Annotated in this window: 55 protein-coding genes (2 of these 55 cut by a window edge); 37 read left to right on the forward strand and 18 right to left on the reverse strand. The window is 70.5% G+C overall.

What is annotated here, in order from left to right; all coding sequences use genetic code 11:
- Positions 1 to 1780 carry the 3' portion of an ATP-binding protein gene (locus F0U44_RS18985; RefSeq protein WP_149729942.1) on the forward strand. The gene continues 206 nt to the left of window position 1, outside the view, so only the last 1780 of its 1986 coding nucleotides appear in the window; its start codon lies beyond the left edge, outside the window; its stop codon occupies positions 1778 to 1780.
- A 53-nt stretch (positions 1781 to 1833) separates the two neighbouring features.
- Positions 1834 to 2262: a hypothetical protein gene (locus F0U44_RS18990; protein WP_149729943.1), complete on the forward strand. Its 429-nt coding sequence runs from the start codon at positions 1834 to 1836 to the stop codon at positions 2260 to 2262.
- Here the strand turns inward: F0U44_RS18990 and F0U44_RS18995 are convergent.
- Positions 2183 to 3100: a helix-turn-helix domain-containing protein gene (locus tag F0U44_RS18995; protein ID WP_149729944.1), complete on the reverse strand. Its 918-nt coding sequence runs from the start codon at positions 3098 to 3100 to the stop codon at positions 2183 to 2185. The genes F0U44_RS18990 and F0U44_RS18995 overlap by 80 nt on opposite strands.
- Before the next feature lie 152 nt (positions 3101 to 3252).
- Here F0U44_RS18995 and F0U44_RS19000 point away from each other — a divergent pair, with 152 nt between their 5' ends.
- From F0U44_RS19000 to F0U44_RS19050, 11 genes are all read left to right on the forward strand, one after another.
- Positions 3253 to 4716 carry an ABC transporter substrate-binding protein gene (locus tag F0U44_RS19000; protein ID WP_188113562.1) on the forward strand — a complete coding sequence of 488 codons (1464 nt, stop codon included), beginning with the start codon at positions 3253 to 3255 and terminating at the stop codon, positions 4714 to 4716.
- Between the two features lies 1 nt (position 4717).
- Positions 4718 to 6700: an ABC transporter permease gene (locus F0U44_RS19005; protein WP_149729946.1), complete on the forward strand. Its 1983-nt coding sequence runs from the start codon at positions 4718 to 4720 to the stop codon at positions 6698 to 6700.
- Positions 6697 to 7455 (forward strand): ABC transporter ATP-binding protein, encoded by a 759-nt coding sequence (locus tag F0U44_RS19010; RefSeq protein WP_149729947.1) that lies wholly within the window; start codon positions 6697 to 6699, stop codon positions 7453 to 7455. The genes F0U44_RS19005 and F0U44_RS19010 overlap by 4 nt, the downstream gene beginning before the upstream one ends.
- Positions 7452 to 8159, forward strand: a complete 708-nt coding sequence (locus tag F0U44_RS19015) for an ABC transporter ATP-binding protein (RefSeq protein ID WP_149729948.1) — start codon at positions 7452 to 7454, stop codon at positions 8157 to 8159. The genes F0U44_RS19010 and F0U44_RS19015 overlap by 4 nt, the downstream gene beginning before the upstream one ends.
- Positions 8156 to 9739, forward strand: a complete 1584-nt coding sequence (locus F0U44_RS19020) for a hypothetical protein (RefSeq protein ID WP_149729949.1) — start codon at positions 8156 to 8158, stop codon at positions 9737 to 9739. Before F0U44_RS19015 ends, F0U44_RS19020 begins: the two co-directional genes overlap by 4 nt.
- Before the next feature lie 25 nt (positions 9740 to 9764).
- Positions 9765 to 10274 carry a hypothetical protein gene (locus F0U44_RS19025; protein WP_149729950.1) on the forward strand — a complete coding sequence of 170 codons (510 nt, stop codon included), beginning with the start codon at positions 9765 to 9767 and terminating at the stop codon, positions 10272 to 10274.
- Positions 10275 to 10278: 4 nt separating this feature from the next.
- Complete coding sequence (locus F0U44_RS19030; RefSeq protein WP_149729951.1) at positions 10279 to 10929, forward strand: TetR/AcrR family transcriptional regulator; 651 nt, start codon at positions 10279 to 10281, stop codon at positions 10927 to 10929.
- Positions 10930 to 11000: 71 nt separating this feature from the next.
- A complete protein-coding gene (locus tag F0U44_RS19035; RefSeq protein WP_149729952.1) occupies positions 11001 to 12080 on the forward strand; it encodes a TIGR03857 family LLM class F420-dependent oxidoreductase in 1080 nt (359 codons plus the stop codon).
- A complete protein-coding gene (locus tag F0U44_RS19040) occupies positions 12077 to 13132 on the forward strand; it encodes a phosphotransferase family protein (protein WP_149729953.1) in 1056 nt (351 codons plus the stop codon). Before F0U44_RS19035 ends, F0U44_RS19040 begins: the two co-directional genes overlap by 4 nt.
- On the forward strand, positions 13129 to 14046 hold the full coding sequence (locus tag F0U44_RS19045) for a spirocyclase AveC family protein (RefSeq protein WP_188113563.1): 918 nt from the start codon (positions 13129 to 13131) through the stop codon (positions 14044 to 14046). Before F0U44_RS19040 ends, F0U44_RS19045 begins: the two co-directional genes overlap by 4 nt.
- A gap of 62 nt (positions 14047 to 14108) precedes the next feature.
- The gene (locus F0U44_RS19050; protein ID WP_223163756.1) at positions 14109 to 14558 is read left to right on the forward strand and encodes an MOSC domain-containing protein; all 450 of its coding nucleotides are present in this window, start codon (positions 14109 to 14111) and stop codon (positions 14556 to 14558) included.
- Here F0U44_RS19050 and F0U44_RS19055 read toward each other — a convergent pair.
- Positions 14536 to 15288 (reverse strand): dienelactone hydrolase family protein, encoded by a 753-nt coding sequence (locus tag F0U44_RS19055; protein ID WP_149729955.1) that lies wholly within the window; start codon positions 15286 to 15288, stop codon positions 14536 to 14538. The genes F0U44_RS19050 and F0U44_RS19055 overlap by 23 nt on opposite strands.
- 60 nt (positions 15289 to 15348) lie before the next feature.
- On the opposite strand from F0U44_RS19055, the gene F0U44_RS19060 reads away from it, so the two are divergent.
- A complete protein-coding gene (locus F0U44_RS19060; RefSeq protein WP_149729956.1) occupies positions 15349 to 16440 on the forward strand; it encodes a lipase family alpha/beta hydrolase in 1092 nt (363 codons plus the stop codon).
- A gap of 36 nt (positions 16441 to 16476) precedes the next feature.
- Here the strand turns inward: F0U44_RS19060 and F0U44_RS19065 are convergent, their stop codons facing one another.
- Entirely contained in the window at positions 16477 to 17784 is a 1308-nt protein-coding gene (locus F0U44_RS19065) for an ABC transporter substrate-binding protein (RefSeq protein WP_188113564.1), read from the reverse strand.
- Between the two features lie 94 nt (positions 17785 to 17878).
- Between F0U44_RS19065 and F0U44_RS19070 the strand changes: the two genes are divergently transcribed.
- On the forward strand, positions 17879 to 19000 hold the full coding sequence (locus F0U44_RS19070; RefSeq protein WP_149729958.1) for a diguanylate cyclase: 1122 nt from the start codon (positions 17879 to 17881) through the stop codon (positions 18998 to 19000).
- Positions 19001 to 19127: 127 nt separating this feature from the next.
- On the opposite strand, the gene F0U44_RS19075 is transcribed toward F0U44_RS19070, so the two are convergent.
- Positions 19128 to 20306: a PucR family transcriptional regulator gene (locus tag F0U44_RS19075; protein WP_188113565.1), complete on the reverse strand. Its 1179-nt coding sequence runs from the start codon at positions 20304 to 20306 to the stop codon at positions 19128 to 19130.
- Positions 20307 to 20553: 247 nt separating this feature from the next.
- On the opposite strand from F0U44_RS19075, the gene F0U44_RS19080 reads away from it, so the two are divergent.
- Both F0U44_RS19080 and F0U44_RS19085 read left to right on the forward strand, forming a co-directional pair.
- Positions 20554 to 21153 (forward strand): hypothetical protein, encoded by a 600-nt coding sequence (locus tag F0U44_RS19080; RefSeq protein ID WP_149729960.1) that lies wholly within the window; start codon positions 20554 to 20556, stop codon positions 21151 to 21153.
- A 58-nt stretch (positions 21154 to 21211) separates the two neighbouring features.
- Positions 21212 to 21589 (forward strand): DUF2834 domain-containing protein, encoded by a 378-nt coding sequence (locus F0U44_RS19085; protein WP_188113566.1) that lies wholly within the window; start codon positions 21212 to 21214, stop codon positions 21587 to 21589.
- On the opposite strand, the gene chsH3 is transcribed toward F0U44_RS19085, so the two are convergent.
- Both chsH3 and kstD read right to left on the reverse strand, forming a co-directional pair.
- Entirely contained in the window at positions 21554 to 22429 is an 876-nt protein-coding gene (gene chsH3 / locus F0U44_RS19090) for an enoyl-CoA hydratase ChsH3 (RefSeq protein ID WP_149729962.1), read from the reverse strand. The genes F0U44_RS19085 and chsH3 overlap by 36 nt on opposite strands.
- Positions 22429 to 24141, reverse strand: a complete 1713-nt coding sequence (gene kstD / locus F0U44_RS19095; protein WP_149729963.1) for a 3-oxosteroid 1-dehydrogenase — start codon at positions 24139 to 24141, stop codon at positions 22429 to 22431. Before kstD ends, chsH3 begins: the two co-directional genes overlap by 1 nt.
- A 35-nt stretch (positions 24142 to 24176) precedes the next feature.
- On the opposite strand from kstD, the gene F0U44_RS19100 reads away from it, so the two are divergent.
- Genes F0U44_RS19100 through F0U44_RS19130 form a run of 7 tightly spaced genes read left to right on the forward strand, consistent with a single transcriptional unit; the run spans position 24177 to position 30700 of the window.
- Positions 24177 to 24983, forward strand: coding sequence for a 2-keto-4-pentenoate hydratase (locus tag F0U44_RS19100; protein ID WP_246160660.1), 807 nt, complete (start codon positions 24177 to 24179; stop codon positions 24981 to 24983).
- A 2-nt stretch (positions 24984 to 24985) separates the two neighbouring features.
- A complete protein-coding gene (locus F0U44_RS19105; protein WP_149729965.1) occupies positions 24986 to 25891 on the forward strand; it encodes an acetaldehyde dehydrogenase (acetylating) in 906 nt (301 codons plus the stop codon).
- Between the two features lie 15 nt (positions 25892 to 25906).
- Positions 25907 to 27001, forward strand: coding sequence for a 4-hydroxy-2-oxovalerate aldolase (gene dmpG / locus F0U44_RS19110; RefSeq protein WP_149729966.1), 1095 nt, complete (start codon positions 25907 to 25909; stop codon positions 26999 to 27001).
- Between the two features lie 58 nt (positions 27002 to 27059).
- Positions 27060 to 28241, forward strand: coding sequence for a 3-hydroxy-9,10-secoandrosta-1,3,5(10)-triene-9,17-dione monooxygenase oxygenase subunit (gene hsaA, locus F0U44_RS19115; protein WP_149729967.1), 1182 nt, complete (start codon positions 27060 to 27062; stop codon positions 28239 to 28241).
- Positions 28241 to 29128, forward strand: coding sequence for a 4,5:9,10-diseco-3-hydroxy-5,9,17-trioxoandrosta-1(10),2-diene-4-oate hydrolase (gene hsaD / locus F0U44_RS19120; RefSeq protein WP_149729968.1), 888 nt, complete (start codon positions 28241 to 28243; stop codon positions 29126 to 29128). Before hsaA ends, hsaD begins: the two co-directional genes overlap by 1 nt.
- Positions 29125 to 30024 carry an iron-dependent extradiol dioxygenase HsaC gene (hsaC, locus tag F0U44_RS19125; protein WP_246160661.1) on the forward strand — a complete coding sequence of 300 codons (900 nt, stop codon included), beginning with the start codon at positions 29125 to 29127 and terminating at the stop codon, positions 30022 to 30024. Before hsaD ends, hsaC begins: the two co-directional genes overlap by 4 nt.
- Before the next feature lie 19 nt (positions 30025 to 30043).
- Positions 30044 to 30700 carry a flavin reductase family protein gene (locus F0U44_RS19130; RefSeq protein WP_246160662.1) on the forward strand — a complete coding sequence of 219 codons (657 nt, stop codon included), beginning with the start codon at positions 30044 to 30046 and terminating at the stop codon, positions 30698 to 30700.
- On the opposite strand, the gene F0U44_RS19135 is transcribed toward F0U44_RS19130, so the two are convergent.
- Complete coding sequence (locus F0U44_RS19135; protein WP_149729969.1) at positions 30682 to 33627, reverse strand: ATP-binding protein; 2946 nt, start codon at positions 33625 to 33627, stop codon at positions 30682 to 30684. The two genes, F0U44_RS19130 and F0U44_RS19135, sit on opposite strands and share 19 nt — an antisense overlap.
- A 144-nt stretch (positions 33628 to 33771) precedes the next feature.
- On the opposite strand from F0U44_RS19135, the gene F0U44_RS19140 reads away from it, so the two are divergent.
- The 5 genes from F0U44_RS19140 (at position 33772) to F0U44_RS19160 (ending at position 36900) form a co-directional block, all read left to right on the forward strand.
- On the forward strand, positions 33772 to 34197 hold the full coding sequence (locus F0U44_RS19140; RefSeq protein ID WP_149729970.1) for a nuclear transport factor 2 family protein: 426 nt from the start codon (positions 33772 to 33774) through the stop codon (positions 34195 to 34197).
- Positions 34194 to 35012, forward strand: a complete 819-nt coding sequence (locus tag F0U44_RS19145; RefSeq protein WP_149729971.1) for an alpha/beta fold hydrolase — start codon at positions 34194 to 34196, stop codon at positions 35010 to 35012. The genes F0U44_RS19140 and F0U44_RS19145 overlap by 4 nt, the downstream gene beginning before the upstream one ends.
- A gap of 55 nt (positions 35013 to 35067) precedes the next feature.
- Entirely contained in the window at positions 35068 to 35316 is a 249-nt protein-coding gene (locus F0U44_RS19150) for a hypothetical protein (RefSeq protein ID WP_149729972.1), read from the forward strand.
- A gap of 63 nt (positions 35317 to 35379) precedes the next feature.
- Positions 35380 to 36351, forward strand: coding sequence for a trypsin-like serine peptidase (locus F0U44_RS19155; protein WP_149729973.1), 972 nt, complete (start codon positions 35380 to 35382; stop codon positions 36349 to 36351).
- A 42-nt stretch (positions 36352 to 36393) separates the two neighbouring features.
- Positions 36394 to 36900 carry a TetR/AcrR family transcriptional regulator gene (locus F0U44_RS19160; protein ID WP_149729974.1) on the forward strand — a complete coding sequence of 169 codons (507 nt, stop codon included), beginning with the start codon at positions 36394 to 36396 and terminating at the stop codon, positions 36898 to 36900.
- Between the two features lie 2 nt (positions 36901 to 36902).
- On the opposite strand, the gene F0U44_RS19165 is transcribed toward F0U44_RS19160, so the two are convergent.
- On the reverse strand, positions 36903 to 38096 hold the full coding sequence (locus F0U44_RS19165; protein ID WP_149729975.1) for a serine/threonine-protein kinase: 1194 nt from the start codon (positions 38094 to 38096) through the stop codon (positions 36903 to 36905).
- A 46-nt stretch (positions 38097 to 38142) separates the two neighbouring features.
- Between F0U44_RS19165 and F0U44_RS19170 the strand changes: the two genes are divergently transcribed.
- The 5 genes from F0U44_RS19170 (at position 38143) to F0U44_RS19190 (ending at position 43510) form a co-directional block, all read left to right on the forward strand.
- A complete protein-coding gene (locus F0U44_RS19170) occupies positions 38143 to 38589 on the forward strand; it encodes an acyl-CoA thioesterase (RefSeq protein WP_223163757.1) in 447 nt (148 codons plus the stop codon).
- Positions 38590 to 38684: 95 nt separating this feature from the next.
- Positions 38685 to 39980 (forward strand): tryptophan 2,3-dioxygenase family protein, encoded by a 1296-nt coding sequence (locus F0U44_RS19175; protein ID WP_149729976.1) that lies wholly within the window; start codon positions 38685 to 38687, stop codon positions 39978 to 39980.
- A 46-nt stretch (positions 39981 to 40026) separates the two neighbouring features.
- On the forward strand, positions 40027 to 41403 hold the full coding sequence (locus tag F0U44_RS19180) for an NAD(P)-binding protein (protein WP_149729977.1): 1377 nt from the start codon (positions 40027 to 40029) through the stop codon (positions 41401 to 41403).
- On the forward strand, positions 41400 to 42599 hold the full coding sequence (locus F0U44_RS19185; protein WP_149729978.1) for a metal-dependent hydrolase family protein: 1200 nt from the start codon (positions 41400 to 41402) through the stop codon (positions 42597 to 42599). Before F0U44_RS19180 ends, F0U44_RS19185 begins: the two co-directional genes overlap by 4 nt.
- Complete coding sequence (locus tag F0U44_RS19190; protein WP_223163758.1) at positions 42596 to 43510, forward strand: DMT family transporter; 915 nt, start codon at positions 42596 to 42598, stop codon at positions 43508 to 43510. Before F0U44_RS19185 ends, F0U44_RS19190 begins: the two co-directional genes overlap by 4 nt.
- On the opposite strand, the gene F0U44_RS19195 is transcribed toward F0U44_RS19190, so the two are convergent.
- Entirely contained in the window at positions 43500 to 44486 is a 987-nt protein-coding gene (locus F0U44_RS19195) for an RNA polymerase subunit sigma-70 (RefSeq protein WP_149729979.1), read from the reverse strand. The genes F0U44_RS19190 and F0U44_RS19195 overlap by 11 nt on opposite strands.
- Positions 44487 to 44552: 66 nt before the next feature.
- Complete coding sequence (locus F0U44_RS19200) at positions 44553 to 44990, reverse strand: VOC family protein (protein WP_149729980.1); 438 nt, start codon at positions 44988 to 44990, stop codon at positions 44553 to 44555.
- Between the two features lie 63 nt (positions 44991 to 45053).
- On the opposite strand from F0U44_RS19200, the gene F0U44_RS19205 reads away from it, so the two are divergent.
- Entirely contained in the window at positions 45054 to 45449 is a 396-nt protein-coding gene (locus F0U44_RS19205; protein WP_149729981.1) for a DUF3054 domain-containing protein, read from the forward strand.
- A 22-nt stretch (positions 45450 to 45471) separates the two neighbouring features.
- A complete protein-coding gene (locus F0U44_RS19210) occupies positions 45472 to 45906 on the forward strand; it encodes an SRPBCC domain-containing protein (protein WP_149729982.1) in 435 nt (144 codons plus the stop codon).
- On the opposite strand, the gene F0U44_RS19215 is transcribed toward F0U44_RS19210, so the two are convergent.
- The 8 genes from F0U44_RS19215 to F0U44_RS19250 all read right to left on the reverse strand — a co-directional run bounded on the left by F0U44_RS19215 (position 45907) and on the right by F0U44_RS19250 (position 55166).
- Positions 45907 to 47505: a calcium-binding protein gene (locus F0U44_RS19215; protein ID WP_149729983.1), complete on the reverse strand. Its 1599-nt coding sequence runs from the start codon at positions 47503 to 47505 to the stop codon at positions 45907 to 45909.
- Positions 47506 to 47562: 57 nt separating this feature from the next.
- The gene (locus F0U44_RS19220) at positions 47563 to 48252 is read right to left on the reverse strand and encodes a hypothetical protein (protein WP_149729984.1); all 690 of its coding nucleotides are present in this window, start codon (positions 48250 to 48252) and stop codon (positions 47563 to 47565) included.
- Between the two features lie 51 nt (positions 48253 to 48303).
- The gene (locus tag F0U44_RS19225; protein ID WP_149729985.1) at positions 48304 to 50037 is read right to left on the reverse strand and encodes a DEAD/DEAH box helicase; all 1734 of its coding nucleotides are present in this window, start codon (positions 50035 to 50037) and stop codon (positions 48304 to 48306) included.
- 219 nt (positions 50038 to 50256) lie between these two features.
- Entirely contained in the window at positions 50257 to 50574 is a 318-nt protein-coding gene (locus F0U44_RS19230) for a hypothetical protein (RefSeq protein WP_149729986.1), read from the reverse strand.
- 69 nt (positions 50575 to 50643) lie between these two features.
- Positions 50644 to 51627, reverse strand: a complete 984-nt coding sequence (locus tag F0U44_RS19235) for an acyl-CoA dehydrogenase family protein (protein ID WP_149729987.1) — start codon at positions 51625 to 51627, stop codon at positions 50644 to 50646.
- A 1-nt stretch (position 51628) separates the two neighbouring features.
- Positions 51629 to 52519, reverse strand: a complete 891-nt coding sequence (locus F0U44_RS19240) for an acyl-CoA dehydrogenase family protein (RefSeq protein WP_149729988.1) — start codon at positions 52517 to 52519, stop codon at positions 51629 to 51631.
- A complete protein-coding gene (locus F0U44_RS19245; protein ID WP_149729989.1) occupies positions 52516 to 53664 on the reverse strand; it encodes an acyl-CoA dehydrogenase family protein in 1149 nt (382 codons plus the stop codon). The genes F0U44_RS19240 and F0U44_RS19245 overlap by 4 nt, the downstream gene beginning before the upstream one ends.
- Positions 53664 to 55166, reverse strand: a complete 1503-nt coding sequence (locus F0U44_RS19250) for a FadD3 family acyl-CoA ligase (protein WP_149729990.1) — start codon at positions 55164 to 55166, stop codon at positions 53664 to 53666. The genes F0U44_RS19245 and F0U44_RS19250 overlap by 1 nt, the downstream gene beginning before the upstream one ends.
- Before the next feature lie 40 nt (positions 55167 to 55206).
- Between F0U44_RS19250 and F0U44_RS19255 the strand changes: the two genes are divergently transcribed.
- Positions 55207 to 56087, forward strand: partial view of an acyl-CoA dehydrogenase family protein gene (locus F0U44_RS19255; protein ID WP_149729991.1) — the 5' portion only. Its footprint extends 334 nt past the window's final position; only the first 881 of its 1215 coding nucleotides appear in the window; the start codon lies at positions 55207 to 55209; the stop codon falls past the right edge of the window.

The raw sequence follows: 56087 nt of genomic DNA on the forward strand, positions 1-56087 counted from the left end.
GGGCGCGATCGACGCGCTGGTCGCGCTGCAGGACGAGCTGGCAGCAGTCTCCGATGCGGGTCACGCGGGACCACGGCTGACGGTCCGCGCCGGGGTGCACACGGGCGACGCCGTGCCCGTGGCCGACGACTACGTCGCCCTCGCGGTCAACGTGGCGGCGCGCGTGACCTCCACCGTGGGTGCCGGCCAGGTCGTCGTCTCGGCGGCCACGCAGGCCGAGCTGCCCGAGCCGGTCGGCGTGTGTGTCGGCGACTACGACCTGAAGGACGTCGCCGACCCGGTCGAGCTGTGGCGGGTGTGCGGCGACGAGACGCCGCTGCGGGGGTCGCCCTCGCGCCGCACCAATGTGCGGATCCCGGTGACCGGCTTCGTCGGGCGGACCAGGGAGCTGGCCGATCTGCGGCGGGAGGTCGAGGAGCACCCGCTGGTGACCGTCGTCGGGCCCGGAGGGCTGGGCAAGACCCGGATCGTCTCCGAGCTGCTCCTGGAGATCGCCACGGGGCTCAAGGGCGGCGCCTGGCTCGTCGAGCTGGCCTCGGTGAACTCCGGTGACCAGGTGCCGGCCGCGGTGGCCGCGGTGCTCGGGATCGGCTCCGGGGAGGTGGGTGCGCTCGCCAGTGAGCTGCGACGCCGGGACGACGTGCTGCTCGTGCTCGACAACTGCGAGCACGTGCTCGACGCCGTGGCCGACCTCGTCGCTGATCTCGAGCAGGCCTGCCCGTCGCTGCGCCTGCTGTGCACGAGCCGCGAGCCGCTCCAGGTCCCGGGGGAGCGGGTGTGGCGCCTGGGACCCTTCGTCGGCCACGCGGCGCGGATCGAGCTCTTCACGCAGCGCGCGTGGGCCAGCGGCGCGACCGTGAGTGACGACTCGGTCCCACTCGTCGACCGGTTGTGCGACGCCCTGGATGGACTCCCGCTGGCGATCGAGCTCGCTGCGACGCACGCGGGTTCGACCACGCTCGAGCAGCTGGTCCAGATCGCCGAGCACGGCACCGACGACCTGGCGCGCCGAGGCGGCCAGGCTCGGCAACGCAGCCTCGACGCGGTGCTCGCGTGGAGCCTGGACCGTCTCCCGGAGGAGCGTCGACGCGCGCTCCTGGTGCTGTCCGTCCTCCCCGGTCGGTTCGACCTCCCGATGGCCGCGGCGATCCTCGGTGCGGTGGAGGGTTGTGAGGCCGACGCGGTGCGCCACCTCGCCCGCGGCAGCCTGGTCGACCTCGACGGGGAGAGCTATCGGATCCTCGACACGATCCGGCATGCGGCGCAGCGTCGCCGGCTGGCCGACCCGGACCTGGCGCAGGCGGCGCGGCGGGGTCTTCGCGCCTGGGCCCTTGCGGTGGCGGAGCGCGACTACCGGGTCGCTCGCCGGTGGGACGACGTCCCCACCGGCGAGGTGCAGGCGCTCGAAGCAGCACTCGAGCAGGCCGTCGACGACGGTGTCCGCGACATCGGGAAGCTGTGGGAGCGCGTGCGCGCGATCGCCTACGAACGCGACCCTGGCGAGCGGATCGTCGAGCTCGCCGATCGCATCCTTGCCGGCCCGCTCCCTGCGAGCCGTGACGACGCACTCTGCACCGCCAGCGCCTTGTCCATCCGGCAGATCGTCGGACTGCCGAGACTCGATGCAGCGCGGATCGAGGCGATCTGCGAGGCGGCCGATCGGTTCGGGGTGTATTTCGCTGCAGCCAACCTCCCTACCACCTGGTGTGGCACTACTCCGAGTCAGGCGACACCGACTCGGCCGCGCGGCACCTTGAGGGCTACCTGCCCTACGCGCTGAGCCCCGCGGCCCACCCGATCGAGCGGCGCGCGATCAGCACGCTCCGCGGATGCGTGGCTAGTGCTGCAGGCGACTATCAGGCCGCCCTCGGGCACTACGAGCGCGAGCTGCTCGAGGCCAGGATCATGGACACGGAGGTGGACCTGGAGGTGTGCGAGGCCAACGTCGCCGAAGCGCTGATCGACGTCGGACGGCCCGAGGACGCCTTGCCCCACGCGGTCAACGCGGTCCGGATGGCGTCGGCGCCGGGGGCGCATCGGCGGGCGCTGCTGACCACGCTCGCCCGGGTGCAGACGATGCTCGGCGACCACGACGCGGCGCTCGCAACGGCCCTCGAGATCCAGGTCGAGCTCATTGCGTCGGGTCGCTCCCGCGAGCAGATCGACAGCGAGCTGGCCGAGGTCAACCGAGCAGTGAGGGTTCCGGCGTGGGGTGGTGGGACCGCGGACCTGCCGCGTCCGCCGTCACGGCGGATCGACTGACGGCTTCGGCGGCCCGGACGACCAGCGTCTTGGCGCGGTGCAGCTCACGCGCGCTGATCGCCTGGAGCGGGTGGACGACCAGCGCGACCGACATGCGCCCGTCCGCGGCGAGCACGGGAGCGGCGACCGACGTCACCGGTTGCGGGTCCGCGGACCTCTTGCGCTGGGGGATGCCGGCGCGGACCACCTCGTCGACGACGGCACGGACCATGCGGCGCAGGTCGGCCGACACAGTCCCGGACTCGGATGCCTCCAGCAGGGGAGTGACGTGCTCGACGATCGGACTCATCCGCTCCACGAGGACGCCTTCGTTGCGCGCCTGGTCGAGGAACGCGCCGTACGACGTCGCGGCCGGCCCGGTCACCAGGCCGCGCCGGAACCAGTCCGCCCGGTCCCCCGGGGATGCCCAGGCGGCGAACAGGCTGCCGAAGGGGGCGGCGTAGGTCACCCGGTGCTCGAGGGTGGGACCGGTCGGGTCGCCGGGGTCCACGCTCGAGACGAACATGGTGGTGCCGACGAGCTCCACGACCGATGCCGTGTAGCCCGTGGTGGCGGCCAGACCGCGCGCGGCCTCCAGGGCGCGCCCGCTCGCGCGCCGCTGTTCGTGGGCGGCGCGGGCGACGGGTCCGAGGCCCGGCCCGAGGCTCAGGGTCTTCGTGGTCACGTCGCGGACCAGCCAACCCCGTTCGCACAGCGTCTGCACGATCGCGTGGCCGGTCGCCTTGGAGATCCCGAGCTCCCGGGAGAGATCCGCGGCGCGCAGGCTCTGCGGGTCGCGGGAGGCGACGAGTTCGAGGATGTCGACCACGCGGGAGGTCGGGGGAGACGGGTCAGTCATGGCGGAGCGATCGTAGTCGGCGGTTCGAATATCTGAACAGGGCGAAGAAGCGCGTGTCTTATCAAGTGATTAGTAGTTGTATCGCGCGGTAGAACACGTTCTCATTCGATCCTTCTCCCATCGGTTTCCCCCAACCCGAGAGGTGGGCATCCGTGCTCCGTAGATCCCTGGTCACCAGCGTTGCCGTCGTCGTGGTCCTGCTGCTCGCTGCCTGTGGGTCGCAGCTCGACCCCCAGACGGTGGCCAATGCCGGCGGCCAGCAGGGCGGCGACGGTGCACTCAACGCCGACGCCGGACTCGGCGGAGACACGGGCGCGGGGCCGGCTGGCGACGCTGGAGCGGGCCCCGGTGGCACCGGGGGTCCGGGCGGGACCGGCGGGACCGGGAGCACCGGTGGGACCGGCGATGGCTCGGGCTCCACCGGCGGCACGGGCGGGAGCAACGGCGGGAAGGGCGGCGCGACCGGCGGCGCGAAGGCCGCCTCGTGCGACGGGTTCAAGAACCAGACCGGTGTCACCGACGACAAGATCGTGATCGCCAACGCCTCCGACATCTCCGGGCCGGTGCCCGGCATCTTCGAGGCCACTCAGCAGGCCGTCCGCGCCTACGTCGAGTTCTTCAACTCGCAGGGAGACGTCTGCGGCCGCAAGCTCGAGGTGCTCAACCTCGACAGCCGCGCCGATGCCGGTGCCGACCAGCAGGCCTACGCGAAGGCGTGCGACGAGGCGTTCGCCGCCGTCGGCTCGATGTCGGCCTTCGACTCCGGCGGCGCCGGTGTCGCCCAGGGCTGCGGCCTCCCGGACATCCGCGCGGTCGCGACGTCCTCAGAGCGTGGCAGCTGCTCGACCTGCTTCGCGACATACGCCACCCAGCCCGACCTGGTCCCGGACTCCTACGCGAAGTGGTTCCTCAAGGAGTACCCGGACGCCGCCGCTCATGTCGGCGTGCTCTACATCAACGCCGGTGCGGCTCCTGAGAACGTGAAGTACCAGTCCGACGTGTGGGAGCGGGCGGGCTGGGGCGTCGACTACGTCCAGGGCATCGACGTGGCGGAGTTCAACTTCGCCCCTTACGTCCAGCAGCTCAAGGACAAGGGCATCAAGATGGTGATCTACACGGGGCCCTACCAGAACACGGTGAAGCTCCAGCAGGCCATGCAGCAGCAGGGCTACGATCCGGACGTCTACATGCAGGACCCGACGATCTACGACGGCCGCTACGTGAGCCAGGCCGGCAGCCTCGCTGACAACGTCTTCGTCTACTCGACCACCGACCTGTTCGAGAACAAGTCCAACCCGGAGATGCAGACCTACCTCTCCTGGCTGCAGCAGGTGAAGCCCGGCGCGATCCCGAACTACTACGGCCTCTACGCCTGGTCCGCGGCACGCCTCTTCGTGGAGAAGGCGATCGCTCTCGGCGGCAAGCTCTCCCGCTCGACGATGATCGCCGAGCTGAAGAAGACCAGCGGCTGGACCGGCAACGGCCTCCACGTGCCGCAGAACGTCGGTGGTCGCACCACCTCGCCGTGCACGTCGGTGATCAAGTACTCGGGCGGCTCGTGGCACAAGGTGTCGCCGGGGTCCTACATGTGCGGCCATGTGGTGAAGGCCAACTGACATGTCCTCGCTGTTCGCCTTCACGCTGCTCGGGCTCTTCACCGGTGCTGCCTACGCGATCGTCGCGAGCGGGATGGTGCTGACCTACACGACGACCAGGGTCTTCAACATCGCGCATGGCGCGTTCGGCATGGTCCTCGCCTTCACCTTCTGGGACTTCACCGAGCGCCAGGGCATGCCTGCCCTGGTGGGCCTCCTCCTCGTGCTGCTCGTCGTCGCCCCGGCCATCGGCTGGTTCACCCAGCGCTTCGTGGCGCGCGGACTCGGAGAGGGACCGGTCTCGGTCTCCCTGGTCGTGACGGTGGGCCTGCTCGTCGGCCTGATCGGTGTCGCGCAACAGGTCTGGCCGCCGGCCCCGAGGGTGGTGCTGCCCTTCAAGCCGGAGTCGGGCTTCGAGATCGGCGACACCTACGTCACCGCCCACCAGCTGATCACGATCGCGTGCTCCATCGCGGTGGCCGGGCTGCTCTACGCCCTCCTCAACCACACCCGGATCGGCACCGCGATGCGGGCATCGGTCGACAACCCCGAGCTGCTCAAGCTCTTCGGCGGCCGCCCCGACACGGTGGCCGCGCTCTCGTGGGCGATCGGCATCTCTCTGGCGGCCCTCGGCGGCATCCTGCTGACGCCGACCGTCGGCCTCGACTACTACGCGCTGACGCTCCTCGTGATCAACGCGTATGCCGCGGCGATGCTCGGCCGCCTCAAGAGCCTGCCGCTGACCTTCGCCGGAGCGATGGGGCTGGGCATCGCGGAGTCCTACGCCGTTGCCTACCTGCCGACCGATGGCTTCTGGTCGACGATCCGTCCGGTGATCCCGGCACTCTTCCTCTTCGCCGTGATGATCGCGCTGCCGCAGGCCCAGCTCCGGATCGGCCAGGTCAAGGGCATCGTGACCGCACCGGTCCCCAGCTTCCGCAACGCCGTGGGCTGGGGCGGTGGCCTGCTCGCGGTGGCGGCGGTGCTCGTCGCCGGGGCCTCGACGGCCGACGCGCTGCTGATGGGCACGGCGGCGACCTACGCGATCGTCATGCTGTCGATGGTGCTCCTGACCGGCTACGGCGGTCACGTCTCGCTCGCTCAGTTCACCTTCGCCGGGGTCGGTGCCCTGGCCTACGCGAAGCTCGACGAGCCCAACCTGTGGGGGCTCGCGATGTCCGCGGTGATCGCCGGGCTGGTCGGGGCGCTCGTCGCGATCCCGGTGCTGCGGCTCACCGGCCTCTACCTGGCGCTGTCGACCCTCGCCTTCGCGGTGCTGATGGACAAGATGATCTTCCAGCAGGACTGGGCCTACAAGTTCAACGGCACCCTGCAGACCGAGCGTCTCTCGGTTGCTGGGGTGAGCCTCGGGACCGACGCGGTCTACGTCTGGGTGATGGTGCTCGTCTTCGTGCTCGTGGGGCTCGGCGTGCTCGCGCTGCGGCGCGGCACGCTCGGCAGGCTCCTCATCGCGATGCGGGACAGCCCGTCGGCGTGCGGCACCCTCGGGCTCGACCTGCGGTGGTTCCGGGTCGGCCTGTTCGGGCTCTCGGCCTCGATCGCCGGTCTTGCCGGGGCCCTGTTCGCCGGCCTGCGCGGCAGCGTCGGTGCCGCGGACTTCCTCTACTTCCAGTCGTTGCTGATGTTGCTGCTCGCGGTCGTCTTCGGGGTCACCTCCGTGACCGGCGCGCTGCTCGGTGGCATCGCGCTGATGCTGATGCCGGTCTGGCAGTCGGATCACCCCTCGTTGGCCGGCGTGCTCTTCGTCCTGGTCGGCTTCGGGGCGGTCGCGCTCGGTCGCGATCCCAACGGGTTGGCCAACCTCCTGTTCAAGGTGGGCCGACTGGTGCGCGATCGGTTCGAACCGCAGCTGCGAGAGCGGCTCGACGGCCTGCTGCCCCAGGGCGGCTCGGTGGACCTGGCCGCAGCGGGTGCGGCCGAGGTGCCACTTCGGACGATGGGTGACGTCTCGGACGACGCGGCGATCGAAGGGAGTGTGCGATGACCCTGCTCGAGGTCGACCGGGTGGTCGTGCGCTTCGGCGGCGTGACCGCCGTGAACGAAGCGTCCTTCACCGCCGACGGCGGCGCGATCACCGGACTGATCGGCCCGAACGGTGCCGGTAAGACGACGTGCTTCAACGTCATCAGCGGCCTGCAGAAGCCGACCAAGGGCAAGGTGCACTTCCAAGGTCGGTCGATCACGTCCTCAGCCGTGCACCGCCGCGCCCGCAAGGGGATCGGCCGCACCTTCCAGCGGCTGGAGGCCTTCGGTTCGCTGTCCGTTCGCGACAATGTCCGGGTCGCCTTCGACATCCATCGCGGCTTCAGGGGTGTGCTCAAGCCCGGGGCGGCCGATGTCGAGGCGCTCCTCGAGCGGGTCGGCATCAGCGACTACGCCGGGGAGCGCGCCGATGCGATCCCGACCGGTGCCGCGCGACTCCTCGAGCTCGCCCGCTGTCTGGCTTGCGATCCCCACCTGCTCCTTCTCGACGAGCCGTCCTCGGGCCTGGACGAGGCCGAGTCGGAGGCGTTCGGTGCGCTGCTCCGCGAGCTGGCCGCCGAGGGACGCGGGATCTTGATGGTGGAGCACGACATGGACCTCGTGATGAACGTGTGCGACACCATCCACGTGCTCGACTTCGGCGAGGTCATCGCATCCGGGTCGCCTGCCGAGATCCGGGCCGACGCCCGGGTGCAACAGGCCTACCTCGGCTACTCCGACGAACCGGTGCGCGAGCCGATGGAGGCACAGGCATGACGGTCCCGATCCTCGAGGTGATCGACCTCCACGCCGCCTATGGCCGCATCGAGGTGCTGCGCGGCGTTGATCTCGCCGTCCCCAAGGGCGCGGTGATGGCCCTCCTCGGACCCAACGGCGCCGGCAAGTCGACCCTGGTCAAGGTGATCTCTGGCCAGAAGGCCGCCACCTCGGGCGACATCCACCTGGCCGGCGTACACGTGAAGGGGGCGAAGCCCGACGACCTCGCGCGAGTCGGCCTCTGCACCATCCCGGAGGGCCGGTCGGTCTTCCCGAATCTCACGGTGGAGGAGAACCTCCGCCTGATGTCGTACGCCGGCGTGCCCGCGCCGGCCGTACTGGACACCGCGTTCAGCTACTTCCCGCGGTTGCACGAGCGCCGTCGTCAGCTCGCCGGCACCCTGTCGGGCGGCGAGCAGCAGATGCTCGCGATGTCGCGCGCGCTGGCCTCCGACCCGGCGCTGCTGCTGCTCGACGAGCTCTCGATGGGTCTGGCTCCGCTGATCGTGGACGAGCTCTACGACACCGTGGCCCGGATCGCCGAGTCGGGCGTCTCGATCCTCTGCATCGAGCAGTTCGCCCGGACCGCGCTGCGGGTCTCGGACTACGCCGCGGTGATGAGCAACGGCCGGATCGTCGCGAGCGGCGAACCCGGCGAGATCCTGGCCACAATGGCCGACGTCATCCTCGGAGGTGCAGCATGAGCCGAGTCAGGTCAGCCGTCGTCCCGCTCGCCCGAGCAGCGGTGGCCGCAGGTCTGGTGGCGCTCGTGCTGCCGCCGACCGCGCCGGCCGCGCACGCCGACGAGTCAGCGCCCGCCTATGGCGGCTTCAGCTCGGTCGCGTCCGCCGCGCCGATCCATGTGGAGATCTACGAGCCGAGCATCCCGATCCCGGCCACCCCCCAGGCCGAGGTCGCCCTCGGCTACACCAAGGTCGCAGCGGACTCCGGCAGCTCCAAGGGCCGCGCCAGCTACCTGTGGCCGGGCGACTCGGTGGGCGAGGGGCTACCGACCTTCGCGGAGCAGCTCGGCCTGCCGCCGGACGCGTTCGACGACGGCTACCCCGTGCAGGTCAACTCCTCCTATCCCTCCGACCTCACCGAGCAGACCGACGAGCCGCTGCCCGGGATGGTCATGCGCACGACGGCGGGGGACAAGACGGCGAGCGCGCAGGGAGGCTTCTCGCCCGACAGCGGCGTCAGCGATCCCGAGTCCGACGGCCCCGACGGCGGGGGCGGGTCGCCCTCGCTGGACGGGTTGCTGGGTCTGCTGAGCGGACTCGGTCAGCTCGACGCGCTGCCGCGAGGCACAGCGACGACTGCCGACGCCGGCGTACCCGGGCTGCCGGCGCCGCTCACGACGCTGATCGACCTGGAGGGCTTTGCGTCGTCGAGCCGCACCTCGGCCGTGGACGGTCCCGTGGTGAGCGCGTCGCGCACGATCCTGGGCGACGTGCGGTTGCTCGGAGGACTGATCACGCTGAGCGGGATCGACGTCCGGGCCCGCGCCGTGACGGACGGGACGACGGGCGAGGCCGGTGGCCGGGCCGACTGGGGTGCGCTCTCCCTGGCCGGCAAGGAGTTCGCCATCGGTCCGGAGGGACTGGTCGCCGACGGAGCTCCGCTGAGCCTGCCCGGGCTGCCGCTCGACCCTGCCACCGCACTGCTCCAGCTCGGCATCAGCATCCAGGTGCCCGAGCCGACCCGCACGGTCGAGGGTGACCAGGCGACGAGCACCAGCTCCGGGCTGATCGTCGTCATCGACACCGCGGTGCTCGCACCCGTCCTTCGGGCGTTGCCGGCGGCGGCTCTCGCGCAGCTGCTCCCCGACCAGGCCGGTCCACTGAAGAGTGTCATCGGCGGTCTGAGCGACCTGAAGCCGAGGATCGTCATCACCCTCGGCACCGCCTCGGCGAGCGTCGACACCGAGCCGCCGATCGAGGTCACGCCGCCCGGAGAGACGACCGACCCTCCCGCCGACAACACGACCGGCGGCAAGCCGCCGAAGAACGGCGGGTCCACCGGCGCCGGCCCGGGTGCCGCGCCTCCGGGTGACGCCGGGCCGCCGACGACCGACGCCGGAGGCTTCGTCGACACCAGCGCACCGACGCTGCCCGGACTGCCGCCGCTCTTCTCGATCCCGGGAATGCTCCTCATTGGCAGCATCGCGGCAGCGGCCTTCGCCGGCACCTGGTTCCGACGCCTGGGGCTCGCCGCCCTGGGCGGGGGCGCCGCCTGTTCGCACGGACTTGATTCCGGACTTCCCGATCTCCGAAAGGCATGAGATGTCCAGCACCGCACTTCCTCGCGTGAGCAAGAGCTCCGGATCCGGGATCGCGCCGCTGCGCGACACCTACGGCCAACTGCTGCAGGTCGTCTTGTTCTGGGCCGGCGCGATCCTGCTGCCGCTCGGCCTGGTCGTCATCGTCCTGGGCTGGTACGGCGCCGCCAACACGCCCTACCAGTACGACCAGCTCTCCTACCTGGTCTCCGGCGGCCTCCTGGGCCTGGGCCTCACTTTCACCGGCGGCTTCCTCTACTTCGGCGCGTGGCTCGCGCGGATCGCGGCCGACGAGCGGGAGTCGTCGAAGCGCCTGGCGGACACGCTCCTCCTGCTCGCGGACGTCACGAGCCGGGCAGCGGCGACCGACGACCGGGGCGTGGACCTCGGTGCAGTCCCTGTCACGGCAGGGGAGGGCACGACCATGCATCGCCGCGACTGCTCGCTCATCGCGCACCGTGACGACCTGCGTCCGGTCGGGGAGAGCAACGGCCACCTAACCACGTGCCGGGTGTGCCGGCCGGCCGACGTACGCTGAACCGGTGACCGCAGCCCCGTCGAGTCGCCCCGGCCCTCGCGCCGACCTCGACGTCCCGGCCGCCCTGCTCGACACCGCCGAGCGGATGTTCGCGCAGGACGGTGTCGGCGCCGTCTCCCTGCGTGCCATCGGGCGTGAGGCAGGCGTGTCCTCGGCCGCTGTGCTCTACCACCACTCGACCAAGCCGATGCTCGTCGAGGCCGTGCTGCGGCGGCGCGGTGCGGCCGTCGGCCGGGAGCTCTCCGCGCGGCTGCGCGCGCTCCTCGACGCCGACGGTCCGGTCACGACGCGCGACCTGGTCGACGCGGTGCTGGTCCCGATGGTTGATGTGGTCAATGCCGACCCCGAGGGCGGCTTGTGCTGGGTCAAGCTCTTCACCCAGCTGGCCCAGGCCAACGACAACCTGTGGATCTCCGCGGTGCGGGGCAACACCGACCTCTCGACCATGGTCGTCGAGGTCACTCAGCGGGCGCTGCCGGCCCTCGACGAGGCGGCGATCCGCTCCCGGCTCGGCATCGCCATGTTCGGGGTGCTGACCTCGCTGGCCGGCGCGGACCTCCGTGCGGTCCCGGACCGGATGGGGCCCGACGGGCTCGACCCCGAGTTCGTCGAGCAGCTCGCTCGGTTCACCGCGGCGGGTCTCGCTACCGATTGACGAGTTCGGCTATCCGAACGTAGGTGATCGAACTATCGACCACCGCCGGGCACCTGATTAGCGTCGCTGTCATGTTTCCGGAGCTGGGCTTCTACGGGCTGGCTGGCCACGCCGCTGACCCGCGCGCGCTGGTGGAGGAAGTCCGCGAGGCCGAGCAGCTCGGCCTGGGCGCGGTCTTCCTCTCCGAGCGCTTCAACTACAAGGACGCCGCGGTGTTGAGCGGCGCCGCTGCCGCCTCGACGGACCGCATCGGCATCGCCACGGCCGCGACCAACCACAACACCCGACACCCGCTCGTCACCGCGACGATGGCGACGACCGCCCACCGGATGAGCGGTGGGCGCTTCGCGCTCGGGCTGGGTCGTGGGTTCGACATGCTCTTCGACCTGATGGGTGTCCCGCGGATCACCAACGCGCAGCTGCGCGACGCGGTCGCGGTCCAGCGACGCCTGTGGCGGGGCGAGCGGTTCGACCACGACGGGCCGTCGGGTCGCTATCCGTTCCTGTTCTTGATGGACGAGGAGATCGCCGAGGACATCCCGGTCCTGATGGTCGCGCTCGGCCCGAAGGCACTGGCGCTAGCGGGCGAGATCGCCGACGCGGTGGTGCTGCACACCTTCATGAGCGACGAGGCCGTCGCCCGGAGCGTCGCGACCGCCCGCGCTGGCGCGGAGCAGGCCGGCCGTGATCCCGATGCACTGCGGATCTGGGCGTGCACCGCCGTGGTCGAGGACTCCCTGCCCCGCGAGGTGGTGCTCAAGAAGACCGTCGGCCGACTCGCGACCTACCTCCAGGGCTACGGCGACCTGCTCGTCCGGATCAACGGCTGGGACCCCGCCGCGCTGCAGCGCTTCCGCGAGGACGAACTGGTCGCGGGCTTCTCGGGTGCGTTCGACGCAGCCGCGACCGTCGACCAGCTCGACTACCTCGCCGAGAAGGTCATTCCGCAGGAGTGGCTCGACTGTGCGATCACGGGGTCGGCGGCCAGCTGCGCGCAGCAGGTGGCCGACTCGTTCTCCGCGACCGGCGTCGACAGCGTGATCCTGCACGGTTCCACGCCGGCACAGCTGGCTCCCGTCGTGGATGCCTACGCCGCCGTACGACGTCCGGCGCAGCCGGAGCTGCCCGCCAACCCGGGGCGGATGGCATGAGCGTGCTCCCCGTTGCGTCCGTCGACGAGCTGACCCCCGACTGGCTCACCGCGGCGCTCGGGAGGGAGGTCTCCGACGTGTCCGCCACGCCGGTCGGCACCGGTCAGATGGGTGCCTGCTACCGGCTCGTGCTCCGGGGTGACCCCGGTCTTCCCGCAACCCTGCTCGCCAAGCTGCCGACCGCGGATCCCGCGGGCCGTGACTTCCTGCACGGCTCCTACGCGATCGAGACCACCTTCTACGCGCAGCTGGCGCCGACATTGTCGATCCGGGTGCCGACGACGTCCTACGCGGCCATCTCCTCCGACCCTGCGCAGCGCGGGGTCTTCACACTGCTGCTCGAGGACCTCGCCCCGGCCGTCCAGGGCGACCAGGTGCGCGGCTGCACGCCGCTCCAGGCCGCAGCGGCGCTGGACAACCTCGCTGGCCTGCACGCCCCGCGCTGGTGTGACCCGACCCTGCTCGAGGTCGAGGGACTCAGCCTCGCAGGCAAGGACGAGGCCGACATGCTCGACGCCGTCTTCAAGGACGCCGTCGAGATCGCCCTGGGGAAGCTCGACGGGCTCGTGAGCGCCGCGGACGCGGCGGACCTTCGGGCGATCGCGCCGTACGCCGGCGCCTGGTCGGTCGCCCGCCCGGAGCGCTTCGCCCTGGTCCACGGCGACTACCGGCTCGACAACCTGCTCTTCCACGCCGACGGGCGGGTGTGGGCGGTCGACTGGCAGACGCTCTCGCTCGGCCTCCCGGCCCGTGACGTCGCCTTCCTGCTCGGCACGGGGCTCGCGCCGGACGCGCGGCGCGCCACCGAGGAAGGGTTGGTGGCGTCCTACCACCAACGACTGATCGACCTCGGCGTCGAGGACTACGCGGTCGAGGATTGCTGGGACGACTACCGGTTCGGCATGCTCCAGGGACCGCTCATCGCCGTGCTCGGCTGCGCCTACAGCAGCACCGACTCCGAGCGCGGCAACCGCATGTTCGCCGCGATGGTCGCCCGGTCCGTGGCAGCGATGCGGGACCTCGGGACGCTCGGGCTTCTCGAGACGCTGTGACCGCGCGCCGATGGCCCGTCGCGGCGCTCGCGGCGACCGGCTCCGTCGCGCTGCTCGTGCAGATCGTCGCGTACGGCGCGTGGTTGACCTCCGGGAAACTCGGACCGGTCCGGAGCATCGGGCCCGTGCCGGCGGATGTCGCGCGCAACGTCCACGCCGCCGAGCTCACACTCGTCGGGTTGGCAGCGGTCTGGCTCGTCCTCGTCGGCTGGACCTCCTGGCAGCAGCGGGGCCTGACCTGGCCCCTCCTCTGGACCGCGGCATGGGCGAGCGCCTACTGGCAGGAGCCACTGGTCAACGCCCGGCGCCGGACGTTCAGTTTCAACGACGGGTTCGTCAACTTCGGTGACTGGACCACGCACCTCCCGTTCGTCCCCGATTCCTACCAGCCGCTGCCCGAGGCGCTCCTCCTCGAGGGGCTGGTGTTCCTCGCACTGCTGCCCGCTCTGACGATGGTCGTCGCCGGGCTGGTCGGTTGGCTCCTCCGGCGAGGTCTCGGGCGAGCGGTCGCGTTCGTGGTCGGCTACGTCGCGGTGGTGGCGTTCGACGTCTGCTTCGAGCTCGCCGGCATCTCCCAGGATCTGCTCGCCTACGTCGAGGTCGGCGGCCCAGCGCTGCGGTCGGGCGACCCGGACCAGTGGCCCCTCTATGAGGGCGTGGCGATCGGCGCGGCCTGGGCGTTCCCTGGACTGCTGACCGCTGCGCGCCGTGACCGCGGGGACGCGGCATGCAGGGAGGTGCGGCCTCGTTGGTGGGGTGGTCGATGGGCGACGCTCGTGACCCTCCTTGCCGCCGTCGGGGTGGTCAACGTCGTCTTCGGCCTCTACAACGCGGGCTATCTGGCGATCATGGCCGGCACCGTGGCGGACCAGCCTCCGTGGCTCGGCGGGGCCGTCGGCCTCGTGGCTCGTTGAGCCGCGAGGGCCGGCACCCACTGGTTGGTGTGTCCGAGACGACGGTGGGGATACTCGACCCCGTGACCCCGACCGTCGTCTCGATCCACCTCGCCAAGGCGTCTCGCCTGCCGATGCAGGCCAAGGACGTCGTCGAGGTAGAAGCCGGCAAGGGGATCGTGGGCGACCGTTATCACGGCACGAAGCACCGGCACGTGACCGTGCAGAGCCGGGAGAGCCTGGACGAGGCCGCCGACGTCTTCGGCTCGGAGGTCCTGTCCGAGCTGACCCGGCGCAACCTGACGATCAGTCACGGCGCGGTGCCGCGCGAGCCGGGTGCGCGACTGCGGATCGGTGCCGTGCTGCTCGAGGCGGTCCGGGTGGCCGCGCCGTGCAAGCTCCTCGACGACACGATCGGGCGTGGTGCACAGGAGGCGCTCCGTCGCCGCGCCGGCACGGTCTTCCGGGTGCTCGAGGGTGGTTCGATCAGCCTCGGTGACGCGGTGGAGATCAGCCCGCCAGCTTCTCCCTGAGGAACGCCAGCACGCGGTCGACGCCCTCCTGCTGGCGGTGCAGGGTCACGGTGGAGTGCTTGTAGCCGGGAAAGTCGACGCGGATGAAGGCCTCGCCCAGCTCGCGGTCGAGGGTGTCGAACCGGCTCCCGGTCATCGGGTCGCCCTTGTACTGCAACCCCAGCACCTGGCATCCCCCTGCCGCACGCCGCTTGACCACGTCGAGGTCGGCGGGGGAGAGACCCAGGTCGCGGCCCCGGCCGGGCGTGACGGCGAAAGGCACCGACGGCTGGCAGAGAACCGGCGCGGCGATCGCGTCGTCGACCATCATCCCGAGCGCGAACCCTCCCGTGAAGCACATGCCGATCGCACCTACACCCGGCCCGCCGACGTCGGAGTGGAGCTCGCGGGCCAGGCTGCGCAGCCACCCGGAGACCGGTGACGTCTGCCGGGTCGCGAGCGTGACGAACTCCCGGCTCACGCACAGCTTGCTGATCACGGTGGGCACGTTGACGGCACCGATCGGTGCACCCGGCGTGCCGAACAGGTGGGGGAGGACGACGGTGAACCCGGCCGCCACGACCTCCTCGGCGAAGGCGATGAACTGCGGCGTCATCCCCGGGACCTCGTGGATCACGATGACCCCCGGCCCGCTGCCCTTGCGGTAGGTCGGGAAGGTCAGCGGCTGGCCCTCGAGATCGTCCGCGGTGTGCTCAGCCTTGGTCCAGGAGTCGAGGAGTTCGGTCGGCATGGGCCGAACCTAGCGTGATGACTTAGCGTGGTCGGCGTCTGACCGACCAGAGGAGCCATCATGGGGAAGCGCTTCGTCGCGCTCGCGATCTCGTTGCTGTCCGTGGGGGCGACCCTGCTGGTGCCGTTGCTGGAGCAACCGGCATCGGGAGCACTTGCTTCGGTGACCGCCGAGCGCCGCCCGGGCTACGCGCCGTTGGCTCGGTCGGGCCCGCGGCTCTCGGTGCCGCGGGCGAAGCTCGCTGCCGCAGTGACCTGCTCGGGGAACTTCCACGCCAACGACCTGGAGCCCGTGTTGTTCAACCCGGCGACCGGCGTGACCGCACGGCAGAACTTCTCGTGGAACTACCAGAACGCCTTCACCGCCCAGCACCGGCCGTGGTGCGCTGTCACGCCGCCGCACCACACGTTGGGCGACATCCAGATATCGGCCGAATACATCGTCTATGCGCTCCGGCACACCCACGCTCTGGCCGGCCGAAAGATCGCGATCCTCGGCCACAGCCAGGGCGGCATGTCGATGCGGTGGGCCCTTCGTTTCTGGCCCGACACGCGGCCGATGGTGGCCGACGTCATCTCGATGGCGCCTGATCACCACGGCACCACGCTGGTCGACAACGTGTGCACGGTCGGGCGCACGACCTGTGTCGCGGGGCTGTGGCAGCAGGCCAGCAAGGCCCACTTCATCGAAGCACTGAATAGCCGCGCCGAGACCTTTGCTGGCATCTCCTACACCAGCATCTACAGCAAGACCGACGAGGTCGTGATGCCCACTCGCGGGCCGCGTCCGACCTCGGCGCTCTTCACCGGCATGGGCCGGATCACCAACGTCACGACACAATCGGTCTGCCCGCTCGACCTCTTCGAGCACCTGCTCATCGGCACCGTCGACCCGGTCGCCTACGCGCTCGTCATGGATGCCCTGCGGCACCGTGGACCTGCCGACCCGGATCGGATCGACAGTGGTGTGTGCGGCCAGCTGTACATGCCGGGCGTCGATCCGGCCGACGTCGCCGACAACCTGTCGCTCGTAGCCGGACTGCCCTACGTCTTGCTGGTTCCCGTGCCGGACGTGAGCATCACCGGACTACCCCAGCTCAAGGAAGAGCCGCCGCTGCGCTGCTACGTCTACGCCGACGGCTGCTCGGACTAGCGGGACAACCAAGTCCAAGTCGCCCGCCGCGCGCCACTAGTGGCTGAAGCCTCCGTTGAGCTCGAGGTCGTGGTCCACGAAGTCGGCCGCGCGGTCCAGAGCGCGGTCTGTTCGCCCCCCGTGCAGCGCGACGGACATCGCCTCGGCGAACTGGCTGCTGAGGACGGCGTAGCCGGGGGTGAGCGGCCGAGGCACCGCAAGGCAGTCCTTGTCCGGAGTATCACGCCCGCAGCTGCGTCGCAGCTGGTCGGCGAAGAGCTCGAGTGGACCGTCCTCGGCGTACAGGCTCGACCGAGCGAGTGCGCTGGACATGCCCGGGACGGCTCCGTTGGCCTCGGTCATGCGCAGCACCTCGGCGTCGCTCAGCAGGAAGTCCAAGAACGTGGCGGCTGCTCGCTGGTGGTCGTCGTCGCCCGAGGTGACCGTCCAGGTCCATGATCCTTGGCCGGTCTTCGACCCATGGCCGAGGTCGGGGAGCGGCAGCACCAAGAGATCCTCGCCCAGCGCGGCGGCGTAGTCGCGATAGGTCCAGTGCCCGACCCAGGACAGGGCGACTCGGCGACTCGTGAAGGCGGCGTCGTCCTCGTTCGGGTCGATGTAGGGAGCCCAAGCGCTCACCGTGTCCAGTGCAGCCTTGGTCGCGCTGCCGTCGAGGTGCCCGCGTGGGGACAGAGTCACCGGGTCGATCAGGTCCCCGCCCGCCGACGCGACCAGCGGAGCGAACCCGTAGGTGAGCCATTCGCCGGTCCCGTAGTTCTCCTTGACGTCGAGGACGAGGCCGTCGCTGTCCTGGGAGGCCAGCTTCCCGAGAGCAGCGGTGAACTCCTCGTCGGTCCAGGCCGTCTCGGGCGAGGTGGACCACTCGACGTCCGCGTTACGAAGCGCTCGGCGATCGGCGTAGAGGCCGAGCCCCGAGTCGAACGTGCCGACGGCGTATCGATGCCCCGCGATCGATCCTTGCGCCTGGAGGGAGGGGAGCTGGTCGCCGAGGACCGCGTCGGTCAGCAGGCCGTCCAGCGGGACCACGACCTCTTGGTAAACGTAGCTCGCTAGCAGCGGACCGTCGACCTCCACCAGATCGGGGGCGTCCCCGCGGGCGATCCTGGCTTGGAGCGAGTCGTTGTAGTCACCTTCGGCGACCAGGGTCAGCGCCACCTCGACGGTGTCGTGACCCTCGTTGAACGCCGCGACCTGCTGCTCGAGCACGGCCCGCTCCTCGTCGGTGCCGTCGTGGGCCAAGACCTCGATCCTGGTGAGCCGGTCCTTCTCGCTCTCGGTGGACCCGCAGCCCGTCAGGCCGGCAGCGACGAGTCCCACCACGAGCAGGCAGGGACGAAGGGACACGTCAACCAGATCGGCAGGCCACGGGGCTCATGAAACGGTTCTCTGTGCCGATCTTGCTATTGGGACGACCGGAGGTGGTGAGGTGCGCCGGACAATGGCGATCGCATCGTCGATGGTGATCGTCGTGCTGCTCGCCCTCGCAATCACATCGGGGACGGTCGTGGTGACCTTCGCCCGTTCCAACGATCGCGTGATCAAGGTGCGCGAAGTGGTGACGCGCATCGGCGTCCTGCGCGACGCCGTGTCCGACGAGGCGTTCGCCGAGGCCAGCTATCGCCGCGCACCCAACCGACGGTCCTGGCAGGAGCTCGACGACGCGATGCGGGCGGTGCCGGCCCTGATCGACGATCTGCGCACGTACGTCGACAAGGCCGATGCGATCACGCTGTCGAACCTCAGCGTCCTCAACGCGCGCTACGTGACCCAGATCCGCAGTCAGCGGGGCCGACCACAAGCCGCTGCCGACGACCGGGTCGCGGGGCCCGCCCTGGATGCCATGCGGGAGCTGCTCCAATCGATGATCGTGAGGCATCGCGACTTCGTCACCGACGCCACGCGCGAGCAACAGGGGTTGATCACGCGGCTGGGCGTGCTGTTGGCCGCTGCGTTCACCCTCGCATTCGGCATCCTCTGCTGGGCTGTGCGGCTCACGCTGAGAGAACACCGCAGAGTGCAGCGTCAAGCGGCCTCGGCGCGCGCAAGGTCGCTGACCGACCCGCTGACCGGTCTCGCCAATCGCGCTGCTCTCGCCGAAGCGATGGAGAGCGAACTCGGCCGCCCCGACACCTGCGCGAGCCTGCTGATGATCGATCTCGACCACTTCAAACCGGTCAACGACACCTACGGCCACCAGGTCGGCGACGTCGTCCTGCGTCAGGTCGCTGAGCGTCTGCGTTCGTCGGTGCGTGTCGAGGACGTCGCGACACGCCTTGGGGGGGATGAGTTCGCTCTGTTCCTCAAGAAGGACGCTGACGCCGACCTGGTGGCGAGCCGAGTACTCGGGGCGTTCGACGTGCCCTTCTTGGTCGGCAACCTCTCGATCGCGCTCGGGGCCTCCATCGGGCTCGCTCACGCTGTCGGCCGGGCGTTGGGGCCCGATGACTTGGTCGGCGCGGCTGATGCTGCGCTGTACGGGGCGAAACGCAGTGGACGCGGCCGCCTTGTTGCCCAGGTCGATCAGGCGCTCGGCGTACGCACCGGTGAACGGGGCGCATGAGACGACCGCGCTCGCGCGCTCACTCCGCCGACGCGAGGATCGCGGTCACCTCGTCGTGGCCGGTGGTTCGCGCATGTTGCAGCGCGTCGACACCGTCGTGGTCCGTGATCGTCGGGTCGACGCCGGGTCACGGTCTCGGGCGCTCGCACACCGCAGCGAGCTTGAGTGCGAGCGCAAGATCCAGCGGACGCTCGTCGATGGAGCGCCCGAGGAGCTCCTCGGCCTGGCGGACGCGATAGCTGACCGTGTTCTCGTGGATGTTGAGCCGCCGGCCCGTACGTCCACGGTTGCCGCCCTCCTCGAGCAGCGTCAACAGGGTCTGAGCGAGGCGGCGGGCGCCCTCGTCGTCACTGAAGAGCGGTCCGAGCTCGCGGGCGACGAAGGCCGTGCTCTGCTCGGGATCGACGGAGCCGAGGGCCTGGAGGGCGACCTGCTGGTAACGCGTGACCGATCCGACCTCGGACCCGGCGAGGCGGGCGACGCGTCGGGCCTGCACGGCCTCGAGATAGCTGGTGCGGAAGCCGACCACCCCGGCGGCGGCTTCGCCGAGCGCGACCCGGACCCCGTCCGCTGCTGATCGCAGCCGGATCCGGTCGAGCGCGGCGAGGTCCGTCCCTCCCTTGACGCTGACCCAGGCGGCGAGGGACAACGTGCCGAGGGAGTGGGGGAGGACGTGGGTGGTCCCCAGGGTGCCTGCGACGTCGCGTACGGCGGCGTCCAGCGCCGTGAGGGTGTCGCGCCCCACGGTGTGGTTGTCCACCCAGGCGATGACGGCGACGTGCGTGCGGTGCAGCTCGTGCTTGAGGATCCTCGACGCCGCGTCCTGGTCGACGGGACGGCCCGCCAGCAGGGTCTCGATCGTCTCCGCCCGACTGGCCGCCGCACTCCGCAACCAGCGGTCGCGCTCCTCGACGTAGACCTCCTCGACGAGGCACAGGGCGACGTCGACGTAGGCGAACAGCCAGGCGGAGATCAGGTCGGCGGCCGCGTTGCGGTCGACCGGGTCGGCCACGTCCTCGAAAAGGATCCCGGTCAGGTGGCGTGCGGTGGCGGCGTGGGCCAGGCGATAGCTGCGGAACAGGGTCGTCAGGGGGATCCCGTGACGAGCGCCGTCCTGGGCGTATTCGATCGTGGCCGGCTCGAGGTGGGTGGCCGTCACGGGATCGGCGCCCTCCTCCACGATGCGTGCGAAGAGCCGGATGCTGACCTCTGTGCTGGCGCGGTTGGCCTCCAGCGCCTCCGGGCTGTCGAGCAGGTCGGGCAGGTGGGCAGCGACGACCTCGACGACCGCTGTGGACAGCCCCACACAGGCATCCTGCAGATGACGGGCGGCCGGACGCAATGTCGATTCCCACAACCGCGCGGCATCGCCCCGCGCCGGCGACCACTCGGGTTCCATGGCCCGACCGTACTCGCTCCGGGTCTCTTCTGTCGGTTTCGACAGTTCTAGCCGTCAACGTTGGCGCTGAGCGCTATCGGCCGGGGGCCACGCCGTTCGACGATCGAGGCACCCGAACAAGCCCCCGACAAAGCCTGAACCCAGGAGGACCATCATGAGCCGTTTCGATATCACCCGGACCAACATCGCCGTCGAGCGACTGATCGAGACCACGCAGGACCCGCGCCACCTCTACCTGCTGCACGCCTACAACCGGCACCGCTACCTCGAGATGGCCGGCCGCTACGAGGAGATCTTCGCTCCGGACATGACCGTGGCCCATCCCGTCTACCACTTCAACATGCTCGGCGAGACGCTGACGCTCGAGGGCGCCGAGGCCGTGAAGGGGGTCTACGCCGAGTGGACCGCCTCCCACCAGTGCATCTTCTACGTGGAGTCGGAGAAGCTGGCGGTCAGCGACGACATGATCGTGTCGACCTCGATCATGCTGCAGCAGACGCCCGGCAACGTGCTGGCCGCCTCCGGTGTCGACGTCGACCCCGAGGCGACCTACCTGGTGAAGTCAGCCGAGCACATGATCTGGCCTTACGAGAACGGCCTGCTCGTCGGTGAGGACGTCTGGGAGTACGACGCGACCCAGCGTGACGTGATCGCTCTCGACCCGTCCGAGGTGCTCACCGCCGAGCAGTCCGGCCGCCTCCTGGCCCCACTGATCAAGCCGCTGCCGGCCGTCAACCCCTTCACGTCCTCATGACCGTGCAGACGCGGTGATGGACGCCCTGGTCGAACGCCGCTTCTGCCACACTCCCGACATGAAGCTCTGGCACGTCTACGTCGCGATCGCGGTGGTCGCCCTCATCGGCACGACATCGCAGGCGCTCGGCTACTTCGATGCCGGACCGGTCGGCGGCACCGTCGACTTCTGGGACGACGCGCTCACCTCCAACGATGCGGCGCGGTTCCTCGCGATCGACGTCTTCCTGCTGGGCACCGCGGTGTTCGTCCTGCTGGCCGTCGAGGGACGGCGGGTCGGGATCGGCGCCGGGTGGTGGGCCTTCTACTTCGTGGCCTCGCTGTTGATCGGCATCAGCACCTTCGTGCCGCTCTTCTTGGCCCACCGCCAGCGCAAGCTCGACGCGATGGACGCGGCTCCGTCAGCAGGAAAGCACGCAGTCGGCCAGCACGGGTGACCCGTCCCGGTCGCCCCCGGCGATCACCGCGGAGGCGATGATCTGGTCGCCCTCGCGCCAGCCCGAGACGCGGATGGTCTCGCCCGGGAAGACCACGCCGGCGAAGCGCGCGGTGAAGCCGCGGACGAGCGTGGCGTCGCCGCCGAGCAGGCCGTCGGTCAGCTCGCGCAGCACGATGCCGTAGGAGCACAGCCCGTGCAGGATCGGCGCAGGGAAGCCGGCGCCCTTCGCGAAGTCCGGGTCGGCGTGGAGCGGGTTGCGGTCACCGCAGAGCCGGTAGAGCAGCGCCTGCTGCGGAGTCACGTCGTAGGACGCCACCAGATCGGGCTCGCGGTCCGGAACGACGACGGCCTCGGCCGATCCGCGGTCGCCGCCCCAGCCGCCCTCGCCCTTGACGAAGATCGATGAACGGACGCGCCACAGCTCCTCGCCCTCCGGGGAGGTGGCGACGCCCTCCTGCCAGATGACAGCGGCCTTGCCCTTGTCCCAGATGTCGGTGAGCGTCGTGACCAGGGTCGCGGAGCCGGAGGTCGGGATCGGACCGGTGACCGTGATGGTCTGGGCCCCGTGGACCACCTGAGCGAGGTTGATGTCGCAGCCAGGCAGGTCGAGCGGCGGCGGGTCCGTCATGTGGAACGTCGGAACGACGACACCGAAGGACGGCAGCACCTGGAGCGCCGGCCCATCGAGCGTGTAGCGCAGCGCGTCGGGGGACAGGTTGTCGCCCGCGCGGGAGCCGGCGCCGATGCCGAGGTGGTAGAGCAGGACGTCGCTCTCGGTCCACGAGAAGATGGTGCGGGCGGTCTCCGCGCCGATGGCGACGGACGGGTCGATCGGCATCAGATCTTCTCCTTGGCGATGTCCTCGGCGGCGAGATATCCGAAGACGAGGGCGGGTCCGATGGTCCCGCCCGGACCGGGGTAGGTGTTGCCCATGACGGCCGAGGACACGTTGCCGGCGGCGTAGAGGCCGTCGATCACGGTCCCGTCCTCACGCAGCACCCGGGCACGTTCGTCGGTGACGAGCCCGCCCTTGGTGCCGAGGTCGCCCGGGACGATCTTGACGGCGTAGAACGGGCCCTTCTCGAGCGGTGCGAGCGAGCAGTTCGGCTTCACCTTCGGGTCGGAGTAGTACTTGTCGTAGGCCGACTCGCCGCGGTGGTAGTCCTCGTCGACGCCGGTGCGGGCGAACCCGTTGAAGCGCTCGACAGTCGACTCGAGCGAACCGGCCGGCAGCCCGACCTTGTCGGCGAGGTCGGCGAGCGAGTCGGCGCGGGTGACGACGCCCTCCTTGTACCAACGGCCCGGGAAGGGCTGGCGGCCCGCGACGCCCGCGAAGAGGTAGCGGTTGCGGTAGGTCTGGTCGAAGACGAGGTACGACGGCACGTGGCTCACGCCGGTCGCCTCGCCCTTGTAGATCTCGTGGGTGGCCTCGACGTAGGGGAGCGCCTCGTTCATGAAGCGGTTGCCCGCAGAGTTGACCATGATCGAGCCGGGGAGGTTGCGCTCGGCCAGGCAGAACCACGCGCGGCCGGGGAGCGGGATGGTCGGGCCCCACCAGGCGTCGTCGAGAAGGTCGGTCGCCGCGCCGGCCGCCGTACCGGCGAGCAGGCCGCCGCCGGTGTTGGACGGGGCCCCGGTGGACCACTCGCTCGAGGTCGGCTGGGGGAGGAACTTCTCCCGGAGCTGCTGGCTGTGCTCGAACCCGCCGGAACCGAGGATGACGCCGCGCCGGGCGCGGATCTCCTTGCGCTCCGTCTCCCCGGTGGTTGAGCTTGTCGAAACCACCACGACGCCCACCACGCGGCCGTCCTCGACGAGCAGGTCGGCCAGGTCGGTCTCGTAGTGCACCGGTACGCCGGCGTCGACGAGGCCCTTGCGCAGGCCGATCGCGATGGCGTTGCCCATCGCGAACATCTTGCGGCCCAGGGCCAGCGACAGCAGTCGCTTGAGCATGACCTTGAGCAGCGTGAGCGGGCCCTTGATCGTGCGCAGCCCGAGGCTGATCTTGCGGTAGTCGCGCTGCATCACGATGAGGTTGGCAGGCGCCTTGGTGTAGGCCGGGTGCAGCCGGTCGAGCTCTTTGCCGAGGAAACGCGCGTCCATCGGGACGGCCTCGACGCTGCGCCCTCGGGCGCGGCCACCCTCCTGCTCGGGCAGGTAGTCGGCGTACTCCGGCACCCAGACGAACCGGAGCGGCGTCGTCTCCTTGATGAAGTCGAGCACCTCCGGACCGCGGTCGAGGTAGGTGTCGCGGCGGATCTTCGGGACGGTGTCGCCGACGATCGTGTCGAGGTAGGTCCGCGCCGCCTCGAGGTCGCCCTCGTCGACCTGCTTGGCGGCCTTCAACGCGTAGTTGCCCGGGATCCACACACCGCCGCCGGAGCGAGCGGTGTTGCCCCCGAAGTAAGCGCTCTTCTCGATCAGGATCGTGTCCAGCCCGTGGCGTCCGGAGGCGAGCGCCGCGCTCATGCCGGCGCCTCCGGCACCCACGACCACGACGTCGACCTCAGCTGGAAGAGCGGCCGGTTTGTCCGGCGTAGCACCCGTCATGGCACAAAACTGTAACAGGTTCTAGTATTGCTCTCGTGATCTCTCAGGACGCGATCTCGGCAGCGGTCGAGCGGCTCGCCACGGCCCAGGAAACCAGGGTCCCGTGCGAGCCCGTGCGCGATCTCATCGGCACCGACGACCTCCCTGCGGCCTATGCCGTCCAGCAAGGACTCGTGCAGGCGCGGATCGCCGGCGGCGTGAGCGTCGTCGGTCGCAAGATCGGCGCCACGAGCAAGGCCGTCCAGGACCAGCTCGGCGTCGACCAGCCTGACTTCGGCTACCTGTTGAGCGACATGGACGTCAGCTACGGCGTGTCCGGCACCCCGATCTCGATGCGGACCCTCGTCCAGCCCCGGGTCGAGGCGGAGGTCGCCTTCCGGCTCGCGACCGACATCGCTCCGGAGACCGAGGAGGAGATCACGATCGAGGCAGTCCGGGCGGCGGTCGACCTCGCGCTGCCCGCGCTCGAGATCGTCGACTCCCGCATCGCCGACTGGAAGATCGGCTTCACCGACACCGTCGCGGACAACGCCTCCAGCGGGCTCTACGTGGTCGGCACCGACGGCCGCACCCTCGACGAGCTGGAGCCGCGCGACGTCGTGATGTCGCTGACGATCAACGGCGAGGAGCGTTCGGCCGGCAACGGCGCCGCCTGTCTCGGCGACCCGCTCGAGGCGCTGCGCTGGCTCGCCGTCCAGGCGTTCCGCTTCGGCGACCCGCTGCGTGCGGGCCACCTGATCCTGTCCGGGGCCCTGGGCCCGTTCGTGCCGTTCGCCCCGGGAGACCGGGTGACGGCGTCCATCAGCGGATTCGCACCGCTGGCCGTGGAATTCGAGGAGTGAACGTGAGCAAGAAGGCCACCGCCGCCATCGTCGGGCCGGGCAACATCGGCACCGACCTGATGTACAAGCTGCTCCGCTCGGACGTGATCGAGCCGCGCTGGATGATCGGCGTCGACCCGGCCAGCGAGGGGCTCAAGCTCGCGGCCGACAAGGGCCTGATCTCGACCCACGAGGGCGTCGACTGGCTGCTCAAGCAGGACGAGCTGCCCGACCTCCTCTTCGAGGCCACCTCGGCCTACGTGCACAAGGAGTACGCCCCGCGCTACGCCGAGGCCGGCATCCGCGCGATCGACCTGACGCCCGCCTCCGTCGGCCCCGCGGTCATCCCGCCGGTCAACGGCGAGGAGCACGTCGGCGCGATGAACGTGAACATGATCACCTGCGGTGGCCAGGCCACGATCCCGATGGTCGCCGCGGTCTCGCGCGTCACCCCGGTGTCGTACGCCGAGATCGTCGCGTCGGTCTCCAGCGTCAGCGCCGGTCCGGGCACCCGGGCCAACATCGACGAGTTCACCCGGACCACCTCGGCCGGCGTGGAGTCGATCGGCGGCGCCGCGCGCGGCAAGGCGATCATCATCCTGAACCCGGCCGAGCCGCCGATGATCATGCGCGACACGATCTTCTGCGCCGTCGACCCGGACGCCGACACCGACGCGATCGCGGAGTCGATCCACGCGATGGAACGGGCCGTGCAGGAGTACGTGCCGGGCTACCGGCTCCTCCAGGAGCCGCAGTTCGACGGCCCGAACGATTTCACCCAAGGCATGCGCCGGGTCTCGATCTTCGTCGAGGTGGAGGGCGCGGGCGACTACCTGCCGCCGTACTCGGGGAACCTCGACATCATGACCGCCGCCGCGACGCAGGTCGGCCAGCACATCGCTCGCTCGCTCATCGCTGGCCAGAGCTGAAGACGGAGTACTGACATGACTGACATCAACACGCTCCAGCGCACCTGGTCCGGCACCCACGGCGACGAGCCGTTCGGCAAGCTCGACCTGCGTCTCACAGACACCTGCCTGCGCGACGGGTCGCACCACAAGCGCCACCAGTTCACCGCGCAGGAGGTGCACGACATCGTCGAGGCCCTCGACAACTCCGGCGTCCCGGTGATCGAGGTGACCCACGGCGACGGCCTGGGCGGCAGCAGCTTCAACTACGGCTTCTCCCGCACGCCGGAGCAGGAGCTCATCAAGATCGCGGCCGAGACCGCCAAGCGCGCCAAGATCGCGTTCCTGATGCTCCCCGGACTCGGCACCAAGGACGACATCCGCGCCGCGCAGGACAACGGCGGCCAGATCTGCCGGATCGCGACCCACTGCACCGAGGCCGACGTCTCGATCCAGCACTTCGGCCTGGCGCGTGAGCTCGGCCTGGAGACCGTTGGGTTCCTCATGATGAGCCACACCCAGTCGCCCGAGGTGCTGGCCAAGCAGGCCCGGATCATGGTCGACGCCGGTTGCCAGTGCGTCTACGTCGTCGACTCCGCCGGCGCCCTGATCATGGAGCAGACGGCCGATCGCGTCTCGGCGGTCGTCGCCGAGATCGGCGGCCAGGCTGACGTGGGCTTCCACGGCCACGAGAACCTCGGTCTCGGGGTGTCCAACACGGTCATCGCCGCGCGTGCCGGGGCGACCCAGATCGACGGATCCGTCCGCCGGTTCGGTGCGGGTGCCGGCAACACGCCGCTGGAGGCGTTCGTCGGCGTCTGCGACAAGCTCGGCTGGACGACCGGTGTCGACTTCCTCAAGATCGTCGACGCCTCCGAGGACGTCATCAAGCCGGCGATGCCCGAGGAGTGCCAGCTCGACCGGATGACCCTGATGATGGGCTACGCCGGCGTCTATTCCTCGTTCCTCAAGCACGCCGGCAACGCCGCCGAGCGGTTCGGGGTCTCGGGCGCGCAGATCCTTCTCGAGGCCGGCAACCGCAAGCTCATCGGCGGCCAGGAGGACCAGCTCATCGACATCGCGCTGATGCTGAAGGCGAAGCAGGACGCCGACGCGGGCGCCAACGCGTGACACGAAACTAGAACGTGTTCTAGTATTGCTACACCGAACTTCTGACAGGAGCTCCCAGATGAACCGAACCCCCGAGGTCCAGGCCGTCCTCGACGGCGTGCGCGACCTGCTTCCCACCTTCCGCGAGCGCGGCGAGGAGGGTGAGCGGCTGCGCGTGGTGCCCGAGGCGTCGATCAAGGAGCTCGAGGCGACCGGCTTCTTCAAGCTGCTCCAGCCGAAGCGGTACGGCGGCTACGAGGCCGACCCGATCGACTTCTACACCGCTGTGCGTGACATCGCCTCGGCTGACGGCTCGACGGGCTGGGTGTCCAGCGTCGTCGGCGTCCACCCCTGGCAGGTGGCCCTCTTCGCCGACGAGGCGCAGCAGGCGGTGTGGGGTGACGACCAGAACGTGCGGTTGAGCTCGTCGTACGCCCCGACCGGCAAGGCCGTCATCACCGAGGGCGGCTTCAAGCTCTCTGGCAAGTGGAGCTTCTCCTCCGGCTCGGACCACTGCGCCTGGGTGCTCCTCGGCGGCCTCGTCTTCAACGAGGAGGGCCAGATCGTCGACTTCCGCACGTTCATGGTCCCGCGGGAGAAGTACCAGATCGTCGATGTCTGGAACGTCGTCGGCCTGCGCGGCACCGGCTCCAACGACATCGTGGTGGAGGAGACCTTCATCCCCGAGGCGTTCACGCTCTCGATGGGGGAGACCGGCCAGTGCAAGGGCCCGGGTCAGGCGGTCAACACCAGCGACCTCTACAAGCTGCCCTTCCACTCGATCTTCACCAGCACCATCGCGACGCCGATCATCGGTATGGCGAAGGGTGCCTACGCCGAGCACGTCGACATGCAGCAGAAGCGCGTGCGTGCCGCCTACCTCGGTGAGAAGGCCTCGCTCGACCCGTTCGCCGCGGTCCGCATCGCACGGGCGTCCTCCGAGATCGACGCGGCCTGGGCGCTGCTCATGAACAACATCCGCGAGGAGCAGGACCTGGTCGCCCGCGGCCAGGAGATCCCGCTCGAACTGCGGCTCCGGGTCCGTCGCGACCAGGTGCTCGGCACCGCGCGCGCCATTGAGGCGATCGACGCGCTGTTCGAGGCGTCCGGTGGCCGGGCGCTCGCTGAGGGCACCTACCTGCAGCGCGCCTGGCGCGACTCGCACGCCGGTCGCGTGCACGCCGCCAACGACCCCGAGCGTGCCCTGCAGATGTACGGCGCCCAGCAGTTCGGCCACAAGGTCGACCCCGGGATGTACTGATGCCTTTTGCGAAGGAAGATGTCCGCCGCTCCGCGAAGGCCGGCGACATCACCCTCAACTACTACGAGGCGGGGGAGGCGCACGCCGACATCGGCGCCGGCCTGCCGTTCGTGCTGCTGCACGGCGGCGGGCCGGGCGCGTCGGCATGGAGCAACTTCGGCTCCGCGCTCCCGCGCTTCGCGGAGAACTTCCGCACCCTCCTCGTGGACCAGCCCGGCTTCGGGCAGTCCGACAAGCCGGAGGTCAAGGCCAACTACTTCCGCCACTCGGCCGACTACCTGGTGAAGTTCCTCGACGAGCTGCAGATCGAGAAGGTCCACCTGCTCGGCAACTCGCTCGGCGGAGGTACGGCGACCCGCTTCGCACTGTCCTACCCCGACCGCGTGGGGCGGCTCGTCCTCATGGGACCCGGCGGGCTCTCGCTCAACCTCTTCCACGCCGACCCGACCGAGGGCGTCCAGCGGTTGATGGACTTCAGCATGGACCCGACGCGCGAGCGGCTGCGGGCCTTCATCTCGAGCATGGTCGTCGACCAGTCCCTGGTGACCGACGCGCTGGTCGAGGAGCGGTTCGCCGACGCGACGGCGCCGGGTTCGATGGAGGCGATGCGCTCGATGGGCGCGTCCTTCTGGAACCCCGAGTGGGCCGAGGACGGCATGCTCTGGCGTGAGGTCCACGCGATCAAGAAGCCGACGCTGTTGACGTGGGGCCGCGAGGACCGGGTCAACCCGCTCGACGGTGCGCTCGTCGCGCTGAAGCAGATCCCGCGCGCCCAGCTGCACGTGTTCCCCAACTGCGGGCACTGGGCCCAGATCGAGGCCGCGGAGGAGTTCGCCAAGGTCTGCACGACCTTCCTCGCGGGCCACGTCGAGAGGAACAAGAAGTGACGATCGACATCAAGTCCATGGGCTACGTCCGCGTCGCGAGCACCAACCTGGGCGCCTGGAAGACCTTCGCGGGCAAGGTCCTCGGCCTCGCCGAGGGCCGCGGACCCAACCCGGACAACCAGTACTGGCGCTTCGACCAGGTCTCCGCCCGCATCGTGGTCTTCCCCTCCGACGTCGACCAGCTCGACTGCACCGGCTGGGAGGTCGCCGACCACCAGGCCCTGCAGGCTGCTCGTGAGCACCTGCAGAAGGCCGGCGTGGACTTCGAGGAGGGCTCCAAGGAGGAGCTCGACGAGCGTCGCGTCCAGGAGCTCGTCCGCTTCCGCGACCCGTGGGACAACGTCTTCGAGCTCTTCCACGGCATCACCTACGAGTCGCGACCCGTCGTGACGCCGTACGCCGCCAAGTTCGTCACGGGCGACCAGGGCATGGGCCACATCGTGGTGCCGGTGCTCGACGACGTGGAGGCGCTCCGCTTCTACACCGAGGTGCTCGGCTTCCGCCTGCGCGACTCGATGAGCATGCCGGGCGAGTTCGTCGGCAAGGAGCCGGGCAGCAAGGTCTGGCTGCGCTTCCTCGGGGTCAACCCGCGGCACCACTCCTTGGCATTCCTGCCGATGCCCAACGCGTCGAAGTGCGTCCACATCATGCTCGAGGTCGACGAGCTCGACCACGTGGGTCGGGCGCTCGAGCGGGTCAAGAAGAACGGCTCGAAGCTCTCAGCCACGCTCGGTCGCCACATGAACGACGAGATGGTGTCCTTCTACGTGAAGTCGCCCGGTGGCTTCGACATCGAGTTCGGCACCGAGGGCCTGCGCGTCGAGGATCAGCGGTGGGTCGCTCGCGAGTCGACGGCCGTCTCGTACTGGGGCCACGACTTCGGTGGCGGAAGCTGAGATCGATAGCGTGACCAGCATGTCCAGGGAGACGTCGCACCAGGTGCCCGAGGGGGAGATCCCCGACGGGATGAGCCCGGACGCGCGCGAGACCTGGCCGCACCCTGCTCTCATCGACCACTGGCTCGGCGACGCGGAGGTCGACTTCGAGTTCCGGCCCGGCGAGGACGTCCCGGTCGGCGACGACCCGGCTGCGCAGGCCGCCGCCCGTCGGTTCCGCGACGTGCTGGGCACCTTCGGATCGGGCATCACCGTGATCACGACCGTCAGCAACGGCGAGCCGGTCGGCATGACCTGCCAGTCGTTCTCGAGCGTCTCGCTCGACCCGCCGCTGGTGCTCTTCGTGCCGGCCAAGTCGTCGCGTGCGTGGCCGCTGATCCAGCGCACCGGGCGGTTCTGCGTCAACATCCTCGCGGCCGACCAGGAGTCGGTGTCGAACCAGATGGCGACCAAGGGCTCCGACAAGTTCGCGGGCATCGACTGGCGCCCCGCCGAGGTGACCGGTTCGCCGGTCATCGGCGGTGCGCTGTCCCACCTCGACTGCACCATCCAGTCGGTGCACGAGAGCGGTGACCACTACGTCGTCATCGGCAAGGTGGAGCACCTCGAGACGTCCGAGCAGGACCAGACCGAGCCGCTGCTCTACTTCCGGGGTCGTTACCGCACCACGGACTGATAGCAGCACGCGTTGCCGGTGCGGACCGTGTCGGCCAGGTGACGCCCCAGTTCAGGGTGCACCTCGGCGATCCGTCCGATGGCGTCACGGATCCGCGCACTGACGGCCTTGCGGGCTCGTTCGGCGTCGTCGCCCAGACGGCGGTCGCGACCACCGAGCCCGACCGCTGAGGTGAGCATCGCGATGAGGGCGTCCCGCTCGTCCTGGGCGCGCTCGACCCTGCCCAGGTCGTTGTCGAGCGTGGCGTCGTCGATCTCGGCGTCGAGATCGTCGAGCCGCCGCCGGTAGGCGGCCTTCGCCCGGTCGTCGAGGACCGGGTCGGCGCCCGCCGCCGGTCGGCCCGACATGAGCTCGGTCGCAGCGATCTCCCGACCCGGGTTGTCGAGGAGCTGGGCGAGGTCGCGGACGCCCTTGGAGTCGGGCACGTGTGCCTCGTCTCCCGCCCACCGCACGGTCCACACCCCACCGTCACGGCTGAGGCGGGGCCGATCGCCGTCCTGGTCGAGCTCGCGCAGGAGGCGGCCGGCGTACTCAGCCCAGAGCGGAGCGCCGAGCGTCGTCGCCATCTGCTCCGCCGCTCTGAGGTGCCGCGCGGCTCCGGCCGGGTCGCCGAGGCCGACGGCCAGCTGCCCGAGGAAGAGGTCGACGGGGCCCCAGTAGGACGCACAGCCACCGACCAGCACGTTGGTGCCGGCGTGCAGGAGCAGCGAGTCGTACGACGCCCGGGCGGTTGGTGTCGCTCCAGCGGCCACCAGCGCCTCGGCGGCCAGGGCGGGGAACTCCAGGTCGGTCGAGTTCTCGATGGCGCCGAGGTCGACGGTGAGGGCGTGGCGTCGTGCCTCGTCGTGATCTCCTGCCGCGCGGGCGCCGGCTGCCAGGAAGGCGCCGCGCAGGGGGAGCAGGTCGATGTCGCGCCACTGGTCGACGAGCTGTCCGCGCGTCCCGGTGAACTGGCTGAGCGGCCAGGTGAGCGTGCCGTTGACGCCGATCGCGTCGGGGATGCCGATCCTGGTGCCGAGCTCCTGGGCCTCCGCCGCCAGGCGCGCGGCGTCATCGACCGCTCCCGTGATGAGAGCGAGGGTGGCGCGACGGCTGAGCGCCTCCCAGCGGCCGCGGGCGTGCCCGAGTGCTTCGGCGAGGAGGCAGTAGGTGGCGAGGTCGGCCACGCCGCGCGGGTCGTTGAGGGTGATGCGGCACGCGGCGCGCAGCACGGTCGCGGTGGCGACCAGCTCCGCGTCGCCCGCGTCGGCCGCCGCCGCGGCGATCTGCTCGACGACGGGCAGCCTGGCTTCCGCTGTTCCCGGCTCCCACAGCGCGTCGTGCAGCGCGAGCAGGCACTCGGCGACCAGACGCGGGTCGCCGTACTCCCTCGCCTCGGCGACCGCCTCCTCGGCCGGCGCACGGCAGTCGGCTGCCGACCAGCGGGAGTGACGCCGGTCGCGTGCAACCGCTGCCAAGAGGCGGGCCCGTTCGGCGGACCCGAGAGGCACTGCGGCGATCGCGCTGTCCAGCAGGGCCAGCAGCTCGTCGTGGTCGCCACGCGCGCCGATCCGGTGGAGCCCCAGCGCGGCCGAGGCGAGGCGGTGGCCGTCGCCGACCGCCTGCGCGGCATCCGCCGCGGCCCGGAAGGTGGTCGCCGCCTCCGGATCGCCGGCGCGGAGCTCGGCCTCGCCGAGCGCGATGAGAAGTTCGGGGCCGGCGTCGGGGCTGCGCACCGTCCGGTACCAGCGCACGGCCTCCTCGTGCGCGAGCGCGGCGGTGGCTTCCTCGGCGGCCCGGACGACCCACGAGCCGACGGCCTCGCCATCGCCGTCGGGAAGGGAAGCCACCAGGTGCCGTGCTACCCGCGAGGCGGCGGCGTCCCCGCGGTGGGCGAGGGCGTGCCCGACGGCTCCTTCGAGGGCTCGTCGGCGGGCCGGCTCGAGGTCCGCGAGGACCGCCTCCCGGTAGAGGTCGTGGACGAACGGCCGCGAGTCGGACACGCCGAGCGTGCTGGGGTCGTGGAGCACGCGAGCCGTGGCGGCGTCGCTGAGCAGGCGTCCCGCCGCCGTCTCTGCGATGCCAGCCACGGACGCCAGCAGCGCAGCGTCCCCGGTGTCGGCGACCGCGACGACCGCGAGAAGCTCACGGCAGTCCTCGCCCAACGCGCCGAGGCGACGGCGGAGCGTCTCGGCGACCGTCGCCGGCAGCGGGGCTGCCGAGGCGCTCGTGGAGGAGGCGACGATCAGCCGGGCGATCTCCCGGACGAAGAGCGGGTTGCCGCCGGTCCGGTCGCGCAGCGCGGACGCGTCCTCGAGGGCGGGAGCCGTGCCCGTGATGGATGTGATCAACCCGAGGACGGCCTCGTCGTCGAGTCCGCCCAAGGTGATGCCGTCCACGGTGGTCACGACCCGATCCAGTGCCTCCGGGGCCTCGAGGTCGCGGTAGGTGCCCAGGAGCAGGACGGCCCGCCCGCCCAGCCCGCGCGCGACGTCGTCGAGGAGGTCGAGGGATCCCTTGTCAGCCCACTGCAGGTCGTCGATGACCATGAGCACCGGGGTGAGGCGGGCGGCGTCGGCCAACAAGCGACTGACCGCGTCGTGCAGCTCGAACCGAGCCGTGGCGTCGTCGGGGTCCGTCGCATGGCCGGCGAGCCCCAGCAGGCGCTCGGCGGCGGCCGGCACAGGGCAGTGCGTGGCCAGCTCCCGCACGACCTGGGTCCAGGGCCAGTACGCCGGCGCGCCCATCGGTGGGCAGGCGCTCCAGACCACCTGGGCACCCGCGGCCCAGGCGTCCTCGGTCACGGCCCTGGCGAGGGCGGTCTTGCCGATCCCCGGCTCGCCGCCGACGAGCAGCACCCGCCCGGAGCCCTTGAGCGCGCCGGACAGCGCACTGGCGGCGATCCCCAGCGCGGGGCCGCGTCCGACCAACCGACCGCTCACGGGCATGGATTCTGCTCCTTCAGCGCACTGCTCGTCCCTGTTCCGCTCGTCCCGGTTGCAGGGCGCCAGATCTGATCTGGCGGACGCCACCGTCGATCGCGCGCCTCTGGGGTGAGTGCCCGATCCCGGGCCGACACCGAGGAGGACCCGATGACCAGCCAGCTGACGCACCGCCCCGCAACACTGCTTCCGGCCAACGACGAGGAGGTGGCCGCCGCCTACGCCGCCGCCTACGCGGCGGCTGACCTCGACACGCTGCGGGAGGTCCTCGCCCCGGACGTGGTCTCGCGCCTCCTCATGCCGGGGGACTTCCGCACGTTGCACGGCGCCGAGGCGTTCGTCGACGAGTTGGCCGGAGCGGTCGCGGGTGTCGACGCGTCGCGACCGCACTCCTCGTCGGTCCAGGCGATCGGCGACAAGTTCGTGGTGCGGGCGCGGATCGAGCTGGCGGTCGGGGGCGGGCGCTACCAGCTCGAGCACCTCGAGGTGGTCACCGTCAGGGGCGGCTACGTCGTTGCGCTCGACGGTGTGTGCACGGGATTCCGTCCCGTGGCGGTCGACGGGAGCCGGCGATGACCGCGGCGGCGCTGTCGGCACGGATCTCCGGCCTGCACGTCGAGGTCGTCGGTAGGGGAGCCCCGCTTCTCGTCGCCCACGGGGGACCGGGCATGAGCCACGACCTCTACCGGACGCTCGACCCGCTCGCCGAGCACCGCCAGCTGGTCTTCTGGGACCACCGCGGCCACGGCCGGTCGGGCGACCTCCCCGCGGGCGAGGTCGAGATGTCGCTGTTCGCCGACGACGTCGTGACGGTCGCGGACGGGCTCGGGATCGACCGGTTCGCCCTGTTCGGCCACTCCTTCGGCGGCTGGGTCGCCCAGGAGGCCGCGCTGCGGCACCCGGACCGGATCTCCTCCCTCGTCCTGGCAGGTACGACGCCCGGCCAGCTCGGCGTGACCGAGTCGCCCGACGACCCCCAGGGACCCCCGCCGCCGGCCGAGCTGGCCGCGCTGCTCGGCGAGCTGCCCAGCACCGACGCCGGCCTCGTGGAGATGTACCGCAAGCTCGCGCCCTTCTTCGCCCGGCACTTCGACCCCACCGAGATCAGCGGCCGGATCGACCCGGCGCTGGTGTCAGCCGACACGTGCGCGCGCGTCTTCGCAGCGCTGGGCCGGTGGAGCTCGGTCGACCGGTTAGCCGAGATCGCGTGCCCGACGCTCCTGCTCGCGGGTCGCTACGACGACTTCTGCTCCGTCGAGCAGCACGAGCGCATCGCGCGCCGGCTGCCTGATCCCGACCTCGTCGTGATCGACGACGCCGGCCACTTCACCTGGCTCGACCGGCCCGAGGTGCTCGACGTCCTGGCGCAATGGGTGGCCGACAGGGGATGAGCCGTCGCTGAGTGGGTAACGCCTAGCTCTCCCTACGAGAAGACGTGACTCCCCCATGAAGAAGGCACTCGTCGCTGCGATCGCGGTCCTCGCGACCGTGGCGGCCGCTTCACCCACGACCGCAACGACGCAGTCGACCCGTGGTCCCGACTCGCGCGGGGGACGCCTCGGCGAACCGGCGATGTCGAGCCAGACCATCGTGCGCAAGTGCGACCGGGTGATCACGACGACGGTCGTCACCGATCGTGACGGCGACGTCCTCAAGCGGACCCGCGAGGTCCGGTTCCGCGACCGTCGCTGCTGACGCCTGACGGCTGTCGGCTGACGGTCCGGCGTGACCCGGGCGCGCCCCGGCAGTTTGCTGTGCGTGAGGACGATCCGGGCATTCTCTGCTCTTGCCGCTGCCGCGCTGGTGTCGACGACGCTCAACGTGGCGGCCGAGGCAGACCCCGGCGGTTCCTCGCCGCGCTCGACCGCGGTCGTCACGTCGCGCGGTCACGTTTCCGCGGCACCCACCGGTCGGCGTACGGCTCGGGAGGTCAGGTCCTACTGGACCTCTGCCCGGATGCGCGCTGCCCTGCCGATCGAGGACCTGGTCGACGGGCTGAGTCTCGGAAGCAGTGGGGGCAACGGGAGCGGCGACGACGCGACGCGCACCGCCCCACGCGACGTCCGGGCACCGAAGTCCACGGGGAAGCTCTTCTTCAACGTCAACGGTGCGGATGCGGTGTGCACCGCTTCGGCGATCGACACCAAGAAGCGCAACCAGGTCATCACGGCCGGCCACTGCGTGCACACGGGGCCCAACGTCGGGCTGTTGCAGCAGCCGCACTTCTACAGCGACTGGCTCTACGTGCCGCGGTACCGCAACGGCCGGGCGCCGTTGGGCGAGTGGGTCGCCAACAACGCCTGGGCGTTCGACGGCTGGATCAACGACGAGGACTTCACGTTCGACCAGGCGATCGTCGCCTTCAAGCGGCACGGGCGGAAGCGGCTGGTCGACGAGACCGGCGGCAACGAGGTCGTCTGGGGGAAGGCGCCTCGTGAGTGGGGCGTGCGGATCTGGGGCTGGCCCGCAGAGGCGCCGTACGACGGGGAGACGGCCAAGCGCTGCGACGGCCGCACCGTGCGCTTCGAGGAGGGCGAGGACGCCTCGATGCACGACTGCCCCCTGACGGGTGGGGCGAGCGGCGGGCCGTGGCTCCTTCCGCGGGGCCGCACCGACAACACCGGACGGATCTGGGCGGTGACGTCCCGGCGGGTCCTCGACGACCCGATCCTGCTGGCGCGGCCGATCCCGAGTGAGATGCGTCGCATGATCCGCACGGCGAACGGCTGACATCGCCGTTCTTGCCGCGGGGCTGGCACGATCAGTCCTGACATGCGCAGCCTGGACCCCACCGAAGACCTCGCCATCCAGCTGGTGAGGCGGTTCCTCCTCCTCTGCGAGCACCCGCGGACCAGCCGACGGATGCTGAGGGTGATCGAGCGGTCCCCGCGCGCCGGGGACGAGCTGCCCCGACTGCTGCGATGGCTCAACCGGGCTCTGACGATGGGGCGGATGAGTCGCGGCACCCGGCCGATCTCCACGATGAAGTGGGAACTGGTGGCCGGTCAGCTGTTCGCCATCGGCACTGCGCGCTACCTCGTGAAGCTGGAGCCCATCGCCTCGGCCTCCGTGGACGACATCGTCGCCGTGGCCGCCCCGGCCGTGCTCGCGGTCCTGCTCGGCCCCGACGAGGTCTTCACCTCGTTGATCGTGGAGGAGGAGACCGAGGAGGACTTCTCCGATCTCGAGGACTTCCTCGAGATCGACGAGGTCATCGAACCCGACCCGCCGCCGCGACGGCCGCCCGCGGGCGGGTCAGCACTCCGACGAGTGCACTGACCTCACTTCCGCTTGTGGTGGCCGGACTTCTTCCCGTGCTTCTTGCCGTGGGCCTTGTGGTGGTGTGCCTTCTTGTGGGGATAGACGCGCGGCTGGTGCTGCGTGACGGGCTGCTGGACCGGGGCCACGCCCTTGGCGAGGTCGGGATCCTTCGTCGACGCTGATGCTGACGGAGTCTCGGCAGCGGCCGTCGGTTGCTGCGGCGACGAGCCGTCGAAGATCTCGCCGGCGCCGGCCGAGATCAGGACGAGCACAGCGACGGCCGCCGCCGCTAAGGCCGCCCGGCGGTGCCACCGTGGGCGGTCGGGCGGGATCGCGGAGGGAGAGGCCACGGAGAGGGCGGCGGTTGGCGCGTCCAGCAGGAGTGGTGCTCCCACAGGCGCTCCGCCGCCGATGCCGATCAGCTTTGAAGCGACCGCGTCGGCCGTCGGGCGCTCGAGCGGGTCGATCGCCGTCATGGCGTCGAGCAGCTGGATCCACAGGGCGCCGAGGGACACCGGGATCAGGGGCTGGTGGTGCAGACGAGCCATGGCTGCCTCGGGAGCCGTGCCGTCGTAGGCGCGCAGCCCGGTCAGTGCCTCGAGCAGGACCAGGCCCAGCGCATAGACGTCGCTCGCGCCCGTGACGGGTGCGCCCTTGACCTGCTCGGGCGAGAGGTACGACGCCGTGCCGATCGTCCAGCCGGCGCCGGTCAGGTCGGAACGCTCGTGGATGGCGCGCGCGATGCCGAAGTCGGCGAGCTTGGGTTGCCCGTCGGGGGCCAGCAAGACGTTGGCGGGCTTCACGTCGCGGTGCACGATGCCGTTGGCGTGCACGTGGGCCAGCGCTGCGGCAAGTCCGGCCCCGATCCGGGCGACGTCGTCAGGATCCATCGCGCCATCGCTGAGCCGGCGGGCCAGGGACGGGCCGTCCACGAGCTCCATCGCCAGCCACGGACGGGCTCCGTCGTCGTCGAACCCGGCGTCGAAGAGCGTCACCAGGTGAGCGTGGTTGAGACGGGCCAGCAGCCGCATCTCGATCGAGAAGCGCTGATGGTCGACGTCGCCGAGGATCGCGGCGTGCATCGTCTTGATCGCCACCTCGCGGTCGAGGTGGCGGTCGTAGGCACGATGGACCTCTGCCATCCCGCCACGTCCGATGAGCTCGCGGAGCTCGTAGCGATTATTCAGGGTCCGCACGATGGTCGTGGTACCCACCGGTGGCGCTCGTAACCGGGGTCATCTCGCTCGCTAGCCTGTGCCGGTGACTGAGGACCGCATCGCCGAGCTGTTGGCCGACTACCCCGTGCAGATCGAGATCCCGGTCGCCTGGGGCGACATGGACGCGATGGGGCACGTCAACAACACGGTCTACTTCCGCTACTTCGAGACCGCTCGCATCCGCTGCTTCGAGGAGCTCGCGGAGGGCGCGGGCGACTCCGAGGGTGTCGGTCCGATCGTCCACTCGGCCAGCTGCCGGTTCCGCATCCCGCTGACCTATCCCGACACGGTCACCGTCGGTGCGCGGATCGGCGACATCCAGGCGGACCGCTACGTGATGCAGCACCGGGCGGTGAGTCACCGGCACGGTGCCGTTGCTGCCGAGGGGGAGACGCTCGTGGTGGCGTTCGACTACGCGGCTGGGGCGAAGGCGTTGATCCCGAGCGGGCTGCGTGATCGGTTGGCGCAGTTCCGCGGCCAGCCGGACTAGGAGGCTGGGCTGAGTGGAGTGAGTTTCGTGAGCCTGTTTCACGCAACTCACTCCGATCATGGACAACTCGGACGGCCGAGGTTCACTGTGGGCGCATGACCGCGGGGAGCGGACTTTCCCGGCAGTCGCTCCGGGCGGCTGTGGAGAGCAGCTGTGCGATCCAGGTGTCGCGCGAGGCCGCGGCTGCGTTCCTGAGCGACGAGCTCGACCACTGGCTCGACCCGTCGGTTCCCTATGACGAGCTGGACCCGCTGGTGCTCGGTCGCCTGGTCACCCACGAGGTGCGCTGGGTGGGCAAGCACTTCCTGGAGCACGACCGATTGGCGCGGCTCGCGGCGATCAGGGAGAGGTACGGCGGCAGGGACCCGTCGCTCGATGCCTTCCTCGGCTGCGTGCTCGACAAGCACGACGGGCACTTCTGGAACCGCACCTATCTCTGCCTCCCGGTGCTCGAGGTGATGCTGGACGAGCACGAGTTGCTGCCCTCGAGCCTGGCCGCGCTCCTGGCAGCCGACATCGTCCGCCACGAGCTGTGCGCGGCCCACCGGCTCAAGGAGGTGTCCGCGTTGAGCCGTCCGGACCCGCGGACACTGCGCACCCGGGTGCGTCACTCGTTCCGGTTCATGACGTCCCACCTCGGCGCCGAGTCCGACGAGCTCCTCGCTGCGATCGCCCGCGATCCGGAGGCGGACCTGCCGGCTCTGCTGCTGAGGCTTACGGACCTGCCGCTCGCCCACGTCGGGGAGTGGCTCGAGCTCACTGTGCAGCCGGTGTCGACCGTGCACGACGAATACTTCTTCATGCGCGTCCTCCAGGCGCACGAGATGTCCTTCGCCGGGATGTGCTGGCGCCTCCGCGACGCGTGCGCCGCCGTGCGGGCCGACGATCCTGCAGAGGCGGTGCGGCTGCTCGGGGAGGTCGTCACCTTCATGGACCGCAACGCGACGCTCTTCCGGCTGGTGGCGACGATGCGTCCCGAGGCCTTCCACACCTTCCGCGAGTTCACCGACGGCGCGAGTGCCATCCAGTCCGAGCAGTACAAGCGGTTCGAGACGCTCTGCGGCCGCCCTCCAGAGACGCGGCTGGCGTCCCCGGCCTTCGAGAACGTGCCCTCGGTCCAGGCGGCGCTCGACGAGGGACACGACACGATGGCTGCGGCGTATCGGGACGCTGTCGCGCATGACCGACACTCCGCGGAGGTGGCCACCATCGGCGCACTTCTCCAGGCGCTCGAAGCGAGTCATCGGCGTTGGAAGTCGACCCACGTCACTCTCGCGACCCGGATGCTCGGTGATGCGCGCGGGTCGGGCTACACCTCCGGCGTCGGCTACCTCAGCGAGTGGGTGGACCACCGGCTCTTCTGGGGGCTGCCCGAGATCGCTGTCGGCTGATCGTGTTTCCGGGACGGCGCATGCCTTGGAGTGCTTTGGTGAGTCCGTGACACGCGCGGTGAACGCCGACTACCTCGTGGTGGGCGCAGGTGCGATGGGGATGGCGTTCACGGACGCCCTGATCGACCACGCCGATGTGAGGGTCGCGCTCGTCGACCGGCGCCACGGCGTCAGCGGTCACTGGCTCGAGGCCTATCCCTTCGTGCGGCTGCACCAGGCGTCGGCGTTCTACGGCGTCTCGTCGACGCTGCTCGGCGGGGGACAGCTGCAGCAGCGGGGTCCGGAGGAGGGGCTCCAGGAGCGAGCCACGCAGGCCGAGATCTGCACCTACTACGCGCGGATGCTCGAGCGGATGGTCGAGTCCGGGAAGGTCGAGTTCTTCCCCAACAGCGAGCACCTCGGCGACCGGACCTTCGTGTCGCGGATCTCGGGGGAGTCCTTTGAGGTGCCGGAGCGCTGTCGGGTGGTCGACGCCCGCTACCTCGCGCCGAGCATCCCGGCGGAGAAGCCGCCGCCGTTCGCCGTCGAGGACCGCGCGCGGGTGGTGCCGGTCAACGCGCTCGCCAGGCTGGAGGAGGCGCCGAGCCAATACGTCGTCGTCGGCTCTGGCAAGACCGCCACCGACTCCTGCATCTGGCTGCTCTCGCGAGGAGTGGACCCTGATGCGATCTGCTGGGTGCGGCCGCGCGACCCCTGGATGACGAACCGCGGCGTGGTCCAGCCGGACCCCGCGATCTTCCTCGGCATGGTCGCCGACACCCTGGAGGCGGGGGCGGCGGCGAGCTCGCCCGAGGACCTCTTCCTCCGTCTGGAGGACGCCGGGATCATGGTCCGGATCGACCGCTCGGTCATGCCCACGATGGCCAAGGCGCCCACCCTCGCGACGTGGGAGCTCGAGCAGCTGCGCACGATCCAGAACGTCGTACGACGGGGTCACATCGGCGCCGTCGGGCAAGGCAAGCTGTCCTTTGCCGACGGGACGGTCAGGATCGCCGCCGACGCGGTCGTCGTGCACTGCGCAGCCGACGGGTTGAAGTACCCGCCGCAGCGTCCGGTCTGGGCGCCGGAGCAGATCACGCCTCAGCCGATCCGGGCCGGCTTCCCCTGCTTCGGTGCCGCACTGACCGGCTACGTCGAGGCGACCCGGCGCGACGACGACGAGAAGAACCGGCTCTGCCCCTCCACGCCCTTCCCCGACACGATGGAGAGCTGGATCCGGATGACGGTGATGGGCGGCCGCGCCGCGGCGTCGTTCGGTGCCGAGGCGGACATCAAGGAATGGGCCAGCCAGGTCGCCCTCAACCCGGCACGGATCCCGCCCGGGCATCCGGGTTCGCCGGAGCTCGACCATGCGCTGGAGCGGATGGCGGCTGCGGGACCGCCTGGCATGGCTCGGATGGCCGAGCTCGTGAGCCGGCCATGACGCGCACCGTCTTCACCGGCGGGACGGTCTACGACGGCACGCTGGCCGCGCCGGCAGCTGCCGACGTGCTCGTCGAGGACGGTCGCATCCTCGAGGTCGGGATCGGGCTCGACGGTGACGAGGCCGTCGACTGCAGCGGCGCGTTCGTCTCACCGGGCTTCTTCGACTGCCACGTCCACGTGATGCTCACCGACCTCGATCACCTGCGCATGATGGCGACCCCGTTCAGCCTCAACTTCTTCATGGCGGCCGACAACCTGCGCAAGACACTCGCCGGCGGCGTCACGACCGTGCGCGACGCCGGCCTCGCCGATCTGGGCACCAAACGAGCGGTCGAGACCGGCCTGATCCCGGGACCGCGGATGCACATCGCGGTCGAGATGATCAGCCAGACCGGAGGGCACGGCGACACCTGGGAGCTCTGCGGCACCCACGTCGACCTGATCCCGGCGCATCCCGGGCGGCCCAACGGTGTCGCGGACGGCGTCGACGCCGTACGTCGCAAGGCGCGCGAGATGATCCGGTCCGGCGCCGACGTGCTCAAGGTGGCGACGTCGGGAGGAGTGATGTCGCCGACCGACGACCCGCGCCACGGTCAGTTCACCGACGCGGAGGTCGCGGCCCTCGTCGAGGAGGCCCACGCGGCCGGCATCGAGGTGATGGCGCACGCCCAAGGCACGGCGGGGGTGAAGCGGGCCGTGCGCACGGGAGTCCGCTCGATCGAGCACGGCATCTACCTCGACGACGAGTCGATCGAGATGATGCTCGCCGCGGGCACCTGGCTGGTGCCGACCATGCACGCGCCCCAGTCGGTGCTGAAGGCGGCGGCCGCCGGCGTGCCCATCCCGGCGACGGCGGTCGCGCAGACCCAGGCCGTCGTTGCGGAGCACCGTGCCAGCATGAAGCGGGCCTACCAAGCGGGGGTCCGGTTCGCGATGGGCACCGACTGCGGGATCGGGCCGCACGGCACCAACCTCGACGAGCTCGGCTACCTCGTCGAGATCGGGATGTCACCGGTCGAGGCGCTGCACGCCGCGACGAGGTCGGCCGCGGAACTGCTGAAAGTCGCCGACGACCGCGGCACGCTGGAGCCCGGCAAGCGGGCCGACCTGGTCGTTGTCGAAGGCGCGGTCGACGACCTCACGGGAGTGCCCGGCCGGATCCGGGGCGTCTACCTCGACGGGCGTGCTGTGTGACGAGTGATCAGGTGCGCGGCCGGCTGCTGCCGATCGCCGCCGGCGCCTTCGCGACCTCGATGATGGGGTCGTCGATCCCCGTCGTCGGGACCCTCCAGGACTTCCCTCCGCTGACCGCCCAGTCGGTGCGCTACGCGATCGCGGGGCTGGCCCTGCTCGTGTGGCTCGTGGTCTCCGCACGACGTGCCGGAAGTCCGTTGGTGATCCCTGGTCTGCGCGACCTGGTTGCTCTCGTCGGGCTCGCCGCCACCGGCCTGCTGGGCTTCAACCTCGCCATCCTGCTGGCTCAGCGTGACGCCGAACCCGGCCTGGTCGGCGCGGTGGTCGGGGCCGCACCGCTCGTGCTCGCTGTGCTCACCCCGGCGTTGGCGCGGGAGCGCCCGGCGCGAGCGGTGCTCGTTGGGGCTGCGCTGGTCGTCATCGGCGTCGGAGTCATGGCCGGCGGCGGTTCGTGGGAGCCGATCGGTCTGTTCTTCGCCGGTCTCGCGCTGCTCGGCGAGGTCTGCTTCACGGTGCTGGCGGTCGGCGTACTGAAGCGACTCGGGGCCCTGGCGGTCTCGACCTGGTGCTGCCTCCTCGCAGCCGCCGGCGGTGCGGTGATCGCGGTGGTGGGGGAGCAGGACCAGTGGCGCGACCCGACGGCCGGCGAGGTCGTGGCGATCCTCTACATCGCGCTGCCGGTCACAGTGCTCGGGTTCGCGTGCTGGTACACGGCCGTCGGCGCCCTTGGCGGCGATCGCGCAGGCGTGCTGCTCGGGCTGGCGCCCGCCGTCGCACTGGTCCTGGGCGTGGTGCTCGGGGCTCAGTCGGTGACCGCCGCCGGCGTCGGCGGCGTGCTCCTCGTCGGGGTGGGCTGCGCGATCGGACTCGCGCCGCGTCGTACTTCTGTCGACCTCGGCGTCACGCTCTGACCTCAGCCAGACGCTCGGGCAGCCCGAACCGGGCGAACTGGTCGTCGTGGAAGGTCGTGATGTCGGCGATCGCGCCACCGACGATGCCCAGGACGTCCAGCGTGAGCGGCAGGTAGGCGCCCTGGTCCTCGTGCCAGATGTAGAACGCGATCGCTGGCTGGCGGTTGGCGGAGGTGAGGACGGTGCGCAGGCGCGGCAGGTCCGCGAAGCCGCTCTCACGCCACTCGGCGACGACCGCGTCGCGGCCGAGCTGGACACCGGGCGTGGGCGGCATCGAGCAGCGGACGTCGTCGCGGAGGAGCGCGGCGATCCCGTCGATGTCGGTCGCGAGGCTGAGCTCGGTGTAGCGACGCACCAGCTCGAGCGTCGCTGCGTCGTCCTCGGTGCCGGTCCAGTCCTGCCGCTCGGCCGGCAGATGCTGACGCAGGCCCGCACGGGCACGCTGGAGCGCGCTGTTGACGGAGTTGACCGAGTCTCCGAGGAGGTCCGCGACGTCCTTCGCGGGCCAGCCGACGACGTCACGCAGGATCAGGACGGCGCGCGGCCGCGGCGCGAGGTGTTGGACGGCGACCAGGTAGGCCAGCTCGATGGTCTCCCGAGCGACCGCGACGACCTCAGGCTCGTGTGCCTCGTCGGCGCGGAGCTCGTCGAGCAGGGCGTCCGGGTAAGGCTGCAGCCACAACACCTCGCCGCCGGTCGCGGGCTGCGGGCGCCGTTTGGCGATCTGGTCGAGGCAGGCGTTGGTGGCGATCCGGTAGAGCCAGGCGCGGAAGGTCGACCGGCCCTCGAAGGTCTCCCGACTGCGCCAGGCGCGCAGGTAAGTCTCTTGCACCGCGTCCTCGGCGTCCTGGAACGACCCGAGCATCCGGTAGCAGTGCACGTGCAGCTCGCGCCGGTGCCGCTCGGCCAGCGCCGAGAACGCCGCCTCGTCGACCTCGCCCATGCTGTGCTCCTTCAACTGCGTGTCCACAGCCATCGCCCTCATCCTTCCGTCGCTGTCCGTCCTTGTCGCACGTATGACGGGAAGGAGCGCGAGAACTCATCACAGCTGCTCGAACAGGGAGACGACGATGCCGTCCGGGCCGCGCACGTAGGCCATGCGGACGGCGCCTTCGTATTCGCCGATGCCGCCGACGAGGCCGTAGCCGTCGGCCGCTACCGCGTCGACCGCGGCCTGCAGGTCATCGACCTCGAACGAGACGTTGCGCAGGCCCACCTCGTTGGCCATCGCGTCGGGCGAGCCGGGCAGGTGGTCGGGGGTCACGAAGCTCGACAGCTCCAGCCGGGTGCCGCTGCCGGGCATCCGCAGCATCACGATCCGACAGTGCGCTCCGGGGATCGCGCAGACGGCCTCGACGAACGCGCCCTGGACCTCGCCGGTGCCTTCGACCTCCAGTCCGAGGCCGACGAAGAACGCTGACGCTGCCTCCAGGTCGGAGACGGTGATGCCGATGTGGTCGAACCGAGTGACGTGGGCCATGGGATCCATCCTGCAACGGGGTCCCTCCGCATCGCGGCAGCGCCCGGCTGGGACGCTAGCTGCGTGACGACCGAAGCGCGTACGGCGCCCCGCTGGCTCTGGCCGCTCCTCGCCGATCTAGCGTGCGTGCTCGCCCTGGCTGCCGGCGGGAAGAACACCCACGACGGCGACGACTCGTGGTGGGTCGTCCTCGTGATCGCCTGGCCGTTCGCGCTGGCCGCCGTACTGGCTCATGTCGGTCTGACGTCGCGCGGTCAGGACGTACGACGGCTCTGGCCCGGGGGAGTCACGGTGCTCGCGGTGACCTACGCGCTGGGCATGGCTCTGCGCGCTGCGTCCGGTCGCGGCCTCGCCACGGGCTTCCTCGTCGTCGCCGCGATCTTCCTCGTGGTCACGATGCTCGGCTGGCGTGCGGTCGCACAGCTCCTCGCACGCCGGCGATCCACGCCCACGCGGTAGCCGCGGCCACTAATCTCGCGCCATGGCGCTCTACCGGACCACGTTTCCTGTCGCTGCCAGTGCCGACCGGGTCTGGGAGGTCATCAGTGACTTCGCCGGCTGGTCGGGGTGGAACCCGTCGGTGCCCTCGATCAAGGGCGAGCTGCGGACCGGCAGCACCTGCAAGGTGAAGCTGGTGATGCATGGTCGTCCGTCGGTCAACGTGAAGGTCACGCTGACCGACGTCGACCCCGGCCGCCGCTTCGCCTGGCACGGCAACATCGCCCACGACCGGTTCTTCGCCGGCGATCGCTCCCTCGAGATCGAGCCGCAGCCCGACGGCACGGTCCTGGTCACGCACACCGAGGAGGTCACCGGGGCGTTCTTCCCGGTGTTCAAGACCCTCATGGGTGCCGCGACGATCCAGGCGCACCACGACGAGCTCAACGCCGGGCTCAAGCAGCGCGCCGAGCTCTGATCACGGAGTCCGCGTCAGGTCCCAGCTCCAGGTGACCTCGCCCTCGGGCGCGTTGAGCGGGACGTAGGTCGCCGTACCGGTGAGGTGGGTGAGGGGTGCCGGCGGCAGGGGTACGTCGTCGGCCTCTCCGGAGTTGGTGTTGAGCGGGTAGTAGAGCACCGTCTTCGGATCCTCGTGGGGGCAGTCGACCTGCACCTCGGCGTAGACGGTGGTGCCCCAGACGCTGAGCGAGTAGTCGTCGTCGAAGGTCGCGAGCTCGGCTCGACCGTCGAGGGCGGCGCCGCCGTCGTAGACGCACCCGGCGCTGTCGGTGCCGTCGACGCGCCACGCGATATCGGCATCGCCCGCCCAGTAGTAGTCGGGCGCGAGCTCGTCGAGGTCGATCGATGCCGACCAGGTCTCCGTGACGCCACCCGAGTGGGTCAGGGTGCCGTCGGCAGTGCCCGACCAGTCCGCCGCCTCAGCGCGGCAGTTGTGCTTGACCTCGACGTCGGACTTGCAGAGGTCAGGGTCGTCCGAGCTCGGCTCGTGCGTGCCGAGCGGGCCGCCGTCGCAGTCGTCGTAGCCGCCGCCACCGGTGCAGACGTCTACCCCCAGCTCGCCCCACAGGTGGTCGTCGCCGTCGTCGCCCGCCAGGCTGTCGTCACCCTCGCCGCCGTGGATCGTGTCGGCGCCGTCGCCACCGGTCAGGGTGTCGTTCCAAAGGCCGCCGTTGATGTCGTCAGCGCCTGCGCCTCCGTCGGCGGACGAGTTGGTGCCGGTCAGCGTGAGGGTGTCGTTGCCGTCGTCTCCGCGCAGGGTCGTCGTCTTCGTGGTGCCCGTCGTGATGACGTCGTTGCCGGTGCCACCCGCGGCCCAGCCGCCCTCGCCCTCGCCGAGGTCGATGGTGTCGCTGCCCGAGCCGCCGTCGATGAAGTCCTTGCCGCCCTGGCCGAGGATCGTGTCGTTGCCGGCACCCCCGCGGATCGGCTTGGCGGCGCTGCCGTCGAGGCCGCCGCTGGTCTCGATCGTGTCGTCGCCGGCCCCGCCGTCGAGGTCGGCGTCGCGGGCCCAATAGCCGTCGATGAAGTCGTCACCGTCGCCGCCGCGCAGCACCAGCCCGATCCACTGCGCCAGCAACCGGTCGTCGTCCGCTCCGCCGTCGAGGAGGACGCCCTCCTCCTTGCCGGTCAGCTCGTCGTCGCCGGCGCCACCGCGCAGAACCGCGCCTTCGCTCGACCCGAGCAGGGTGTCCTTGCCCGCGCCACCGTCGACGACGTCGTCGTGGCCCGTGCTGCTGTCGAGCTCGTCGTTGCCGCCCTCGCCGAAGACGCGGTCGGCGCCGTTGCCGGCGTTGACCGTGTCGGCGTCAGGTCCGGCGCAGATCAGGTCGTCGCCACGGCGGGCGGAGATCGTGTCGTTGCCGCCGCCGGCCCAGATCACGTCCGGGCCGTTGGTGCCGGTCAACGTGTCCTTGCCGTCAGTGCCGACGACGGTCGCGCGCTTGCCCATGCAGGTCTTGGCTGCGGCGGCGTCGGCGGCGGGGGTGGAGACCAGCGCGCAGGAGGCGATGGCAGCGATCATGACGGTACGGCCCGCGATGGGCAGGGGAATCCTCACGAGCACTAGATGCAGCTCCGTCTCCAGAGGTTGCAGAAATCGCGGGACGAAAATCGACTAGTTCGTCGAGATGTAGCACTTCAGGCTGTCGAACCCTGCGCGCAGATGGGCCGGCACCGGCACATCGACCGATCGACCTGCGGGCACCTTCACCAAGCTGCCGACCGGGGTCACGCTCTGCGCCTGCTGCGAGTGACCGGGCGCCGGCCGGTTCCAGGCGATGCCGACGAGCCGTACGGCGTAGTCGTGCGCGCCGGGGTTCTTCACGCGAACGGTGGCCGCCTGGCTCGGGTAGGGCACGCTCCGCCCTGAGGAGCTGAGGTAGTCGATCGTGGGATAGACCGTGCCTGCATCGGGGAAAGAATCGACCGACTCGACGGTGACGTCGACGTCCTCGACGCGATCTGCGCCGGCGCCCTCGAACCTCAGGATGTCGAACACCTCGTAGTCCGCCGGCGCGACCACCAGTCCACTGTCGCTGCCGTAGACCGTGCTCACCTCGACGCGCGGGAGAGGGCGGCCGCTGCTGTCGAGCGCGACGAACGAAAGGGTGGGTACGGCGGCCTCGTCGGACGAGTTGGTGATCGTCAGGGTCTGGTCGATCGTTCCGGTCCCACCGACGGCCACGTAGTCGAAGGCGAGGTCGGTGTCCTCGCTCGCCTGCTCGCCAGGCTTTTGAAGATCAAGGCCCGCGCATCCCGACGTGAGAAGGAGGAGGGCGGCGAAGACGGTCCAGGACATGCGCACGCGAGGAGGGTAAGGGACCCGCGCCCGATCACATCGCAGGGACGCGGGCGGTCAGGCGCTGTCGTCAGTCAGGGTCGTGGACGGCAACCAGTCGGCCCCGAGGAGCTGGGCGACGTCGGTGAGGCCGGTCGTATCGCTTCCCACCGTGTCGGAGGCAGCAGCGATCCGCTCCACCATGACCTTGCCGACCTGCTCCTCGACGGTGCCCTCGGCGTAGGCGATGTGCCACGGCGAGACCTGGTGGTCGCGGTGGGTGCGACCGGTGACCTGCCGTGCGGCGATGCCCGAGAAGCGGGCCTGGTGGAAGACGCCGACCCGCGGCTCGGTGCTCGCCTGGAGCCCGTCGGCGAGCGTCTCGCCGGCGTGCAGGCTGATCGACGCGACCGTCGTGAAGACGCAGACCTTCGCCTGCCCGGTCTGGAACCGGAGCCGCTCGGCCTCGGGGTCGAACCGGTCGCGTCCGTAGATCGTGGCGACCTCGATGCCGGAGTCGCGCAGCCGGTCGACGATCGGATCGGCGGCGGTCGCGACGAACTCGACCGAGCACGCGACCTGCCGCTCCGCATCGACCTGTTGGGCGATCCAGGCGACCGTGGAGTCGACCCGGATCAGCCCGGCCTTCTGCCGGAAGCGCAGCAGCGCTGCTCGACCCTTCGCGACGTTGCGGCCGCGTCGGGCGATGTCCATCTCACGACAGAACTCGCCCCACTCGGCCTCGTAGGCGGTCCGCTCCGCCGGGGTGAGCGCCACCGGCATGCCGGAGATCGGCACCGGTCCCCACGGCGCGGCGCGGTGCAGCATCGCTGGGGGCCGCTCGTCCTCGAGCCAGCCGCGCACCAGCTTGAGATCAGCGGCGCGGCGCGCGGCGTCGGTGGTCCACGTCGCGCCGTAGCGGCCCTGCTCGACCCCGACGCCGTGCCGCTCGAGCGCGGCGGCGAACGCGGCGCCGGGTTGGGTCGCTGAGGTCCACTCCTTCATCGGCTCCCCGAGCACCTGTGCATAGGCCGGAGCGAGGTAGGGCAGCTCCAGAGGCGTGTGCCCGGGCGTCGCGGTCGTTGCGATGACGAACGGCGCCTTGTCGTGCGGCTTCCCGTGGCCCGAGATCCGCGCCCACAGCTTCCACCGCTTCGTCGTCGTACGTCGCAGAGCGTGGGCCTCGTCGGCGATGATCACGTCCCACGGGTGATCCTTGGCCTTGTCCAGCCGGTCCCAGGTGATCACCACCCACTCGAGGCCGCCGTCGCCCAGGGCCGTGATCGTGCGACACCAGTGGCCGATCGTGATCGCAGCGGGACGATCGGCCACGACGAGCACCCGACTGGCGTCGCGGAGGGAGCCGACCGCCGTCGCTCCGAGGACCGCGGAGATCGTCTTGCCCACGCCAGGCTCGTCAGCCAGCAGGAACTGTCGTCCGCCCGCCGCGGCGCGCTCCGCGATCGCGTCGGCTGCCTCGAACTGGATCCGTCGCGGCTCGAGGTCGCCGGACGGCTCCGGGCTCGGCGTCGGTGCGCCAGGGTTGAGGTTGTTCTCGATGAACCGACCCAGCGTGTGCGGGCCCGGGGCGTAGGGCCGGAGGTGCTCGGGCAGGTTGCGCCCGACGTACAGGTGGGTCTTGACGGCCGGGTGCCAGGTGGCGCCGTCGACCTGCATCCCGTAGGGCACGTCGAGCACCCAGATCCGCTCGCCCGGACCGGCGACCGGCAGGGGCCGCGGCGACTGTCGCGCGCCGCTCCGTCGTGGCGCGGTGCTGCGTCGACGAGCGCCGGATCGTCGAGAACTGGCCACTCCCGGACGCTATCGGGGTTGCCTCCACGAACAGGGTCGGCTCGCCCCGGCTCCTTCGAAATGAGTACGCCCCGGCGGACAACCGTGCCGGTGGGACGGCCTGTTTCAAGGAAGGCTCCGACCTCCCGCGCGGTTACCGGTGGGATCCGGCGGGGAACCACCGGTTGCGTTGACGCTCGATCAGATTTGGCCGCTGTCCTCAGCGGCAGGGCAAGTTCCTCAGCCCCGGACGTCGCGTCGCTCTTGGAGACGTGCGCGGGCCTCAGACAGGTAGGTCAGACACGGGGCGTCAGCATCGGGGTGCTGGGACGTGAGGTGAAAGATCCATCGATCCATCGCGGCCATGTAGCCGTTGTCCTCTCCCGACCGGCGTGTGCTCCAGGCGCGGGTGCCGGTCCCGGGCCGCGCGACCTCACAGTGCGTGCACGAAATCTTGTAGACATAGGAGTCGTCGGAGCCCACGTCGATGCGGACGACGGCCAGTGCTCCTGCCTCGACGCCGGCCTTCCTCTGTCGGGCGGAACGGCTGGCGGGCACAGCGACCTCGTTTCGTGCTGGGGATGACTGTCCCAGCCTAGACACCACTGAGGGTGCGCAGCGCTTCGCTCAGAGCTCGACGAGCGCCCGCTGCTGGTGGGGGGCACCGAACAGCACGCCGAGCGCATGGGCACGCTTGAAGACCAGGTGGGCGTCGTGCTCCCAGGTGATCGCGATGCCGCCGTGCAGCTGGATGCACTCACCGGCCAGGTGGGCGGCGGACTCGAGGGAGTACGACGCGGCGGTGCGGGTGAGCTCCTCGGCGTCGTCGGCGCCGGTGGCGAGCGCGTAGGCGGCGGCCCAGGAGGCCGAACGGCTGATCTCCACGCGGGCGAGCATGTCGGCCATCCGGTGCTTGAGCGCCTGGAACGAACCGATCGCGCGGCCGAACTGGACGCGCTCCTTGCTGTAGTCGACGGTCATCTGCAGGGCGCGGTCGCACAGGCCGACGGCGAGGACCGCGGCTGAGGCGGCGCCGACGAGCTCAGCCCGGGCCCGGGCGGCGACGCCGTCGCCGATGACGACAACGGTGGCAGCAGAGCGGTCGAGCGACCCGAGACGGATCGTCTGGTCCATCGACTCCGACCAGGTCGCGGAGGCGCCCGTGAGCTCGACGAGGTCGTCCCCAACGATGGCCAGCACGATCGTGGCGTGGTCGGCGTCGAGCACCGGGCCGTCACCGAGGGCGATCGTGGCGATCTCGCCGGCGGCGATGCGGGGGAGCAGGCGGGACTTCGCGTCCTCAGTGCCACCGGCCAGCAGCGCCTCGGCGGCGATCACCGACGCGAGCAGGGGAGCCGGGGCGAGCGAGCGGCCCAGCTCTTCGAGCACGACCGCCGTCTCGAAGAAGGTGGCGCCGAAGCCGTCGTACTCCTCAGGGATGGCGAGGGCGGCGACGCCGACCTGCTCGCACAGCGTCGACCACAGCGCGGCGTCGTAGCCGGTGTCGGACTCGACGGCCGCGCGTACGGAGGCGGAGTCGGCCTGCTTCGTCAGCACCGCCCGGACCGTGGTGGCGAGCTCGGTCTGCTCCTCGCTCAGCGCGAAGTCCACGTCACGCCTCCACGAGCGAGTCGAGGATGCGCGCCCGGTGGAAGGCGGGCGTGCCCCAAGCGGTGACCAGAGCGCGGATCTTGTTGATCCAGATGCTGAGGTCGAACTCCTGGGTGTAGCCGATCGCCCCGTGGACCTGGAGGCCGGTGCGGGAGGCGAGGTAGGCGGCGTCGCCGCACATCACCTTGGCCGCCGACACGGCGCGCGGGGTCGGGTCGAGCGCCGCGCCGTAGACGAGCGGGCGGGCGAAGTCGAGCGCGATGCGTACGTCGGCCAGCTGGTGCTTGATCGCCTGGTAGCTGCCGATCTCCCGGCCGAACTGGCGGCGCTGCTTCACGTAGGTCACCGAGTCGGCCAGGACGCGCTCGCCCGCTCCCAGCAGCTGCGCAGCAGTCGCGAGGACGGCGAGATCGAAGGCGGCGTCCTCGGGAGCGGTGCCGCCGGCCTCGACATCGAACAGGTGGCGGGCGAGGTCGACCGAGCCGTGCTTCTCGCCCACGGTGGCCTCGGTGAGCCCGTCGGGGCCGGCGAGGTAGACGGTGTCGGCGACGTCGGCGTCGAGGGCGCGCGGCGCGTGCGGAGGTACGGCGACCGTGGCGATGCCCTCCACCTCGACCCCGAGCGCGGTCGGGAGGTAGGCGGCGGCCTCGACCCAAGGGCCGGGGACGGCGTGGCGACCGAGCGCCTCGAAGGCGAGGCAGACCTCGACCGGAGTGGCCTCGGTGGCGAGCATGGTCAGGCCCTGCTCGGCGAGGCGCTCCCATAGCTTGAGTCCGGGGGCGTGGTCGCCCTCGGCCCAGGCGCGGGCGACCAGAGCCGTGTCGGCCGAGGAGAGCAGGCTGTCGAGCGAGTCGGCGAAGGCGCGCTGCTCGTCGGTGAGCTCGAAGTTCATCGCTGGGCTCCCTTGGGCTCGCGGGGCAGGCCGAGGATGCGCTCGGCGATGATGTTGCGCTGGATCTCGTTGGTGCCGGCGTAGATCGGGCCCGAGAGCGCGAACGTGTAGCCGTCGAGCCAGCGTGACTCGAGCTCGGCGTCGGGGCCGAGCAGGTCGAGCGCGGTCTCGTGGAGCGCGATGTCGAGCTCGCTCCACCACACCTTGTTGACCGAGCCGGCGGCCCCCATCTCGCCGCCCTCGGCGAGGCGGGAGACGGTGCCCCAGGTGTAGACCCGATAGGCCTCGGCCTTCAGCCAGGCGTCGACGACGCGGTCGCCCACGCGGGCGTCGGGGCGCTCGCGATAGAGGTCGACGAGGCGGTCAGCAGCCGCGCAGAAGCGGCCGGGGGAGCGCAGGGAGAGCCCGCGCTCGTTGCCCGCCGTACTCATGGCCACGCGCCAGCCGTCGCCCGGCGCGCCCAGCACGTCGGAGTCGGGGACGAAGACGTCGTCGTAGAAGACCTCGGCGAAACCGGCTTCGCCGTCGAGCTGCGCGATCGGCCGGACCGTGATGCCCTCCGCGTCCATCGGGAACAGGAAGTAGGTCAGCCCGGCGTGCTTCTGGGCGCTGGGGTCGCTCCGGAAGAGCCCGAAGCCCCAGTGGGCATAGGAAGCGCGCGAGCACCAGATCTTCTGGCCGTTGAGCACCCAGCCACCACGCTCGTCGTCACGACGGGCGGTCGACTTGAGCGAGGCGAGGTCGGACCCGGCCTCGGGCTCGGACCAGCATTGGGCCCAGACCTTCTCGCCGGACGCCATGGTCGGCAAGAAGCGGTCCTGCTGCTCCTTGGTGCCGTGGTCGAAGATGATCGGCGCGAGCAGGAAGATGCCGTTCTGAGAGACGCGGCCAGGGGCGCCGGCGCGGTAGTACTCCTCCTCGAAGATCACCCACTCGATGAGCGACGCCTCGCGGCCGTGATAGTCCTTCGGCCATGACACGACCGACCAACGGTCGGCGGTGAGCTTGGCCTCCCACTCCTGGTGGAGCCGCCAGCCCTCCGCGGTGTCCATCGAGGGGAGCGGCTCGCTCGGCACGTTGGCGGCCAGCCAGGCGCGGGCCTCGGCCTGGAAGGCGAGCTCGCTCTCGGTCAGTTGCAGATCCACTAGTTCCTCAACTCATTCTTCAGGACCTTGCCGGACAGGTTGCGGGGGAGCACGTCGACGTGCTCGACGAGGCGGGGCACCTTGAAGTTGGCCAGCCGCTCCTTGGCGAACGCGATGACGTCCGCCTCGGCGGCAGAGCCGACGACGTAGGCCTTGCCGATCTCGCCCATCCGCTCGTCGGGAACGCCGACGACGGCCACGTCGTTGACGCCGTCCATCCGCATGAGCGCCTGCTCGACCTCGGCGGGATAGACGTTGAAACCGCCGGAGATGTACATGTCCTTGAGCCGGTCGGTGATCCGGAGGTTGCCCCGCTCGTCCATGACCCCGACGTCGCCGGTGTGCAGCCAGCCGTCCGCGTCGATCGCCTCGGCGGTCGCCGCCGGGTCGTCGAGGTAGCCGAGCATCACGTAGTCGCCCTTGACCAGCAGTTCGCCCGCCTCGCCGGCCGGGCCGTCGATGCGGATCTCCATGCCGGGGACGGCACGGCCGCAGGTGGTGGCGACGATCTCGGCGGAGTCGTCCTCGCGGCACATCGTCACGACGACTGCCTCGGTCATGCCGAAGGCGGTGACGACGTGGTCGATGGCCAGCTCGTCACGCATCCGCTCGATGAGCACGACAGGTACGACGGCCGCGCCCGTCACCGCGAGCCGCAGCGACGAGAGATCGCGCTCCTCGCGGCCCGGCGCGGACAGCAGCGACTGGTAGATCGTGGGGGCACCGGGCAGCAGGGTGATCCGCTCGGTCTCGATGATCCGCATCGTCTCGTCGAGGTCGAAGGTCGCGAGCGGGTAGAGCGTCGCGCCCGTCAGCAGGCCGACGATGATGCCGATCTTGTAGCCGAAGGAGTGGAAGAACGGGTTGATCACGAGGTAGCGGTCATCAGGCGTGACGCCGCCCAACTCGGCCCAGGCGCGAGCGACCCCGATGCTCTGGCGGTGGGCGCTCATCGCGCCCTTCGGACGACCGGTCGTGCCGGAGGTGAAGAGGATGTCGGCGACGTCGTCGGGGGTGACCGCGTCGGCACGGGCCTCGGTCTCCTCCACGGTCGCCTCGCGGACGTGGCGCTCCTCGCCGCGGTGGTCGAGTGACAGGGTGGCCAGGTTGCCGAGCACGCGCACGGAGGCGATCTCGCTCGCCGCGCGCAGCTCCTCGAACTGCTTCCGGCCGAGGAACCCGTCGGCGACCATGACGGTCGTCGCACCGGTGCGGTCGATCAGCTCGGCGACCTCGTGCCCGGTGTAGCGGGAGTTGGCGGGGATCAGGGTCGCGCCTGCGTAGGTCGTCGCCAGCGCGGCGATGACCCACTCGATGCTGTTGGGACCCCACACGACCACCCGCTCGCCGGCGGCGAGGCCGTGGCCGATGTAGCGCCGGGCCAGCTCGCGGACCTCCCCGAGCAGCTGGGCATAGGTGACGGTGCGGTTGCCCTCGACGAAGGCAGGCTGGTCGCCGTACCTCTCCGCGGCAGCGCGCAGGATCGCCGGAATCGTGTCCACGACAACACCCTACCAAGCATTTGCTTGGTATGGTGACGACATGGACCTGACCGAGAGCGCCGAGGACCGCGCCTTCCGCGACGAGGTGCGCACCTGGCTGGGCGACCACCTGGTCGGCGAGTGGCGCGAGCTGAGCGGCCTGGGCGGTCCCGGGCGCGACCACGAGGCGTTCGAGGAGCGGCTGGCCTGGAACCAGCTGCTCGCCGAGCACCGCTGGACCTGCGTCGGCTGGCCGGAGGAGTACGGCGGCCGCGGCCTGTCGCTGTGGCAGCAGGTGATCTTCCACGAGGAATATGCCCGCGCCGACGCTCCCCACGACGTCAACCACCTCGGCGAGACGCTGCTCGGTCCGACGCTCATCGCCTTCGGCTCCGACGAGCAGAAGCGGCGCTTCCTCCCGCCGATCCGCGAGGTCACCGAGCTGTGGGCGCAGGGCTACTCCGAGCCCAACGCCGGCTCCGACCTGGCCAACGTGCAGACGAAGGCGCGCCTCGACGGCGACCAGTGGGTCATCGACGGCCAGAAGGTATGGACCTCCAACGCCCACGTCTCCGACTGGTGCTTCGTCATCGCGCGCACCGAGCCGGGATCAAGCCGTCACCACGGTCTCTCCTTCCTCCTCGTCCCGCTCGAGCAGGAGGGCGTGGAGATCCGGCCCATCGAGCAGCTCACGAGCGGCTCGGAGTTCAACGAGGTCTTCTTCACCGGCGCCCGCACGGCCGCCGACCTCGTCGTCGGCGAGCCCGGCAAGGGCTGGGGCGTCGCGATGGGCCTGCTCGGCTTCGAGCGCGGTGTGTCGACGCTGGGCCAGACCGTCGGCTTCGCCCGCGAGCTGGAGACGGTCATCGCCCGCGCCAAGACCAACGGCAGCATCGACGACCCGGTCGTCCGCGACCGGCTCGCGCAGCTCAAGGTCGAGCT

The sequence above is a fragment of the Nocardioides humilatus genome, from assembly GCF_008373755.1.
In the GTDB taxonomy this organism is placed as follows: Bacteria; Actinomycetota; Actinomycetes; order Propionibacteriales; family Nocardioidaceae; genus Nocardioides; species Nocardioides humilatus.

What these genes read in the sequence shown, in the direction of transcription:
- F0U44_RS18995 (WP_149729944.1), bottom strand. Translation starts at nt 3,100, where the DNA reads ATGACTGACCCGTCTCCCCCGACCTCCCGCGTGGTCGACATCCTCGAA.
- F0U44_RS19005 (WP_149729946.1), top strand. Translation starts at nt 4,718, where the DNA reads ATGTCCTCGCTGTTCGCCTTCACGCTGCTCGGGCTCTTCACCGGTGCT.
- F0U44_RS19010 (WP_149729947.1), top strand. Translation starts at nt 6,697, where the DNA reads ATGACCCTGCTCGAGGTCGACCGGGTGGTCGTGCGCTTCGGCGGCGTG.
- F0U44_RS19015 (WP_149729948.1), top strand. Translation starts at nt 7,452, where the DNA reads ATGACGGTCCCGATCCTCGAGGTGATCGACCTCCACGCCGCCTATGGC.
- F0U44_RS19020 (WP_149729949.1), top strand. Translation starts at nt 8,156, where the DNA reads ATGAGCCGAGTCAGGTCAGCCGTCGTCCCGCTCGCCCGAGCAGCGGTG.
- F0U44_RS19035 (WP_149729952.1), top strand. Translation starts at nt 11,001, where the DNA reads ATGTTTCCGGAGCTGGGCTTCTACGGGCTGGCTGGCCACGCCGCTGAC.
- F0U44_RS19040 (WP_149729953.1), top strand. Translation starts at nt 12,077, where the DNA reads ATGAGCGTGCTCCCCGTTGCGTCCGTCGACGAGCTGACCCCCGACTGG.
- F0U44_RS19055 (WP_149729955.1), bottom strand. Translation starts at nt 15,288, where the DNA reads ATGCCGACCGAACTCCTCGACTCCTGGACCAAGGCTGAGCACACCGCG.
- F0U44_RS19060 (WP_149729956.1), top strand. Translation starts at nt 15,349, where the DNA reads ATGGGGAAGCGCTTCGTCGCGCTCGCGATCTCGTTGCTGTCCGTGGGG.
- F0U44_RS19070 (WP_149729958.1), top strand. Translation starts at nt 17,879, where the DNA reads ATGGCGATCGCATCGTCGATGGTGATCGTCGTGCTGCTCGCCCTCGCA.
- F0U44_RS19080 (WP_149729960.1), top strand. Translation starts at nt 20,554, where the DNA reads ATGAGCCGTTTCGATATCACCCGGACCAACATCGCCGTCGAGCGACTG.
- F0U44_RS19085 (WP_188113566.1), top strand. Translation starts at nt 21,212, where the DNA reads ATGAAGCTCTGGCACGTCTACGTCGCGATCGCGGTGGTCGCCCTCATC.
- chsH3 (WP_149729962.1), bottom strand. Translation starts at nt 22,429, where the DNA reads ATGCCGATCGACCCGTCCGTCGCCATCGGCGCGGAGACCGCCCGCACC.
- kstD (WP_149729963.1), bottom strand. Translation starts at nt 24,141, where the DNA reads ATGACGGGTGCTACGCCGGACAAACCGGCCGCTCTTCCAGCTGAGGTC.
- dmpG (WP_149729966.1), top strand. Translation starts at nt 25,907, where the DNA reads ATGACTGACATCAACACGCTCCAGCGCACCTGGTCCGGCACCCACGGC.
- hsaA (WP_149729967.1), top strand. Translation starts at nt 27,060, where the DNA reads ATGAACCGAACCCCCGAGGTCCAGGCCGTCCTCGACGGCGTGCGCGAC.
- hsaD (WP_149729968.1), top strand. Translation starts at nt 28,241, where the DNA reads ATGCCTTTTGCGAAGGAAGATGTCCGCCGCTCCGCGAAGGCCGGCGAC.
- F0U44_RS19130 (WP_246160662.1), top strand. Translation starts at nt 30,044, where the DNA reads ATGTCCAGGGAGACGTCGCACCAGGTGCCCGAGGGGGAGATCCCCGAC.
- F0U44_RS19135 (WP_149729969.1), bottom strand. Translation starts at nt 33,627, where the DNA reads ATGCCCGTGAGCGGTCGGTTGGTCGGACGCGGCCCCGCGCTGGGGATC.
- F0U44_RS19140 (WP_149729970.1), top strand. Translation starts at nt 33,772, where the DNA reads ATGACCAGCCAGCTGACGCACCGCCCCGCAACACTGCTTCCGGCCAAC.
- F0U44_RS19145 (WP_149729971.1), top strand. Translation starts at nt 34,194, where the DNA reads ATGACCGCGGCGGCGCTGTCGGCACGGATCTCCGGCCTGCACGTCGAG.
- F0U44_RS19150 (WP_149729972.1), top strand. Translation starts at nt 35,068, where the DNA reads ATGAAGAAGGCACTCGTCGCTGCGATCGCGGTCCTCGCGACCGTGGCG.
- F0U44_RS19160 (WP_149729974.1), top strand. Translation starts at nt 36,394, where the DNA reads ATGCGCAGCCTGGACCCCACCGAAGACCTCGCCATCCAGCTGGTGAGG.
- F0U44_RS19175 (WP_149729976.1), top strand. Translation starts at nt 38,685, where the DNA reads ATGACCGCGGGGAGCGGACTTTCCCGGCAGTCGCTCCGGGCGGCTGTG.
- F0U44_RS19185 (WP_149729978.1), top strand. Translation starts at nt 41,400, where the DNA reads ATGACGCGCACCGTCTTCACCGGCGGGACGGTCTACGACGGCACGCTG.
- F0U44_RS19195 (WP_149729979.1), bottom strand. Translation starts at nt 44,486, where the DNA reads ATGGCTGTGGACACGCAGTTGAAGGAGCACAGCATGGGCGAGGTCGAC.
- F0U44_RS19200 (WP_149729980.1), bottom strand. Translation starts at nt 44,990, where the DNA reads ATGGCCCACGTCACTCGGTTCGACCACATCGGCATCACCGTCTCCGAC.
- F0U44_RS19210 (WP_149729982.1), top strand. Translation starts at nt 45,472, where the DNA reads ATGGCGCTCTACCGGACCACGTTTCCTGTCGCTGCCAGTGCCGACCGG.
- F0U44_RS19240 (WP_149729988.1), bottom strand. Translation starts at nt 52,519, where the DNA reads ATGAACTTCGAGCTCACCGACGAGCAGCGCGCCTTCGCCGACTCGCTC.